Source organism: Vibrio sp. 03-59-1 (genome assembly GCF_013114135.1).
In the GTDB taxonomy this organism is placed as follows: domain Bacteria; phylum Pseudomonadota; class Gammaproteobacteria; order Enterobacterales; family Vibrionaceae; genus Vibrio; species Vibrio cortegadensis.
On sequence record NZ_VTYA01000017.1, the window covers coordinates 1 to 57,671 of the forward strand.

Below are 57,671 nucleotides of genomic sequence, written 5' to 3' on the forward strand. Positions count from 1 at the left end.
TTGCCTCTCTTACGAGAGTAATAATGGTGCGCGCGGGAGGATTCGAACCTCCGACCGCCTGGTTCGTAGCCAGGTACTCTATCCAGCTGAGCTACGCGCGCACTGTAATTCCTGCTAAAGAATTATTGTGAAGCTTATCACATTCCATTTCTTACGAAACAAAAAAAGCCCTAAGGGCATACAATGAATGGCGGTGAAGGAGGGATTCGAACCCTCGATACGGCTACAAACCGTATACTCCCTTAGCAGGGGAGCGCCTTCAGCCTCTCGGCCACCTCACCGTTGTATATTCACTGTTTTATCTCTTGCAAAGGAGATAATGGTGCGCGCGGGAGGATTCGAACCTCCGACCGCCTGGTTCGTAGCCAGGTACTCTATCCAGCTGAGCTACGCGCGCACTAATTGTTTCTTTACCTAAGTAAGTCAACGTCTCAAGAATGGCGGTGAAGGAGGGATTCGAACCCTCGATACGGCTACAAACCGTATACTCCCTTAGCAGGGGAGCGCCTTCAGCCTCTCGGCCACCTCACCGTCTTGAGGAGGCACATATTACGATTTACCAAAAATATGTCAAACATTTTCTTGGCAAAAACTGCAAAAAAAACCTCAACCGTTGCCTATTTAATCAAAGCGTTGAAAAATCGCACGTTAAAGTCGAGATTGACGCCTCGAATAGCAGTGTAACTGAAAAAACATCGACAAATTGCGAGGTAGGTTTCATTTGAAAGTTTCTCGTTCTTATCTACTTAATTACGCGCACAAAAAAGGCCAGCAAATTTGCCAGCCTTTTCTCAAACACTACCCAATTAGTAGTTGCCTGTTGTAACGTTGCCGTTACCTTTCTCTGCTTGAATGCGCATGTAGATTTCTTCACGGTGAACAGATACTTCTTTCGGTGCATTAACACCGATACGTACTTGGTTACCTTTTACACCTAGCACAGTAACTGTCACTTCATCACCAATCATCAGTGTTTCGCCAACACGGCGAGTCAAAATTAGCATTCTTTGCTCCTTGAGTAATCTCTGAATTATCTTGCTACGAAACCATTATCAACAAAAGTTATATTTTCGTAAACTGTCTATTTGTTTATTTAACCAAAATGCATCTGATTTTGCTGAAATAGTTCGGTTTCGTGCTCCGTTATATATGCATCATGAAGTATGTTAGCCGCTTTCTCAACTACAGTTGGACACAAAACCAGCATTAATGATCGCTGCTCTGTAAAATGATGATGAACATCGATTCCATGATCTAATAGTAACTCGATCGACGCCGACAGCACTCTTTGCGCTTGAGTACCAACAACTGTGAGCAAGCTTACCGCTTCACTATTACGGATTTTCTCATCAAAAACTAGCCCTAACTTGGCGTAAGCATCTTGTTTAATGACCACTCCTGTCCAATCTGTTTCCTGGATCACACTCCATATTTCAATACCCAGCATCTGACACTGCTTTTGTAATGCTTCACTCGTCGAATGCTCAACGTGGATCATGACCAAACTGTGTTCTAATGCCAGCCCTGAAATTAAGCGTTCAGAAGAGTCTCCACTAACTAAACTACCGTCGTTAACCTCAAACGTAGAAAGAACCCTAAGTGGCACGTTATACTGATGAGCGTATAAGACAGATGGAAGATGAAGAACTTTCGCACCTTTTCGAGCCATCTCTTTCATTGCAGGAAAGTCGATACAGTCAATTTTACGAGCATTTTTTACCACTCGCGGATCACATGTATAAATGCCATCGACATCTGTAAATATTTGACACTCTTGTGCCTCAAGCGCACCAGCCAGAGTAACTGCACTCGTATCAGACCCACCTCTTCCGAGTGTAGTGATATCCCCTTTGGAATTAATACCTTGGAAGCCTGCAACTATCACGATCTGTTCATCGTTCAAAAGCTCAGTAATAGGTCCGGTATCAATATGTTTAATTGCCGCGTTATTATGATGATTATCAGTCAATATTTTAGCTTGAGATCCTGTCAATGATGTCGTGCTATACCCTAATTTACTCAGGATCATAGCAAGTAAAGCCATCGACATTTGCTCACCAGCTGAAAGTAATACATCTAGCTCTCTTGCATTAGGCACGTCATCAACTTCTAGAGCTAAATTTATTAAACGATTTGTCTCACCTGACATAGCAGAAACGACAACCACGACATGGTTACCATCATTTTTTGCTTTAATGATATGTTCTGCCACCACATGCATTCTCTCTATAGAGCCTACAGATGTTCCACCAAATTTTTGCACAATTATGGGCTTTTTCACCAGCCTTCACCTTCCTAGGACCGCAGTCGCATGAATTAACACATCTAAATCGATAGTAGATTTAGTTCAAAAAAATTAACCAAGTAGTCTAACTTCGACAATTAGACCACTTGGTTAATCTCAATAAATTATGCCCAATCAAATTATCTTTGATTGGGCATTAACTTTAGAGGTTAAATGTAATTATAAACGCTCTTCTAACCAAGCTTGAACAGATTGCAATGCTTCTGGTAAGGCTTCTACGTCTGTACCGCCCGCTTGCGCCATATCAGGTCGACCACCACCTTTACCGCCAACTTGCTCTGCAACCATTTTAACTAAATCACCCGCTTTTACTTTGCTAGTCAGGTCTTTCGTCACACCAGCAATTAGACCCACTTTATTATCAGCAACGTTAGCAATAAGAATAATACCGCTACCAATCTGATTTTTAGTATTGTCTAACATTGTACGAAGGTTCTTGTTATCCGCGCCTTCAAGAGCAGCAACTAACACTTTCACACCGCAAATATCGGTCACTTTGCCCATAATATTGGCACTTTCTGCTGCTGCCATTTTATCTTTCAGCAACTGCATTTCTTTTTCCAAAGATTTCGCTTTTTGTGCTGACTCTGCAATTTTCGCTTCATAAGCTTTGTTTTGAGAATCAATAAAGTCTAAAGCAGAATCGCCAGTAACCGCTTCAATACGACGAATACCAGCCGCGATGCCGCCTTCAGAGGTAATCTTAAATAGGCCGATATCACCAGTATTATTCGCGTGAATACCACCACAAAGCTCAGTAGAGAAATCTCCCATAGAGAGTACGCGAACTTCTGCATCGTATTTTTCACCGAATAGCGCCATCGCACCTTTTGCTTTCGCGGATTCAATATCCATAATATTGGTTTCAATAGTATGGTTACGACGAATCTGAGCATTCACTAAGCGTTCTACTTCTTTAAGCTCTGCTGGCGTTACTGCTTCAAGGTTTGAGAAGTCAAAACGAAGGTTATCCGCTTTAACTAGTGAACCTTTTTGTGCAACGTGATCACCCAATATTTGGCGTAACGCTTCATGTAATAAGTGAGTTGCTGAGTGATTAAGAGAGATCGCAACACGACGCTCTGCATTCACGTTAGCTGACACGTTATCTTCTTTTGCTAGAACGCCTTCAACCAACTCACCATGATGAGCAATAGCATTTCCTAGCTTCTGTGTATCAACAACTTTAAATACGCCAGATTGAGTGTTAAGTGTACCCGCATCACCACATTGACCGCCTGATTCTGCATAAAATGGGGTTTGGTCCAGAATGACAATCGCCTTATCACCTGCACTTAATGTTTCAACTTCATCAGCATCTACGAACATAGCAACAATCTTGCTGTCACCTTGAGTCGCTGTGTAACCACAGAACTCAGTATTGCTATCCACTTTTATTGAAGCATTGTAATCCGTATTAAACTGACCTGCTTCACGTGCACGTTGACGTTGAGCTTCCATCGCTTTTTCAAAGCCAGCTTCATCAATCGTAAATTCACGTTCACGTGCAACATCGTTAGTCAGATCAGCAGGGAAACCATAAGTATCATAAAGTTTAAATACGGTCTCACCGTCTAGAACTTTGCCATCAAGGGAGTCTAAAGCTTCGTTAAGAATCACCATGCCACGCTCAAGAGTGCGGCTAAAGTTCTCTTCTTCAATGCGTAACACTTTCTCAACTAGCTCTTGCTGTTTCTTCAACTCTTCGCCTGCTGTGCCCATTACTTCAGCCAATGGACCAACAAGTTTGTGGAAGAATGAACCTTGTGCACCAAGCTTATTACCATGACGAACGGCACGACGAATGATACGACGTAGAACATAGCCACGGCCTTCATTTGAAGGCATTACGCCATCAACAATCAAGAACGCACATGAACGAATATGGTCAGCGACTACTCGTAGCGATTGATTTGACAGGTCTTCATGCCCTGTAATTTCAGCTGCTGCTTTAATTAAGGTTTGGAATACATCAATTTCATAGTTTGAGTGTACGCCCTGCATAATTGCAGAAATACGCTCAATGCCCATACCTGTATCGACTGATGGTTTTGGCAATGCTTCCATTGTTCCATCAGCTTGACGGTTGAACTGCATGAAAACGTTGTTCCAAATTTCAATGAATCGGTCACCATCTTCTTCTGGAGTACCTGGGCGGCCACCCCAAATATGTTCACCGTGATCATAGAAGATCTCAGAACATGGACCACAAGGCCCAGTGTCACCCATTTGCCAGAAGTTATCTGACTCAAACGGTTTTCCACCTTTTTTATCTCCGATACGAACAATGCGATCAGCAGGGATGCCCATCTCTTTATTCCAGATATCGAATGCTTCATCATCGGTTTCGTATACAGTGACAAGTAGACGCTCAGCAGGAAGCTGAAGAACTTCGGTTAGAAATTCCCATGCGAATTTAATCGCGTCACGCTTAAAGTAATCACCAAAACTAAAATTGCCCAGCATTTCAAAAAAGGTGTGGTGACGAGCGGTAAAACCAACATTTTCGAGATCGTTATGCTTACCACCAGCACGAACACAACGCTGAGAGGTTGTCGCACGAGTGTAGCTACGTTTTTCAAGTCCTAAGAAACAATCTTTGAACTGGTTCATACCAGCATTGGTAAATAGTAACGTTGGGTCATTAGCTGGAACTAATGATGAACTATCTACAATTTGGTGTCCTTTGCTTTCAAAGAACTTAAGGAACGCGCGGCGTACCTCATCGGTGCTCATGTACATGCAGCTCTTCCTGAAATATTCGAGTTAGTATTTTTCCATATTGTAAATTGAAATGACTAGGCGAGCAAAAGATTATGCGTTGTGGTGAGAAATAGGCAGGGTGCTTTAAGAGATTCAATAAAAAAGCACTAAGCGATGAATATGAAAAGCTGCAATCACACTATAAAGTCGATGTTTAAAGTCTGCTTTTATTCTTTTCAAATACAACAAAGCCCTGCATTGCAGGGCTTTGATATCATTAACAATTAAAGAGCGAACACTCTATAACTCTTCGTTTTCAGGTGACTCAGTCCCTGTCTCTTCTTCCACGACAACTGGTGTTAACAGTAGATCTCGTAGTTTAGTATCGATTTCAAGTGCAACTTCTGGGTTCTCACGTAAGTACTTACCCGAATTCGCTTTACCTTGGCCAATTTTATCGCCTTGGTAGCTGTACCATGCACCCGCTTTCTCAACTAATTTATTTTTAACACCTAAATCAATCAGCTCACCTTCACGGTTAAAACCTTTTCCGTAAAGAATTTGAGTTTCCGCTTGTTTGAACGGTGCTGCAATCTTGTTTTTAACAACTTTAATGCGAGTTTCATTACCCACAACTTCATCGCCTTCTTTAATTGCGCCTGTACGACGAATATCAAGACGAACTGATGCGTAGAATTTAAGCGCGTTACCACCCGTTGTGGTTTCTGGGTTACCAAACATAACACCAATCTTCATACGAATTTGGTTAATGAAGATACACATACAGTTAGACTGTTTTAAGTTACCCGTTAGTTTACGCATTGCTTGAGAAAGCATACGAGCTTGAAGACCCATGTGGCTATCGCCCATTTCGCCTTCAATTTCAGCTTTAGGTGTTAGTGCAGCAACAGAATCGACAACCAATACATCAATTGCACCAGAACGCGCAAGTGCATCACAGATCTCTAATGCTTGCTCACCAGTATCTGGTTGTGAAACAAGCAATGCATCGATATCAACACCTAGCTTTTTCGCATAGATAGGATCAAGAGCGTGTTCAGCATCGATAAATGCACACGTTTTTCCAACACGTTGCGCAGCAGCGATAAGCTCTAATGTTAGAGTAGTCTTACCTGAACTCTCAGGACCGTATACTTCTACGATACGTCCCATAGGTAAACCACCAGCACCCAAAGCGATATCTAACGCTAATGAACCTGTAGAGATTGTCTCTACGTCCATTGTGCGATTGTCGCCTAAACGCATGATTGAGCCTTTACCGAATTGTTTCTCAATTTGGCCCAATGCTGCTGATAGTGCCTTTTTCTTATTATCGTCCATCACTTTCTCCACGCGATCCACATTCAGTGGCAGTGTTTTAATCTGGTAAGACACTCAGGGTTATCTAGGTGTCAGTAATTGATTTTTATTATACTGTTGATTCATACAGTGTCTATACCTGTATGAAAATAATTTTGTTTTAGTTCAAACTAACCGATCAAGCTCTCAAAGAGATGATGAACTCTAAGACGACTTTTCTCGTAAATGATTTTGCATAACGATCAGCGCATGCTCAATAGCCAGCTTGCGAACTTGATCTCGGTCTCCAATAAAATGACACGTTTCTACGTTTTGCCATTGCTCTTTATCTGCCCATGCAAAGCAGACGGTACCAACAGGCTTATCCTCAGTTCCACCACCAGGGCCTGCAATACCGCTAATTGAAACACCAATCGTTGCATTAGAATTTAGAAGAGCGCCTGTTACCATTTCAATGACAACAGGCTCACTCACCGCACCATAGGCATCAAGAGTGTCAGGAAGTACGCCAAGCATTTCCATTTTGGCTTCGTTACTGTAAGTCACGAACGCTCGATCAAACCACGACGAACTGCCCGCAATATCTGTAATTGCAGTCGCAACGCCCCCACCAGTACATGATTCCGCCGTAGTCATCACTTGATGATGTGCTAACAGCAATTTGCCGACTCTTTGGCTTAATAATCTAATAGATTCCATGGTGTAAAACCTTATTTCATCTTTTCGCTCGGATTCGATTCACGTATCCTAAGCCTCAACAGAACTAAACTAAAGAAGTGGCCCGTGAAAGTCGATCAAAAACACACTCCGATGATGCAACAGTATCTAAAATTGAAAGCAGAAAACCCTGAGATCTTATTATTCTATCGCATGGGTGATTTCTACGAACTTTTTTATGATGATGCCAAACGTGCTTCGCAGCTGTTAGAGATCTCACTGACGAAACGTGGAGCTTCAGCTGGTGAGCCAATTCCAATGGCTGGTGTGCCATTTCATTCGATTGAAGGTTACTTAGCTAAATTAGTTCAGCAAGGTGAATCCGTTGCGATATGCGAACAAGTTGGAGACCCTGCGACCAGTAAAGGCCCTGTTGAGCGAAAAGTCGTTCGAATTGTCACCCCCGGAACCGTCACAGATGAAGCGTTACTTTCTGAGCGTATCGATAATTTAATTGCTGCCATTTACCAACAAAATGGAAAGTTCGGCTATGCGACTTTAGATATTACTTCAGGTCGTTTTCAGCTAACTGAGCCTGAAACTGCGGAGGCTATGGCTGCTGAACTGCAACGAACTTCGCCTCGTGAACTTCTATTCCCTGAAGATTTTGAAGCCGTTGATTTAATGGCTAACCGCAACGGTAATCGTCGTCGCCCCGTGTGGGAATTTGAATTAGATACTGCTAAACAGCAATTGAACCAGCAATTTGGCACTCGTGATTTAGTCGGCTTCGGAGTAGAAAATGCTCACTTGGGATTATGCGCGGCTGGTTGCTTGATCCAATACGTCAAAGACACTCAAAAAACCGCTCTGCCACACATTCGTGCGCTTACTTTCGATCGCCAAGATCACTCGGTGATCTTAGATGCGGCTACACGTCGTAATCTTGAGATCACTCAAAACCTTTCTGGCGGTTTCGATAATACGCTCGCGGAAGTTCTCGATCATACCGCAACACCAATGGGTAGCCGAATGCTTAAACGCTGGCTACATCAACCAATGCGAAATCTGGGCACTCTCGATCAACGCTTAGATTCTATTGGTGAAATCAAAGAACAAGGCTTATATGCAGACTTGCAACCGATCTTAAAACAGATTGGTGATATTGAGCGTATTTTGGCTCGTTTGGCACTACGCTCTGCTCGCCCAAGAGATATGGCGAGGTTAAGACATGCAATGCAACAACTACCAGAACTAGAAGCTAACTTGCAGTCGTTACAAAATCCTCACCTTACTAAACTGTCACAAGAAGCAGCGCCTTTCGAGTCGGTTTGTGAATTACTAGAGCGCGCAATCAAAGAGAACCCGCCCGTGGTGATCCGAGATGGTGGCGTCATTGCAACAGGCTATGATGAAGATCTTGATGAATGGCGAAAACTGGCAGATGGCGCGACAGAGTATCTTGAAAAATTGGAAGCTGATGAACGTGAGCGCCACGGCATCGATACTTTAAAAGTCGGCTACAACAATGTACACGGTTTCTTTATTCAGATAAGCCGTGGTCAAAGCCATTTAGCACCCGCTCATTACGTTCGTAGGCAAACCTTAAAAAATGCAGAACGCTACATCATTCCTGAGCTCAAAGAACATGAAGACAAAGTGCTCAGCTCAAAATCTAAAGCACTTTCTATTGAGAAAAAGCTTTGGGATGAGCTATTCGATCTTCTGCTGCCAAGCCTAGAACAGCTACAAAATTTATCCGCTGCGATTTCTCAACTCGATGTACTGCAGAACTTAGCAGAGCGAGCGGAAAGTCTGGATTACTGCCGTCCAACCTTAAAAGAGAAGCCTGGGATCCACATTCAAGCGGGTCGTCATCCCGTTGTTGAACAAGTCATGACTGAACCCTTCATCGCAAACCCAATCGAATTACACTCAGAGCGAAAGATGTTGATTGTAACTGGGCCAAATATGGGCGGTAAATCGACCTATATGCGTCAAACCGCACTGATTGCGTTAATGGCTCACATTGGGGCTTATGTTCCCGCAGAAGCCGCTGAAATTGGCTCAATCGACCGTATATTCACTCGAATTGGTGCATCTGATGATCTTGCTTCTGGCCGCTCTACCTTTATGGTTGAGATGACTGAGACTGCAAATATTCTGCACAACTCAACCCCAAATAGCTTAGTGCTTATGGATGAAATTGGTCGAGGCACCAGCACTTACGATGGCTTATCTTTAGCATGGGCGAGTGCAGAGTGGCTCGCGAGTCAAATCGGTGCCATGACATTATTCGCTACTCACTATTTTGAGTTGACCGAACTTCCAAAACTCTTGCCTCATTTAGCGAACGTTCACCTAGATGCTGTAGAGCACGGAGATAGCATCGCGTTCATGCATGCGGTTCAAGAAGGTGCCGCAAGCAAATCTTATGGTTTGGCAGTCGCGGGATTAGCGGGCGTTCCTAAAACCGTGATCAAAAATGCGAGAGCGAAATTAACGCAGTTAGAAATGTTGGGCAATCAGCCTGAAAACACTAAATCAAGCAAAGTCGATATTGCGAACCAACTGAGTTTAATTCCGGAACCAAGCGAACTAGAAGAGGCATTAGCCAACATCGATCCCGATGAACTGACACCTCGACAAGCTTTAGAAGAGCTTTATCGTCTTAAGAAACTAATTTAGCTGCTAAAGGATCTCTAACGGCAATAGGATCATCGTGTTCTAAATGGGTTCAATAATGTAAAAAGGCTAGAAGATATGATCTTCTAGCCTTTTCTTTATCTGAACAAGATTGATTTAGAAGAATGTTAATCTGTTTCGATATTGAATAGGTTTTCCATGCTCAGACCTTGTTTAATCAGGATCTCACGTAAACGACGTAGGCCTTCAACTTGGATCTGACGCACTCGTTCACGAGTTAAACAAATCTCACGTCCCACCTCTTCTAAAGTGGACGGTTCATAGCCTAGCAGCCCAAAACGGCGAGCTAACACTTCTTTCTGTTTTGGATTCAGTTCATCTAACCAGTCAATCAATGACGATTTAATATCATCATCTTGAGTGGAAACTTCCGGATCAGAATTATGTATGTCAGGGATAATATCCAGAAGCGCTTTTTCACCATCACCACCAATTGGAGTATCAACAGAACTAACACGCTCATTAAGACGCAGCATCTTGCTTACATCATCGACAGGTTTATCGAGCTGGTTTGCGATCTCTTCAGCGGTAGGTTCATGATCAAGCTTTTGTGACAATTCACGAGCGGTTCGCAAGTAGATATTAAGCTCTTTAACGACATGAATAGGAAGACGAATAGTACGAGTTTGGTTCATCAACGCACGTTCGATCGTTTGTCTGATCCACCATGTTGCATAGGTAGAGAAACGGAAGCCGCGTTCCGGATCAAATTTTTCAACGGCGCGGATCAAGCCTAAGTTACCCTCTTCAATAAGGTCAAGTAGTGCTAAACCACGGTTGCTATAGCGACGAGATATTTTCACAACAAGACGAAGGTTACTTTCGATCATACGTTTACGAGCGGCTTCATCACCGCGTAGTGCACGTCGGGCGTATAAAACTTCTTCTTCTGCTGCTAGGAGTGGAGAAAAACCAATTTCTCCGAGATAGAGTTGCGTGGCATCTAGGCTTTTCGAGGAAACTTCAAATTCCTCTTTCGCCTCTGCCTTCTTGGCTGAGGTTGGTTTAATTTTTTGCGCATCCATCGCTTTATTATTTAGACCAAATTCTTCAACTTTTTTTGCTGCATTGCTTATACCCATAACGCCTCCCCTGGCGAGTTAGCAAGACATGACCACTAAATATGCCGCTAAATTGCTACTTCTTCATTTTTGCTACGGTAAAACCATACCGAACAATAAATTACGGTAAGTATCGTTTCGGATTAACCGACTTACCTTGATAGCGAATTTCAAAGTGTAATCTCACACTACTTGCTCCAGAACTGCCCATTGTTGCTATCTTCTGGCCCGCTTTTACACTCTGTCCTTCCTTGACGTGTAATTGGTCGTTGTGCGCGTATGCACTTAAATATTTATCGTTATGTTTCACAATCACCAGATTGCCATAACCTCTTAGCGCATTACCCGAATAGACCACTGTACCTTTCGCTGTTGCAACGATGGATTGACCACGTTTACCTGCAATATCAATCCCTTTATTTCCTTGATCTCCAGCTGAAAAGTTTTTAATTACTCTCCCTTTCGTTGGCCATAACCATTTGGAAACTTTGCTGTTTTTAGCTACCACTGGCGTGTTAACTTTTTTAACAGTTTGTTTACCTTTAGAACCAACATACTCCTTTGGTTTAGATTGTTCAACCTTCTTTGGTGGGTATTTTTTAACCGTCTTTTGTGCTTTAACGGGTTTTGATGATGCTGTTGGTGTTGAGGCCTTAACAGGAGTACTGACTGCGCTTTTGGTCGCTACAGCACCAGCAGTCACAGCAGCTACGGCGACAGCTTTGCCGTAACTTGGAGCAACATAAGCTGGTCGCCAGAGTTTTAACTTTTGTCCAGGGTGTATGGTATAAGGTGAAGATAAGTTGTTATTGTGGATAAGATCTTTCACATCTTTATTAGTGATATAAGCAATAAAATAGAGCGTATCGCCTTTTTTTACTTCATAGAAACTGCCTTTGTAACTACCGCGCCCAATCGAACTGTAATCTTTACTTAACCCAGAAACAGGCGCAGGAGTTTGTGCGGCGCACCCTAACAGAACACCGCATATAATAAAGTAAATGACACTTCGAATAAGGCTCTTCATTCTTAGGCTAAATCACCAGCAATAAGTGGTACAAAACGCACCATTTCTATCGTTGAAGAGTGGTACTCATCACCCGATCTCACAATTTTCAGTAGCTGCTGTTCATCGCCACCAACTGGGATTAGCATTCGTCCACCATCTTTTAGTTGAGATAATAGTGCCTGAGGAATACTCTCTGGTGCTGCGGTTACAATGATTGCATCAAAAGGGCCTTTCGCAGCCCATCCTTGCCACCCATCCGCATGTTTAGTTGATACGTTATAAATATCCAATTGCTTAAGACGCCTTTTGGCATCCCATTGAAGTGACTTTATTCGCTCAACGGAATAGACATGATTGACCAACTGTGCCAGCACTGCTGTCTGATAACCCGACCCTGTCCCTACTTCGAGTACTTGGCTATCTCGCTTTAGTTCTAGCAACTCAGTCATCTTCGCGACTATGTATGGCTGAGAGATCGTCTGACCGTGTCCAATGGGTAATGCGTTGTTATCATAGGCTTGATGTATCATTGCTTGAGAAACAAAGCTCTCTCTTGGCAAAACACCAATAGCGTTTAATACTGCTTGGTCCTGAATACCATGTGCAATCAAAAATTCAACCAATCGATTTGCTTGAGGATGGTTCATTTCACCTCCCCCTTTAACCACGTATCCATACTACGCAATGACTCATGAGCAGTGAGATCAACTTGTAATGGTGTAATCGATATATAGTGATTTTCTATCGCATGAAAATCGGTACCTTCACCCGCATCCTGCTCTTTTCCTGGAGGTCCAAGCCAATAAATATCATGTCCACGCGGATCTTTTTGTCGAATCATCGCCTCTGCATGATGACGAGCACCAAGACGAGTGACCTGAGTTCCAAGCAGTTGTTCAAAGCTAACATCTGGAATATTCACATTCAGCAAGCGATTGGTGGGAATCGGAGCGGCGATATGCTGCTCAACCAATTGCCTAGCCACTTTTGCTGCAGTAGCGAAATGCTCCTTTCCAGCCAAAGAGAATGCGATGGATTGAACCCCAAGAAAGTGCCCCTCCATTGCAGCCGCAACCGTCCCTGAATAAAGAACATCATCACCTAAATTAGCGCCATGATTAATGCCTGATAACACTAAATCTGGCAGGTCATCTTTCAGTAATTCATTCAGAGCAAAGTGAACACAGTCTGTCGGAGTCCCTTGAACTGAATAGGTATTGGTCACAATCTCTTGCACTCTCAGCGGTTGCTCCAGTGTTAATGAATTCGAGGCTCCAGATCGATTACGATCCGGAGCAACAATGATAATTTCCGCGAGATCAGACAATACCTCTGCTAATGCATGAATTCCCTTAGCATGTACGCCATCATCATTGCTAAGTAGTATTTTCATTGACCTTCCCTTTTCTGCACTGTGTTCATTTTTCGTTTTGTATTTACTATTTTATCGTAAAAGCATCAAAGTGTTAGTATTGACGCTCAACTGGGATCTCTTCTATCAACTCACGAACGATTGCTGTAGCAAAGCATCCCGCATCGAGTGAGAAACGAAGAGTCACGTTATCTTCTTCTATTTCCCACGAGAGGTTTTGCGGCTTAAGTGCAATTTCACGACGATCGTGACGCATGCGGTTACCGCGGATAAGTGCCATCAAATCAGGTTCTGCATCGAGGTGAACTTGCTCTAATGCGAGTACCTCTTCCTGAGTAGGCAAGGCATTGTCACCTGCAAGAGCGGCACTGATAAAGACTTCTCCTGCATTGAACTTATCTTTACATTGATCAGCATTCTCTGCCGTAACCAATAGTGGTCTTTCATTTGATACCAGAAGATCACCATTCAACACTTGGTTGAAGACTGATTGTTCAATACGTTCAGACACGATCAGATTAAAAATCCATGAACGCGCCGCAGACAAATACAAACTGCGTTTATTCTGGTTACGCGTACGGACATTCTCTTTGCCCCAACGACGCGCTTCAACTAAGTTATTACCTTGGTTACCAAAACGCTGTGCGCCAAAATAATTAGGTACGCCACACTTTTGAACCTGTAGCATGCGTTTAACTACATCTTCCACATCTGATACTTCAGACAGAGTAATTTCAAAATCGTTTCCGACAAGATCGCCTGGACGTAACTTTTTGTTATGACGGTCAGTCGCGAGGATCTCAATGCTTGGATGCTCAGCCAAAAATGCCGAAAAATCGGGCGTGTCACCTTTAGGCAGATGAACACTCAACCATTGCTCTGTCACCGCATGACGATCTTTCAAACCCGCCCAGCTGACATTTTTAGATTGCACACCGCACGCTTTCGCTAATTCATTAACAACAAAACTGGTGTTTTCACCTGTCTTACGAATTCGCACCATTAAGTGCTCGCCAGATCCTGTAAATTCAAAACCCAGGTTTTCGCGTACTACAAAATGTTCGTCTTTTGCTTTGAGTTTTGCTTTTGCTGTTGGTTTACCATTAAGGTAAGCCATTGAAGATAAAATGTCTGACATATCAATTCTTTAAATTAAGTGGATAATTAAACTAAGCTTTCGTAATCACAACAACCGCTTCACAAGCGATGCCTTCTTTGCGTCCGGTAAAACCAAGGCGCTCCGTTGTTGTCGCTTTCACATTGATGTTCTGTAGTTCTGTTTGTAAATCTTCTGCAATGGCTTGGCACATTGACTCTATATAAGGAGCCATCTTAGGCGCTTGAGCAATAATGGTAATATCGGCATTACCGAGCACATAACCGCACTCTTTCACGCGACGATAAACATCTTTCAATAATTCGCGGCTATTGGCACCTTTCCATTTATCATCAGTATCAGGAAAATGACGACCGATATCGCCCGCAGCAATAGCACCAAGTAGCGCATCAGATAATGCGTGTAAGGCAACATCACCGTCTGAATGTGCGATCAACCCTTGCTCATAAGGGATAGATACGCCACCAATAATAACAGGGCCTTCACCACCAAATTTATGGACATCAAAACCATGGCCTATACGAATCATTGTTGTTCCTTATTTTTGCTTAAGTAGAAGTCAGCAAGCGCGAGATCTTCGGGTTGAGTGATTTTAAAGTTATCGGCACGACCAACCACTAATTTAGGCGTTAAACCTAAAAGCTCTAAAGCGGATGCTTCATCGGTAATATTCGCGCCTTGCTCTAAAGCAGTCGATAACGCGGTGGTAAGTTGCTCAGTTTTGAACATCTGCGGCGTTAACGCATGCCACAAATTTTGTCTTTCTACTGTGTGCTCAATATTACTCTGAGAATTCCCGCGTTTCATGGTATCTCGAACTGGCGCAGCCAAAATACCGCCAACAGGATGTTCAACCGATTGTTGAATTAGGTTATCAATATCCGAAATTTGGAGGCAGGGACGAGCGGCATCATGCACCATCACCCAGTCGCTAGGGCGATTTTCTGATAGGTAGTTTAGTCCAGATAACACAGAATCAGCCCGCTCTTGGCCTCCTGAAACCCGAATGACGTTAGGGTTATCAGCTAAAGATAACTCAGGAAAATAAGGGTCATCATCGCTAATTGCCACCACGACTCGCGGTATCAGATCATGCTGAAGTAGCGTTTCAACGGTATGCTCCAAAATGGTTTTGCCATGCAGTATCAAATATTGCTTAGGTCGATCCGCTTTCATACGGCTACCAACACCAGCAGCAGGCACAATCGCAACAACAGGTTGGGTATAACTCATCATCTATTGAAGATCCTCATCGATCAGACGATAGAAGGTTTCTCCCTCTTTGATCATACCTAGCTCATTACGCGCACGCTCTTCAACCGCATCAAGTCCTTGTCTGAGGTCATCGATTTCGGCAAACATCTCATTATTACGAGCTTGTAATTTTGTATTTACTTGTTGCTGAACGTCAATTTCATTATGGACGCTGTAGTAATCAGAAATACCATTTTTTCCCAGCCACAACGTATATTGCAACCAGCCTAAAAGTATCACCAATAACAAGGAAAATAGTCGCATAGTTCCAATCGTATTAATCAAGTCGGGGGAATAAATTTCTAATCCACATATATACCATAATAGGGGTCTATGGGCGAGGTATTGAAGCGATGAGGTGGGATATGTGAATGTTTCAGATATAAAAAAACGCCTCCATGAATGGAGACGTTTTTAAAGTATTAAGTTAATAATTAACTAAGATAAACTTAGATATTATTGACCTTTAACTTCTTTAAGACCGTTGAAAGGTGCTTTAGAACCTAGAGCTTCTTCGATACGGATTAGTTGGTTGTACTTAGCAACACGGTCAGAACGGCTCATAGAACCAGTTTTGATTTGACCTGCAGCTGTACCTACCGCTAGATCAGCGATAGTTGCATCTTCAGTTTCGCCAGAACGGTGAGAGATTACTGCAGTGTAGCCAGCGTCTTTAGCCATCTTGATTGCAGCTAGAGTCTCTGTTAGAGAACCGATTTGGTTGAACTTGATAAGGATAGAGTTAGCTACGCCTTTCTCGATACCTTCAGCAAGAATCTTAGTGTTTGTAACGAATAGATCGTCACCAACGATTTGAAGTTTGTCACCTAGAAGTTCAGTTTGGTGCTTGAAGCCAGCCCAATCTGATTCGTCAAGACCGTCTTCGATAGATACGATTGGGTATTGGTTAGCAAGGTCTTGTAGGTAGAAGTTGAACTCTTCTGAAGTGAAGATTTTGCCTTCGCCTTTCATGTTGTAGTTGCCAGCTTCTTTGTCGAAGAACTCAGATGCAGCACAGTCCATCGCTAGAGTAACGTCTTTACCTAGAACGTAACCAGCAGCTTCTACAGCTTCTTTGATTGCAGCTAGTGCAGCAGCGTTAGACTCAAGGTTAGGAGCGAAACCACCTTCATCACCAACAGCTGTGCTTAGGCCTTTAGCTTTAAGTACTTTAGCTAGGTTGTGGAATACTTCAGCACCGATACGTAGAGCTTCTTTAAGAGTTTTTGCGCCAACTGGTTGGATCATGAACTCTTGGATGTCAACGTTGTTATCAGCGTGCTCGCCACCGTTGATGATGTTCATCATTGGTAGAGGCATAGAGAACTGACCAGCAGTACCGTTTAGTTCAGCGATGTGCTCGTATAAAGGCATGCCTTTAGCAGCAGCAGCAGCTTTAGCGTTCGCTAGAGAAACAGCTAGGATAGCGTTAGCGCCAAACTTAGACTTGTTTTCAGTACCGTCTAGGTCAAGCATGATTTGGTCAACGTCAGCTTGAGCTTTCGCGTCTTTACCGATTAGAGCTTCAGCGATTGGGCCGTTTACAGCTTCAATTGCTTTAAGAACACCTTTACCTAGGAAACGTGATTTGTCGCCGTCACGTAGTTCAAGAGCTTCGCGAGAACCAGTTGATGCGCCTGATGGTGCAGCAGCCATACCTACGAAACCACCTTCTAGGTGAACTTCAGCTTCTACTGTTGGGTTACCACGTGAATCGATGATTTCACGACCTAGAACTTTAACGATCTTAGACATTGAATGTTTCCTTCTCGTTGAATATAAATGTCAAATTTAAAAGGTAGCCGCACAACTTACGCCACTACCTGTATTCTTGTTCTTACTTTTCTAACTCACCACGCTGGAATTCACCAGCTGCTTTCACAAAACCTGCAAATAATGGGTGACCATCACGAGGTGTTGATGTGAATTCTGGGTGGAATTGAGCTGCAACAAACCATGGGTGGTTAGGGTTCTCAATTACTTCTACCAACTTCTTGTCTGCAGATAAGCCAGATACTTTTAGACCAGCTTTTTCAATTTGCGGACGAAGATTGTTGTTCACTTCGTAACGGTGACGGTGACGTTCATGGATAGTCGCGCTGCCGTATAGTTCGTAAGCTTTTGTGCCTTTTGCAAGGTGACATAGCTGAGAACCAAGGCGCATCGTGCCACCAAGATCTGAAGTTTCAGTACGCTCTTCTACTTTACCTTCGCCATCAGTCCATTCTGTAATCAGACCAACAACAGGGAATTTAGTTTCTTTGCTAAATTCAGAAGAGTGTGCACCTTCCATATTCGCTACGTTACGTGCGTATTCGATAAGAGCAACTTGCATACCTAGACAAATACCTAAGTATGGAACTTTGTTTTCACGTGCGTACTGAGCGGCAAGGATCTTACCTTCGATACCACGATCACCAAAGCCACCAGGAACTAGAATTGCATCTAGACCTTCAAGTACTTCTGTACCTTTAGATTCTACATCTTGTGAATCTACATATTTAATTGTGACGCTTAAGCGATTTTTCAAGCCCGCATGTTTTAATGCTTCGTTTACTGACTTGTATGCGTCTGGTAATTCAATGTATTTACCAACCATACCGATAGTTACTTCACCAGTAGGGTTCGCTTCTTCATAAATTACTTGTTCCCACTCAGAAAGATCAGCTTCTGGAGCATCAATACCAAAGCGCTTACAAACAAGGTCATCAGTACCTTGCGCTTTAATAAGTTGTGGGATCTTGTAGATTGAATCTACATCTTTCATTGAGATAACTGCTTTCTCTTGTACATTACAGAAAAGAGCAATTTTCTTACGTTCGTTTGCTGGGATAACACGGTCTGAACGACAAACTAGGATATCTGGCTGGATACCGATAGACAGTAGTTCTTTCACTGAGTGTTGAGTCGGCTTAGTTTTAAGCTCGCCCGCAGCACCTAGGTAAGGTACAAGTGTTAGATGCATGAACATTGCACGTTCACGACCTAGCTCTACTGCTAGTTGACGAATCGCTTCCATAAACGGTAGTGATTCGATATCACCAACAGTGCCACCCACTTCTACAAGGGCAATATCATGACCTTCAGCACCTGAGATTACACGCTCTTTGATCGAGTTAGTAATGTGAGGAATTACCTGAATAGTTGCACCAAGGTAATCGCCACGGCGCTCTTTACGTAGAACGTCGGCGTAAACACGACCTGCTGTGAAGTTGTTACGCTTGGTCATTTTGGTACGAATGAAACGCTCGTAGTGACCAAGGTCAAGGTCAGTTTCAGCGCCATCTTCCGTGACAAACACTTCACCATGCTGAGTTGGGCTCATTGTGCCCGGATCAACGTTGATGTAAGGGTCAAGCTTCATCATAGTCACTTTAAGACCACGAGCTTCTAAAATAGCTGCAAGCGATGCCGCTGCAATACCTTTACCTAGAGAGGATACAACCCCGCCAGTAACAAAAATGTAATTTGTTGTCATGTTTAACCTGAAATTGGTTGAATGAGGGAAATGGACTACTTCTGGACGGGATGAAAATATACCAGAAGCCCTTTATCGCCACAACGTGAAACTTATCACAGTCGAAATTTTATTTTTTTGCTTCAAATCAATTCCGTTAGAAAGTTTCTATTTTGTTTTTTCTTCGATCTTCACTTCATCCCACATCCTGTCTAGCTCCGGCAGTGAAAAGTCGCCTAATTCCTTACCTTGATTTTGTACTTTTTTTTCAATTCCATGAAAGCGACGTTCAAATTTTAAATTTGCTTTGCTTAACGCCGATTCTGGATTTTTTCCTAAATGGCGGACCAAGTTCACAGTTGCAAATAGCAGATCGCCTAATTCTTCTTCGACTAAATCTTCATTTGGGGTGACTTGAAGCGCTTCTTCCAGCACTTCATCCACCTCTTCTAGAACTTTATCAGCGACAGGGCCAATCGTGTCCCAATCGAACCCATATTGAGCACATTTTTTTTGAATTTTATTAGCTCGTGATAATGCAGGTAACGATTTTGGTATTGAGTCTAGAATACTTTTTTCTGTTTTGCCTAATTGTGATTTTTCTTTGATTTTTTCAGCTTCCCAATTTGCATTCAGTTCTTCATCACTTGAGAATGTTTTATCCGAAAAGACATGCGGGTGGCGACGAGTTAGTTTCTCATTAACACCTTCTACAACATCATTAAAATCAAACAGTTGTTGTTCTTTAGCGATCTGACTATAAAAAATAACTTGAAACAATAAATCGCCCAGTTCTTCTTTCAGATTTGACCAGTCTTTATTATGAATCGCATCCACAACTTCATACGTTTCTTCAATTGTATGCGGCACAATGGTTTCAAACGTTTGTTTGCGATCCCATGGACACCCACTTTCCGGGTCTCGCAACTGAGACATTATTTCTAATAACTGTTCAATGGATTGAGCCATGCTAGCACCTTAGTTTTTAGTTAGAAAAACACCGCCATATAGGCGGTGCTGATTATATTTAAAGCCTTCAATGATGCCGTTAACCTAGACGAGTCACCGACATCACATCTTTCAACTGCTCTAAACGCACGATGACTCGGCTTAGTACATCAACATTGGTGAGTTCTAAGTCAAAATCCATCACTGACATTTGGCGTTTGTAGTCTGTGCGGCTTTTCATTGTCGTAATTTTTATTTTTTCATTCGCTAACAGCGAGGTAATGTCTTTCAGTAAACCACTACGCTCAAGCGCCTCCACTCTTAACGTCAGAATGTAAGAGCCAACGAACCCACTTCCCCAAACAGTATCGATGATCCGTTCAGGCGCATGTAAACTCAGCTCTCCAAGTTGCTCACAGTCTGCTCGGTGCACTGATATACCGCGTCCTTGGGTGATATAACCTTTAATGACATCACCCGGAATAGGCTGACAACAGCGTGCTAAGTGAGTCATTAGGTTATCAACCCCTTCAACGACAACCGCATCTTTTTTCGGTCGACTCTGTTGAGCGGGTTTGTTTTCTGACTCTTGCAGTTTTTCTAACGCTTTTTGATCTTCTTCTTCAGCCGTAGGCTTATTTACTAACGCATTAATATGGTTAATAACCTGATTAATGCGTAGATCACCGCTGCCGATACCCGCATACAGTTCATCGTTAGTATTGACGTTAAATCGCTTCAGTGCATAACGTTGGGCATCTTTAAGAGTTGCCCCTACTTTCGCAAGTTCAACTTCAAGGATCTCACGTCCGGCCTCAAGGTTCTTCTCTCGACCTTGCTTACGGAACCAAGCATTGATCTTCGCTCTTGCTCGACCTGAATGAACAAAACCTAAAGACGGATTCAACCAGTCTCGTGATGGGTTCGGCTCTTTTTGAGTTACGATTTCAACTTGATCGCCCATACTCAACTTATGAGTAAACGGAACAATTCGTCCTGCGACTTTGGTACCGATGCAACGGTGTCCCACTTCAGAGTGAATGTGGTATGCAAAATCGAGAGGGGTTGCTCCCATAGGCAAGTCGACGACATCACCACGCGGAGTAAAGGCATAAACACGATCATCAAACACTTGGCTGCGCAATTCATCAAGCATTTCGCCAGAATCTGACATCTCTTCTTGCCAGTCAATTAGCTTACGAAGCCATGTGATTTTTTCATCATAGCCGCTACGACCTGCCGATGCGCCTTCTTTGTATTTCCAGTGCGCCGCCACCCCGAGTTCAGAATCGTCATGCATCTGCGTAGTACGGATCTGGATCTCGATGGTTTTCCCTTCCGGGCCAAGCACCACGGTATGAATCGATTGGTAACCATTTGGTTTAGGGTTCGCGACGTAATCATCAAATTCGCTTGGTAGGTGCTTATATTTAGTATGAACCACACCAAGTGCCGCATAACAATCTTGCAGTTTATCCGCGATGATACGCACTGCTCGAACATCGAAAAGCTCATCAAAAGCTAAGCTTTTCTTCTGCATCTTGCGCCAAATACTGTAGATGTGTTTTGGTCGACCGCTGACTTCAGCATTAATTTGATAACCTTTCATCTCAGAAGAAAGATCCGTCACGAAGTCTTCAATATACTGTTCGCGGACGATGCGACGCTCAGATAATTGTTTAGCGATCTGTTTATAGGTTTCAGGCTGTTGGTAGCGGAAAGCGTAATCTTCAATTTCCCACTTAAGCTGACCGATACCCAGACGATTCGCAAGAGGCGCATAAATATTGGCACACTCTTTTGCTGCCGCACGACGCACCGCATCAGGCTCGTCTTTTACTTCTCGAAGATTACAGATACGCTCTGCTAGCTTAATGATCACGCAGCGGAAATCATCCACCATCGCTAGTAACATTCGACGAACGTTATCGACTTGACCGGACCCTTCCGCATTTTCATACGTCACATTTAATTGACCGATGGCTGCCATTTCATCAACGCCATCAATCAGCTTTACGATTTCCTTACCGTACGCTTCTTCAAGCTGTTGCCTTTCAAATAACCCACTAGAGACAATCGGAAATAACTGCGCAGCCACTAACGTTGGCTTATCCATCGACAAGGTGATCAATATTTCGATCATCTCTCGCCCACGCCACAGCAACAAACTTCCGTTTTCGACATCACCAAGCAGGCTTTCACACTGCTTATACACATCGGTTAATTTTTTTGATGTTTTGCTATCTTGCTCAAGGCTAGAAATCCAATTGTCTAACTCAAACTTTTCACTCGGCTTTAAATGCGCGCTTCGTACGGCAACCATCTATTTATTCCTAGTATTTGGTTCTTATATATCTAAATATCAGACTAATTGTTCCTCAATTAGTTCTGGCTACTCAACTGACTGTTTATTTCTTATTCTTTGTAAATAATGCCATAGATTCTAAATGGCTCGTATGCGGAAACATGTCCAGCATACCTAATTTTTGTAATTGATAACCCTGTTCTAACAGGCTTTTGCTATCTCTTGCAAGGGTAGCAGGATTACAAGAGACGTACACAATACTCTTCGCTCCAAGCTTCGAAAGTTGATCCACGATCCCACTCGCTCCAGCGCGTGCAGGATCGAGCAATACTTTATCAAATTTCTCACTCGCCCAACCTTGATGGCTAAGATCATCTTCTAAGTTTGCTTGGTAAAAAGCGGTATTGGTTATCTGGTTAACAACCGCATTGCTTGCCGCTCGCTGCACCATCTCTTCAACCCCTTCTACCCCAACAACAAATTGAGCTCGCTTGGCGATAGGTAAGCTAAAGTTCCCTACTCCACAGAAAAGATCAAGAATACGCTCATCGCTTTGCGGATCTAGCCATTCAAGTGCTTGCTCAACCATTTTCTGGTTTACGTTTTTATTCACCTGAATAAAGTCATTCGGCGAGAAAGGCACCTTAACGCCTGTTTCGCTGTAAGACGGCTCTTCACCATGGACCAGATGTAACTGGTCTGTTTCTGGCATCAAGTAAAGCGTTGCCGAATTCTGTTTGGCAAACTCAAGCAATTGGCTATTCTCTTGCTCAGAGAGAGGCTTAAGGTGGCGCAATACAATAACAGGGCCTTTATCACTTAAAACCAATTCAACATGCCCCAGGGTGGCGGGTGATGAAAAACCTGACAGTATATGCTTAATTTTTGGCAGCAACTGATTCAAGCTTGGTTCTAACACCGCACAATCGGTCACATTGACGATAAGCTTGCTCTGTTTTTTACGGAACCCAAACTGTAGTTGGCGAGTTTTCTTATCAACAAATAAACTCATACGAGCGCGGCGGCGATACCCTCGCGCTTCTCCTATGATCGCAGGTGCTAAGTCCGTATTTTGATCGACAAACTTGTTCATTAACCGATGAAGCGATTGGCTTTTATGCTCGCTTTGAGCAACGTAATCTAGATGCTGGAAGTTACAGCCTCCACACTCATTAAAGTGCGGACAAAAAGGTTTCATGCGCTGTTCGCTTGGCGTTAACACTTTAATCAACTTGGCACGTGAGTACTTACTTTTACTTTCAGTTAACTGCACTAAGACTTCTTCACCAGGCAGTGCACCATCAATAAACAGTGGCTTATTTTTTTGGAACGCGATTCCCGCGCCTTGGTGATCCATTCGTTCCACCAAAATTGACTGATGTTTGGTCTCTAATTGAGTTTTCTTTTTTGGTTGAAAAAAACGCGCCATGCTCTATGCCTGCAATATTTATTAAGTAAATTATTTTCACTCAGAGTCACTATTCTACTCTGGAATGATTGTCGAACTGGGCCGACTTGATTAAGCTAATCGATAATTCGATGAGCCCACTATTCTTGAAGGGTTCATTTTCCCATATCCAGACAGTAATGTAATCAGAGAACATGACTAGATACGGCTTACGTGCCCGCGTTATTACACTAACTCTCGCTCCGACCTTAATTATTGGTCTGCTTTTAAGTGCTTTCTTCTCATTTAACCGCTATCACGACCTTGAAACTCAAGTGATCACCACAGGCACGAGTATCATTGAGCCACTCGCCATTGCAAGTGAGCAGGGGATGGCGGAACAAAATCGCGAATCGGTAAGGCGACTCATCAGTTATGCGCACCGAAAAAACTCTGAAATCGTCCGTAGTATTGCCGTTTTTGATGACCAACACGAACTCTTCGTGACCTCTAACTTCCACCCCAGCTTTGAAAGTTTGATGTTCTCGAAAGATGAACCCATTCCTGCGTTAGGCTCTTCTGAACTGTTTGATAATACCCTAATCTTACGCACTCCGATCATCTCTGAAACTCAACTGATCAATCATGGGCAACCAAATACGGATCAAGCTTTGGGTTATATTGCTATAGAGCTCGACCTATCTTCACTTCGCTTACAACAGTATCAAGAGATATTTTCAGCGGGTCTTGTGCTCATTATGGGCTTAGGGCTTTCTGGTTTTTTCGCTTTTCGTTTGATGCACGATGTCACTCGCCCCATAACTTACATGAAGAATATGGTAGACCGCATTCGTCGTGGTCATCTTGATGTCAGGATTGAAGGGAAAATGCATGGCGAACTGGACTCGCTCAAAAATGGTATCAACGCCATGGCGGTTTCACTATCTGAATATCATGTCGAGATGCAACACAGTATCGATCAAGCGACCTCAGATTTACGTGAAACATTGGAGCAGTTAGAGATTCAAAACGTGGAGTTGGATATTGCGAAGAAACGCGCTCAAGAAGCGGCTCGTGTAAAATCTGAGTTCCTTGCAAATATGTCACACGAACTAAGAACCCCACTCAATGGTGTGATTGGATTTACTCGCCAAATGCTCAAGACGCAACTCTCTAATGGGCAGACCGATTACCTTCAAACCATTGAACGTTCAGCGAATAATCTACTGAATATTATTAATGATATTTTGGATTTCTCGAAACTTGAAGCGGGCAAACTAGCATTAGAAAACATCCCATTTGAGTTCCAAGAGAGTTTGGAGCAGGTGGTGAACCTTCAAGCCACCAGCGCACATGAAAAAGGCTTAGAGCTCACTCTCAAAGTTGATCCTAAAATCCCAGCAGGCGTCATTGGCGATCCACTTCGAATCCAACAGATCTTAACCAACCTTGTCGGCAACTCGATTAAATTCACAGAGCGAGGCAACATCGATATTGGCGTTGAACTCCGTTCTCAGAATGAGGATGCGGTAGAGCTTCAATTTACGGTCAGAGATACCGGTATTGGCATTTCAGAAAGACAACAAGCGCAACTTTTCCAAGCATTCAGTCAGGCAGATGCCAGCATTTCACGTCGATATGGTGGTACAGGGCTTGGTCTGGTTATCACCCAAAAATTAGTGGGACAAATGGGCGGTGAGATCAGTCTAACCAGTAGATTGCATCAAGGCTCAACTTTCTGGTTCACGCTCCGTTTGAATATTACCGATATGCCAATGACGGACTTGCTGGATACCGATTGTCTTGCCCAAAAACGTTTGTTGCTTATCGAACCTAACATGCAAGCGGCGTCCATTACTCAGCAATCATTGACACAAGAAGGCTTGATCATTACTTACCGCTCGGTGATGCCTGATAACTCAGAACCGTATGATTATGTATTGTTGAATCTGTCTCCAAACCAAACTCATGAAAAAGAGCTACTTGATTCGTGGATCCGTCGAGCATTTGCTATGTCTCCGAATGTCATTGTAGGGACACCAAGTACAGAATTGGCGCTGGCTGAGCAGCTAATGAAAACCTACGACATTCACTGTATTACTAAACCGATATCTCGTAAGAAGTTGCTACAGACCTTAATTACTCACCAATCACCGACGCTTATTGCTGCTCCTGTAGAGACGCAATACGAAGAGAAAGTACCACTCAAAGTGATGGCGGTTGATGATAATCCCGCAAACTTAAAGCTGATTACCGCACTATTAAAAGAGCGAGTAGATAGCGTCATCTCATGTTCGAATGGCCTAAAAGCGGTTAAAGAAGCAGAGCGTCAGAAGTTCGATATCATCTTAATGGACATTCAAATGCCACAGATGGATGGTGTTACCGCATGCTCACAAATAAAGAAAACCGCTTTAAATGCCAACACTCCAGTGATCGCAGTCACCGCGCACGCGATGAGTGGAGAGAGAGATAGACTCCTTGAGGCAGGGATGGATGATTACCTCACCAAACCAATTGAAGAGCATGTATTACAGCAAGTTCTTGTGCATTGGAGCCCACTGACTCAGCACACCGAAGTAGACAAGCTCTCCTTACCTCAATCGGAGCCTAACCTACACTCGGATACCAAACCTGAGCATAAAGACATGATCATTGACTGGCAAATCGCACTCAAACAAGCGGCGAATAAGCCTGATCTTGCCAAGGATATGCTTAAGATGCTGGTCGATTTCATTCCCGAGGTTTACGTGGTTGTTGAGCAAGCCATTGAAGAAGAAAAATATGATATGGATGAACTAATTCATGTGGTTCATAAGCTGCATGGTAGCTGCTCTTACAGTGGCGTTCCACGGTTAAAGAGTATTTGTGCCACGATTGAGAAAGCCCTGCGTTCAGGCTCTAGCGTTGAGGATATAGAACCTGAGTTATTTGAATTACAAGATGAGATGGATAAAGTCAAAGCCACCGCGAACCTTTACATCACAGAGACGTAAGTAAAGAAATGGCGTTATGATTCAAATACAACCGTCGCCACCGCATAGTGGCGTTCATCTGAAATAGAGAGATGGCTTGATGTGACTTGCTGCACTTGGGCGATCTCTAATGCTTTGTTTTGCAAAGTGAGTATCGGCTTGCCATGCTCATTATTTGAGATGATAAAGTCATGAAATGTCACCCCATGAGCAATCCCTGTTCCTAGGGCTTTTGAAGCCGCTTCTTTCGCTGCGAAGCGTTTAGCTAGAAAGCGGCCTTGCTGTTTTAGTTGTTGAAAGGTTTGATACTCAGATTCAGCAAGAATACGTTGTGCAAATGCATCCCCACTTCGAGCTAAGGCTTTTTCGACTCGCTCTATTTCAGCAATATCGGTTCCTAATCCAACAATAGCCATGATCACATCACCCTAAAACAGTTTATTTTAATGACTCAATACTCTATGAGTTACGCGCAACTTGCATGGCAATTTTCATATCAGTAACGGCTTTTTGTAAACCATCAAACACGGCGCGCCCCATAATCGAGTGGCCAATATTCAATTCATAAATTTCTGGTAACGCCGCAATTGGGCCTACATTGTGGTAAGTCAAACCATGCCCTGCGTTCACGGTAATCCCAAGATCATCAGCGTAGCTTGCACCTGCAGCAATTTTTTTCAGCTCATCTTGCTGATCGTTTTCAGTTTCTGCATCGGCATAATGGCCAGTATGAAGCTCAATAAATGGCGCTCCACACGCTTTTGCCGCATCAATCTGCTCTCGGTCTGCATCAATAAATAGAGACACTTTAATGCCGGCCGCCGTCAATTTTTCAGTAGCGGCTTTAATTCTCTCAAGCTGACCAACAACGTTTAAGCCACCTTCAGTTGTCAACTCTTCACGTTTTTCTGGCACTAAACAGACGTACTCAGGTTTAGTTTGCAGCGCGATTTCGACCATTTCATCGGTCACAGCCATTTCAAGGTTCATACGCGTTTGCAGTGTTTCTCTCAAAATACGTACATCGCGATCTAGAATATGGCGGCGATCTTCTCGTAAATGAATAGTGATGCCGTCTGCGCCTGCTCGTTCAGCAATCTCAGCAGCATGAACAGGATCTGGGTATTTTGTACCACGAGCGTTACGTAATGTTGCGATGTGATCGATATTGACGCCTAAAAGGATTGAGCTCATTTTCCAATACTCCGTGCTCTGGGAATGGCTGTTCTGGAAATAAACAGTTCCCGACTTTTTAATGGTTTGCCGCCAAGATACGGCTTTAATGCTATGCGTGTAAAGCGCTTTGCTGCTTTTAACTGCTCTTTCGTGAGGAAGCGTCTTTCACTGATTGCAATCAACTCATTTCCCATGAAGGTGAGGTTATCTCTGCGAACACTCGCGATGAAACCTTTCTGCTCCCGATAGCGATAAGTCATATCTGGATCAACATCTTCTCCAGAGCCTGCGCAATGCAAAAAATCGACGCCATACCCCATTGCAGAAAGCAACGCGAGTTCAAATCGGCGTAAGGCAGGTTCTGGGTTATCGTTGTGAGCAAGCTCAGTCAGTGCAAATAGGTAATCATGAAACAGCGCAGGAAACGGCTCTTCTTGCCTCAGTACGCGCCCAATTAGCTCATTTACATACATGGCCGAAAACAGGTTAATACCAAATAAAGGTAAACCTAAACTGATGGGTTCAGCTTGGCGCAACGTTTTCATTGAACCATTGCCTGACCATTTTAAAAGTAATGGCGTGAACGCTTGCAAGGCTCCTTTCAAGTTGGAACGTTTGCTTCGGGCACCTTTTGACAACAGTGTGACTCGCCCATACTCTTCACTGAATACATCAAGAATTAAGCTGGTTTCACTGTAAGGTCGGCGGTTCAATACGAAGCAGCGCTGAAATCCATCACTCACTCACATTACCTTCTTTCAGATATGAAAAGAGAGAGTATACACTCTCTCTCTTGTTAACGGCTAAGCATCCTAATCAGGATTACAAATCGTCGATATAACCTAAGCTACGCAATGCTCGTTCATCATCAGCCCAGCCAGATTTAACTTTAACCCAAGTTTCTAGGTAAACTTTACGCCCGAATAGTTCTTCCATATCCAGACGAGCTTCGCGACCAATGGTTTTGATCTTTTCGCCAGCTTTACCAATCACCATTTTTTTCTGACCAGTACGTTCAACTAAGATCAATGCATTGATATGGAATCCGTCGTTATCAGGATTGTAATCAAAGCGTTCGATCTCTACCGTCACCGAATATGGTAGCTCATCACCCGTGAAGCGCATTAGCTTTTCACGGATAATTTCTGACGCCATAAAACGTTGAGAACGGTCTGTCACATACTCTTCTGGGAAGTGATGCGTTGCTTTTGGTAGATGCTCATGTACATGCTTACGCAATACATCAATGTTCTTACCATTCTTTGCTGAAATTGGCACAACATCAAGGAAGTCCATCTTTTCAGAAACCGCCTGCATGTGATGCATAACATCGTTACGGTCTTGAACGTTATCGACTTTATTGATGCATAACACAACTGGGAAATCAGTCTTCTTCAGTTTGTTAAGTACCATCTCGTCGTCATCAGTCCAATGAGTACCGTCGACTAGGAAGAAAACCAGGTTCACATCACTCAGAGAGCTGTTCGCCGCACGGTTCATCAATCGGTTAATCGCTCGCTTCTCTTCGATATGAAGACCTGGAGTATCGACGTAAATCGCTTGGTAATCCCCTTCAGTCTCAACACCCATGATACGGTGACGAGTGGTTTGAGGTTTACGCGAGGTAATCGAGATCTTTTGTCCTAAAATATGGTTCAAAAGTGTCGATTTACCTACGTTTGGGCGTCCAACGATAGCGATAAAACCACAATGTTGGTTTTCCGGTAAGCTTGGTTCTACTTTCTCTGATGCGAAATAAGCATCAATATCGAATTCATTGTTATCAGACATTGGTCAGTTGCTCTAGTGCTGTTTCAGCGGCCGCTTGCTCTGCCTTGCGGCGGCTGGTGCCTTTACCGATAACAGGTTTATCCACACCTGCCACATCACACGAAACCGTAAATTCTTGGTTGTGTGCTTCACCTTTAATATTAGTCACTGTATAGACAGGTAGCGACTTTCTTCTACCTTGCAAAAACTCTTGTAAGCGAGTTTTTGGATCTTTTTGTGACACACCAGGCTCAATTGAATCTAGGCGAGTTTTATACCAGCTTAATACTACGCCACGAATCACTTCGACATCACTATCTAAATAGATAGCGCCGATGATCGCTTCCACAGCATCCGCAAGGATAGAATCACGACGGAAACCGCCACTTTTCAACTCACCTGGACCTAATTTTAAATAATCTCCTAGATCAAATTCTCGACCTAGTTCTGCCAATGTATGGCCACGTACAAGTGTTGCACGCATACGGCTCATGTCCCCTTCATTCACCTTAGGAAAACGGTGATAAAGTTCATCAGCAACGACAAAACTTAAAATTGAATCGCCCAGAAACTCAAGACGTTCATTGTGTTTACCATTGGCGCTACGGTGAGTCAGCGCCAGGTTCATAAGCTCAGCATCATTAAACTGATAGCCGAGCCTTCTCTCTAGTTTAGCAATTGGAGAATTCATACTTTCTCGATTGGTTAAATGTAACGATTAATGAAGACCACCGATGCGGTTAAAACGCACACCAGTTGGAATCCATGCAGGCAACACGCTGTCTGCACTACGTTCAAATTCAAAGCTGATCCAAATTGCGACCGCTTTGCCGACTAAGTTCGCTTCAGGGACAAAACCCCAGTAACGGCTATCAGCACTGTTATCACGGTTATCACCCATAACAAAGTACTGACCTTGTGGAACGATCCACTCATTGACACCACCACGAGGCTGATACGCTTCAACGCGATCACGACGCAATGGGTTAATTAAAATTTGATGCCCTTGTTCGCTTAACTGCTCATCGAGTTGAACCAGTGGAATTCCATTTTGGATAAACTCACTTTCAACCACGTTGCTCAATTTTACAGGCGTACAACTGCGCTCACCTTGCGGTTGAATGCACACTTCTTTATCACTGCTGTAACGTACCGTATCACCCGGCATACCAACAACACGCTTAATGTAATCGATATTTGGCTGTGGTGGATATTTAAATACCACGGTATCACCACGTTCAGGCTTGCCTGTTTCAACTAACTGAGTACGCCAAACAGGGTCTTTAATTCCGTAAGCGTATTTTTCCACTAAGATGAAATCTCCAACCAATAACGTTGGCATCATTGATCCTGATGGAATTTGAAACGGTTCAAAGATAAAAGAGCGCAATACTAATACGAAAGCGATCACCGGGAAGATAGAAACACTATTTTCAATCCACCACGGTTGTTGAGCGACTTTCGCGGCTACAGCTTCATCAATACCATTAGTTTGAGCCTCAACATCAGCCACTTTTTGCTGACGTTTCTTGCCCCATACTAATTTCTCTAGCGTCCAAACAAGACCAGTAACAAGCGTTACTATTACAAGAATCAGTGAAAATGTATTAGCCATTGACTTCCCTTATCTAAAAAATACAAAAGTGAAAGAGCCGAAACTCTTTCACTTAAATTGCACTACAGCTTAACTTGCATAACAAGTGACTAAAGCGCTAATAATTAGTCTTTACCAACGTGAAGAATCGCAAGGAATGCTTCTTGAGGCAGTTCGACGTTGCCGATCTGCTTCATACGCTTCTTACCTTCTTTCTGTTTCTTCAACAGTTTTTTCTTACGGCTGATATCGCCACCGTAACATTTCGCGATTACGTTTTTACGTAACTGCTTCACGGTTGAACGAGCGATGATATGTGCACCAATGGCAGCTTGAATCGCAATATCGAACATTTGGCGAGGGATGAATTCTTTCATCTTCTCAACCAATAGACGACCGCGACTCTGCGCATTGTCGTGGTGAGTAATGATCGCAAGCGCATCAACTCGATCACCGTTAATCAGTACATCAACACGAACCATGTTAGAAACTTCATAACGTTGGAAGTTATAATCTAGTGATGCGTAACCTCGAGAGGTCGACTTCAAACGGTCAAAGAAATCTAAAACAACTTCAGACATTGGAATATCGTACGTAAGTGCGACTTGGTTACCGTGGTAAACCATATCAACCTGTACGCCACGCTTCTCAACACATAGGCTGATTACGTTTCCTAGGTAGTCAGACGGCACTAAGATATTACAGCGTGCAATAGGTTCACGGATCTCTTCAAGATCATTGGTCGCCGGAAGTTTTGACGGACTATCTACATACAGTAGATCACCGTTATTTAGCACGACTTCGTACACTACAGTTGGAGCCGTTGTGATCAGGTCTAAGTCATACTCACGTTCTAAACGCTCTTGAATGATTTCCATGTGCAGCATTCCTAAGAAGCCACAACGGAAACCGAAACCAAGTGCTGCTGAACTTTCTGGTTCATAGAACAGTGATGCATCGTTCAGGCTTAATTTGCCTAGAGCATCGCGGAAGTTTTCGTAGTCATCAGAAGAGACAGGGAATAGGCCCGCATATACTTGTGGTTTTACTTTTTGGAAGCCTGGTAGACGTTCTTCACTCCCGCCTTTAGCGTGCGTTAGCGTATCACCTACAGGTGCGCCAAGAATGTCTTTAATACCACAAACTACCCAACCTACTTCACCAGTATTCAATACTTCAGTATCGATCTGTTTTGGTGTGAAGATACCGATACGGTCAACACCCCAAACTTGGCCTGTACTCATTACTTTGATTTTGTCATTTTTCTTCAGTGAACCATTTTTGATTCGAACCAAAGAGACAACACCTAAGTAATTATCAAACCATGAGTCAATGATCAGCGCTTGAGTCGCACCATCTGGGTCGCCTTCTGGCGCAGGAATTTGTTTTACGATGGTTTCAAGAACCTCGTCAACACCTAGACCTGTCTTTGCAGAACAACGCGTTGCTTCCATCGCGTCGATACCAACAATTTCTTCAATCTCTTCCGCTACACGTTCAGGATCTGCGGCTGGTAAATCAATCTTATTAAGGATTGGCACAACTTCTAGATCCATTTCAATTGCGGTATAACAGTTTGCAAGAGTTTGAGCTTCAACCCCTTGGCCTGCGTCCACAACCAATAGTGCACCTTCACAGGCCGCTAATGAACGAGAAACTTCATACGAAAAGTCGACGTGTCCTGGAGTATCGATAAAGTTAAGCTGGTAAGTTTCACCATCTTGAGCTTTATAGTCCAGCGTCACACTTTGCGCTTTAATTGTGATACCACGTTCACGTTCTAGATCCATTGAATCGAGAACTTGCGCGTCCATTTCGCGTTCACTTAATCCGCCACAAACTTGGATTAAGCGGTCAGAAAGGGTCGATTTACCGTGGTCGATATGGGCAATAATGGAAAAATTACGAATGTGCTTCATAGGCTTGGTGTGACTTAGCTCTTTATAAATGGAAGAATAAGAAAGCCGTACGCTGACGGCATTTCAATCAAGTTGGCAGATTCTACCCAATTTCGGCACACTACGCACCATATATTAGGTAATTGGCTCGCCAAGCACTCGGATAAGAATCACTTCTTGTTGAGATTGCTCGGCTATCGGTTTTGAGAGACGTTTAGATAACCACAAACCAGCGTATGCAAAAAGCGCTGAAGTCAGGATCACCCCCCCTTCTCCAAGTTGCAATGTGGGTGCGATAAGCAACTGGCCTACAGCAGCCCCAACCATCAACATGAATAGTGGAACTAGATACACGATAGCAGCAGATTGGAGTAAACTTTTTTCCGGAAAGCCAATTTCAACCACTTGCCCTTCATGCACTAGGTTCTTGGTGGTCAATTCCCAACTTAATGCTTTATTACCCACCGCCTTTGACACAATGCCCGTGCCACAACTTTTTTGAGATGAGCAACTGCTGCAACTTGTCGTTTGCTCACAACTTAACGCCACCTGATAACCATTAGGTGTAGAGTGAACATCCGTTATCGTTGCTAATGCTGTCATCATTGGCTTTTTTTCTCTGATGCAATGCTTGTCATTGCCGGGAGTGTCACTGACTCAGCGATCCGCTTTGCCGTTGCAGGCGGAATATCACCAACCACGGTAATTTCGTGAGAACCGTTGAGGAAGCTATGTAATGTCCGACGACCTTGGCGAACTAACTGGCCTTTTAGCGAGTTATCATCTTTGTCTGCGACATAGATTGAAAAATTAAATAGACCATCGCTGTACATTTGGCTCTCAACCATACGACCCGTTGTTGCCATTCGATAGCGATTCATATCTTTAGCCTGAAAGCCATCAGGCACCCAACTTACTTTCCAATCACTCTGCTTTACATTCCCTTTAGGAAGAGAAAGCACTTCTGGTAATTGCGCTTGCTGCAAGCCGCTCATGACATCGGCTATTTTACTGTTCACTGCATACGAAATCGTTCGGTATTGTTCCAACACCTCGCCATCACGATCAATCAGATCTGCACGTAATGGTAGCTTGCTTTTTTCATCAACCCATAACACGTAGGAGTATCTCAAGCCATCTTTTGGAACAATTCGTAGCACTTGAGCCGCAGCACCAGCCTCACGTGCTCGTCCCACTTTTACGTAGTCGTAATACTGATTTAGCTCATCAATATTGCTCATTAACATCGGCATAACTGGCGCGACCATTTTCCCAGATTCAATGGTAAAAGGGTCAATGCCTGGCTCGACATAACTCACTTCATTGCCACGGCGAATCACTTCTCGAACGGGACCACTTAAATAAACTAAGTGCGCCAATTGCTGGTCACTGTTCGCATGACGATAGAGCAACGGCTCAATGCTATTTTTCTTAATTAAGATATAAGAAAGCTCATAATTAAGATGCAAACTCGCTTCGCTCATCTGATGTAATAAAGCCTCCGCAGGTTTCTCTTCTGCAAAGGCTTGAGGGATCATCAAACTAGCCAGCGTCAATGCACTGATTAGAATTTTTTTCATTCAATTACCGATTCTTGGTGTTCATCAACGACGGATGTATCACTGTTTAATCTCAATTGTAACTCATAATCTTGCAACAAAGCGTTAATGCGACGACGTTGTTCTTGTACATTCGCTTCGCTTGGGCCTTTATGTACAGACTCACGAGTCAGACTCACAGGTTCAACACTTCCTGAAAAAGGAACCGTTTGTAGCACTGGGATCTGAGCAACGTTAGCTTGGTTTGATTCACTACCACTATATTGCTGGACGCCTAAAATCACGACCATGGATACACATGCCGCCATTGCGACCTGACCAAATTGAGCCAACCACGCTGGCAATTGTCTTTTCGCCTGCACAGGTGTTGGTTGTGATTCAATTTTGGCTGTATGCAAATCCGTTACATTATCTAGTTTAGTATGCGCTGGCTCATTATCCAAAGCAGCCATCACGCCGTCTGCTATGTTCCACTCCAAATTATTGGGGGTATCACCACGCATCACATCACCGATTAAGTGATAGTTCTGCCAAGTTTGCTGGCTTTCTTGATCAATCTCAGTCTCTGCAATTAGAGCAGTATCGATTGATTCTCCATCCATGAGTGCCGAAAGCTTTTCTTTGTCAGCCATTATTTTCACCATATTAATTACTACTATTAGCGCTGTAAAAGAGGGTTAATTTTCTTTTCCACCGCTTCACGAGCACGGAAAATACGCGAACGTACTGTTCCTACGGGACAATCCATCACTTCTGCAATTTCTTCGTAACTCAAGCCTTCTAGCTCTCGTAACGTCATTGCAGTCTTTAAATCTTCAGGTAACGCTTCGATTGCACTGAAAACTACCTGCTTCAATTCTTTGGACAGCGTTAAGTTCTCAGGGTTCGAAATTTCTTTTAATGCATTACCCGTTTCGTAGTATTCAGCGTCTTCAGCATCAACATCACTCGCCGGCGGTCTACGACTTTGGGCAACAATGTGATTTTTAGCGGTATTCACAGCAATACGATATAACCAAGTGTAGAACGCACTTTCTCCTCGGAAGTTTGGAATTGCACGATAAGCCTTAATGAATGCTTCTTGTGCGACATCTGGTACATCACCAGAATTATTCACATACCGAGAAATAAGATTGCACACTTTATTTTGGTACTTAATCACCAAAAGATTAAAGGCTTGCTTATCTCCGCTCTGAACTCGCTCTATCAATACCTGGTCGGTCAGCTGCTCGTTCATTCGAGCGTGTACTCCTATTGTTCTGCCCTATACCTTCTCAGATATGGGCTCTAATTATGCAGAATGTAGTATTGACTCCACCGCTTACACGAGCACTATTGTGACTAAAGTTATTTTAGAAAGTTCAAATGATTCTAAAATATTTGTCATTAATACTTCGTTATGTGATGTAATCTAAAAATAATAATTCTCAAGGAATTTGAGGGCCACATTAGCGAAAAGCAATGGCATTTACAAAGTATTGCATTGATAGCGACAGATTCTGAGCTAAAATACGTTACCAATGCAGTTGGATAAGAGTAGGAAACTCTACTATAGATCGGGATTTTAATAGTTTTATGAACGTAAACCGTGAACATCAATGTGATGTATTAGTGGTAGGAAGTGGCGCGGCAGGTTTGTCGTTAGCGTTACGTGTCGCTGAATATGGAAAAGTAATCGTATTAAGTAAAGGCCCTCGTAGTGAAGGCGCAACTTACTACGCTCAAGGTGGTATTGCCGCTGTATTTGATGAATCAGACAGTATTGAGTCTCACGTACAAGATACGCAAATTGCAGGCGCTGGATTATGCGAAGAAGATACCGTTAAATTTATCGCTGAAAATGCAAAGGAATGTGTGCAATGGTTGATTGATGGCGGTGTGCCATTTGATCGAGTTGAAAATGATACCGATGAAGCTCCTCGCTACCACCTCACAAGAGAAGGTGGGCATAGCCACCGTCGTATTCTTCATGCTGCTGATGCGACAGGCATGGCGATGCAAACCTCTCTTCAGGACAATGTTCATAACCACCCCAACATTACTGTTTTAGAGCGCCATAACGCGTTGGATCTTATCACTGAAGATAAAATCGGTGGTGATAAAGACAAAATAGTAGGTGCTTATATATGGAACCGAAATCAAGAGCATGTTGAAACGGTTCGAGCTAAATTTGTCGTTCTCGCGACTGGCGGTGCATCAAAAGTATACCAATATACCTCAAACCCTGACGTTTCCTCTGGCGATGGGATTGCCATGGCTTGGCGTGCGGGTTGTCGTGTTGCAAACCTTGAATTCAACCAATTCCACCCAACTTGTTTATTCCACCCAGAAGCTCGTAATTTCTTGCTAACAGAAGCTTTACGAGGCGAAGGCGCATACCTGAAACGCCCAGATGGCACTCGTTTCATGCCTGATTTTGATGAGCGTGGCGAACTTGCTCCACGTGATGTAGTGGCAAGAGCGATAGACTTTGAGATGAAGCGTTTAGGTGCAGATTGCATGTACGTCGACATCAGTCATAAGCCTGAAGAGTTCATTACGGCGCACTTCCCAATGATCCATACTCGCTTGATGGACTTGGGTATTGATATGACCAAAGAGCCCATCCCAATCGTTCCTGCCGCTCATTATACCTGTGGTGGCGTCATGGTAGGTAAACAAGGGCAAACGGATATTAGTCAGCTTTATGCCATTGGTGAAGTCAGTTACACAGGTCTTCACGGTGCAAATCGCATGGCATCGAACTCTCTGCTTGAATGTGTGGTATACGCCTGGGCAGCGGCGAAAGATATCATTGAAAATATCCAACAAGCTGAACTTCCTCCATCATTGCCACCATGGGATGAAAGCAAAGTCGGAGATTCAGATGAAGAGGTAATCATTCAACATAACTGGCATGAGCTACGCCTATTTATGTGGGATTACATGGGCATTGTACGGACTGACAAACGTCTTGAACGTGCACTTCGTCGTATTCAGTTGCTACAACAAGAGACTCATGAGTATTACAGTAACTTCCGTGTATCAAACAACTTACTGGAATTACGTAACCTACTGCAAGTCGCTGAACTGATGGTAAAATGCGCAATGCAACGTAAGGAGAGCCGTGGTCTTCACTATACTCTGGATTACCCAGAATTAGCTGAAGATAGTGGCCCAACAATCCTTGTTCCAAAACGTTAATTATCCATAATTTAAGGGAGCATGCATGCTCCCTTTCATTTATCTATTCCGTAACGTCTCTCTTTGTACATCTCGTTACGATCGATTTAACGGCTTCTGTGCGCGTTTTTAAGCACTACCAGTAAATGTCGATAATCTATGTTACTGCAACCATCTCGCCAAATTAAATACCCAGACCCTCGATTATCTTTTAAAGCAATAAACCACCAAGCGAACAGAAGGTTAACACCTCTGATCGAATAGTTTTCCTCCTGCCAATCAAAAGAAGTGCGACCGTGAATCGTCACGGATCCCAAAATAGCGGTAGGAAGAATTTGCTGATGAAACCAGTAGATAAATAACTTAGAGCCGATGAAAACACTCACGACTAAAGGTATGGGAGAAAAAATGATTGCCCATGTAATAGAAAGCACGATCGCAATCGTCAATACATGAGCAATTTTAGAGCGGAAAATTTGGAGCTTAGCGCACTTTACTGAGGTTATGCGCGACAATTTTATCAACCATACAAGCATGACCTAGGTTTTCGCTACGAGAGTGACCCATGATCCAAGTAAATAAATCAGGATCATCGCACTCCAATAATGAAACAAAATCACGCTGTTCTTGTTCTTGAAGAGTATCAAAACATTCTTCAAAAAAAGGCATGATTACGACGTCTAATTCAAGCATTCCTCGACGGCAGCCCCATTTGATGCGTGCTTTTTGTTCTGCGGTGTACATTGCTTATCCTCACCTTATGGTTATTTACTCGAAGTGTACCAAGCCCACATAAATTCAACCACTAAGTGAGTCACAGTCCCTATCAATGCTGACAAAAAATCCTAACAAGATTAACATAAAGGGAATTCAACCATATTTAGGTAATGATCATATGAACTCGCTCAACGATTTCGCACCTATATCTCAAAATAGAGATGCAGCACTGCCAAGCTTAATGATTTCAGTCTTAGATCAACTTGGTACTATCACCATGATTGGTGACGATAAAAAATCCTACCTTCAAGGGCAAGTGACCTGTGATGTTGTTTCTTTAACTGCGACACAATCAACTCTCGGCGCACATTGCGACGCAAAAGGAAAAGTGTGGAGCATCTTTCGCCTATTTCATCACAACGGCGGCTATGCGCTACTGCAACAAAAATCTGCGATTGATATCGAGCTGACTGAAATTAAAAAATACGCCATTTTCTCTAAGGTCGATATCGAACAGGGCGAAGATGTAGTTCTCGGTCTCATTGGTGAAAACGCTGAACAATATATGAAAAGCCTAAATGCAACCCAAGATGATGTTCGTGACATTGATGGCGGTAGCGCAGTCAAAATTGATAAGAACCGCTGGGTTCTGTTAGTGAACCAAGAGCGCGCAAAACAGATCATCGACACCATTGAAGCGGTGAATGTTGACGAATCAGTATGGACGCGTTTTGATATTGAGCACGCACAACCTCAAATCACTCAAACCAACCAGAATGAACACATTCCACAAGCTTTAAACTTACAAGCCCTGAATGGTATTAGCTTTTCAAAGGGGTGCTACACAGGACAAGAGACAGTCGCTAGAGCCAAATACCGTGGCATCAATAAGCGTGCGATGTTTATTGTCAGCGGCACGACAAGCCACCCACTTCCCGTTGATACACCTATTGAGCTAGAACGCGCGGTGGGCGATAACTGGCGAAGCGCGGGGACGCTAATGAAGCACTATCAATTCGATAATGGTGTCGCTATTGGTCTTATCGTATTGCCAAATAATTTAGATGATGACGTACAGCTACGCCTTAAAGATCAGCCAACAAGTCAGTGGGCAATTGAAGCACTACCCTACTCTTTAGATGATGAATAAGGCCTGCGAATTATCATGATCTCAACTAACTTAATGCAATTCTTGGAGATGCAACAGATACCGTTTCGTTTGTTGCCTCACCAAACACCAGCCATCAATATCGAAGATGCCGCACAACAACGCGGTATTCAACCCGAACAAATGGTGAAGTCTATTCTACTGCGAGATATGAATCATCAGCTTGCTTTAGCATGTGCACCAGGAGATCAAGCCATTGATCCCAAGAAAGTTCGAGCAATATTGCAATGCAAGCGTATGACTTGCGTGAGTCTAGCGGATGTAGAGAAGATCACTGGCTATCAAATTGGCACCGTTACCCCGCTATTACTGAAACGATCAATGCCTATTATATTTGATCATAAAATTCTTCAGCATTCAGAAGTGACCATCAGCAGTGGTAGCACGATGGCAGGGATTGCACTCGACAGACAAACGCTCGTTGATCTCTGTCAGCCTATTTTTGCTGATATTTGCAAAGAATCTTAATGTGACGCTGGCTATAAAAAATATGTAATAAACAACTTATCACATTGCTTGCTTTGGTTTAGATCATAAGTAACACATATTAACGATGAATTTTAAGTCAATTAATTAACATAAATAGTCACATTGTGAATTTTATTGTAACCTCCTTGTGTTGACTAAATCTGGTTGGACATAGCCAAGAGTTTAGCCATCAAAGTGAATCCACTGAGTCAATCAGTACATCCACTTTTGTGTAATGCATCTGTGACTATTCGCCCGCGCTCAATGCGGGCTTTTTTTTGCTTGAATTAACATAAAATTAACACTTTCAGTAAAATTCACGCTATTCTTTAAAACGTCATAATAGTGCGGCTTAATACTCCTACCTAAAAAGAGAGAGGCAGTTCATTTGGTTAATATTATTTTAGGGTAACATCACACTGAATTAGATATAAATCCAAAAAACTGCCTACAGCAGCACAAATATCCAATATAAGAACATAACACTGCACTTATCTTCGGTCTTGTCACAATAAATATCCGAAGACTATCTATAATTCGCAGGGCTAGGAAAATAAAAAGGAATAAAATATGAGACTGTTTAAGCGCTATACTCCAGGGATGATTGCTAAACATGTTAGTCGACTATTTAAAGGAAGGATCTATATATATGGAGTAGGTAAATTTGAGTTTAACAACGGAAAGCTTATCTTGCCTGAACAAGCAGAACAACGTCATTTCAAAACGGTTAATGAAATCAATCAAGAGATAATGAAGCTACGCTGCGCCTACGCTTAACGCTCTTTTCTCGAATAAATATTTAAAAGGGTTGATACAGATGTATCAACCCTTTGTCATTCATAAGCCCACGAGAATCCTGTTCGTGATTAGTGCTTAGGTACCACTAGCTTAGGGTGCTTTGCCAACTCTGGTAAATTCCCTTTCAACCCTAGCGCTCGTTTCATTATTTCATCTTTTGCGCCTGGCAATTGCCCCACCAACTTCATTCCAATACCTCGGAACAATTTCTTGGCTGGGTTACTTCCTTCAAACAGATCTTTAAACCCTTGCATAGAAGCGATCATTTTTGCCGCTTCTGCTTTACGCCAACGCTCGTAGCCTCGCAAGTTGCGTTTAGTGCCAACATCCTCACCTAACGCCCATAAATGCTTGATCTCTTGAGCCAAACTTGCCGCATCGAGCAGACCTAAGTTAACACCTTGTCCTGCAAGTGGATGAATGGTGTGAGCGGCATCTCCGACAAGGGCGACACGCTCAACCACAAAATCACGCGCATAGCGCATCTTAAGAGGAAAAGCAGCACGAATACCTACCACTTCACACAACCCAAGCTTTGCATCAAATTCTGCGGTTAATGCCTTATTGAACTCGTGTTCAGACATTGCAATTAATCGCTCAGCACGGCTAGGGTCGGTAGACCACACAATAGAACTCATATGACTAGACTCAAGTGGCAGAAATGCCAGTGGGCCTTGGGGAGTAAATATCTGTCTTGCTACCGTGTCATGGGCATCTTTTGTCTTAATATTGGCGACGACAGCGCTATGTCCATAATCCCAATGCGTTAAGGGAATATCTTGCTGCTGACGAACCCAAGAATTTGCACCATCGGCACCAACGACTAATTTCGCCGTCAATGCTTGGCCATTATCTAATGTTAACCAAGCTTCACTTTCACCTATCGCCATAGATTGACACGTCGCAGGCATAAACAGTGAAACGTTACTCTGCTGCTGGACTTGTTCTAACAGTGCCAGTTGAATCACTCGGTTTTCTACAATGTGGCCTAGATTCGGTTGAGATAACTGATTTGCACTGAACTCGATGCGCGCAAAGCTATCCTGCTCCCACACTTCCATCGCCTGATAAGGAGAAGAGCGACGCTGTATAATGCCTTGCCAAGCACCCAAGTTACGTAAAATCGTTTCACTAGAGCGACTAAGAGCAGAAACACGAACATCGGGTAAGTCTGCCAACTCTGAATTTGGCGCTTTACCTTCTATTACGGCTATTCGCAATTCACTATCTTTTAACGCTGCGGCAAGAGCCAGTCCTACCATTCCACCGCCTACAATGGCGATATCGACACTTTGCATCATTGTTTCTACTTACCCTATTATCTTTCTACTAGACCCAGTGTACGACGCAGTAATGGCGCTTTCAGTGGAGAGCAGTTCTCCATTGCCATCAACCCTAAATTACGTCCAATTCGAAGTGTTAATGCATCATTAGAAAACAGATGAACAAGTGACGATGTCAGTGCCACCGTTATCTTTCGATCACTCTCTCGTCGCTGGCTAAATTGCATCAATCCTTTAAATTGACCAGGATCGTCGATATGAGTCACCACCTCTTCTGCTAGGCTAGCGACATCTCGGATGCCAAGATTGAACCCCTGCCCAGCAATAGGATGTAAAGTTTGAGCGGCATTACCTACAATAGCAAAACGGTGTGACGTATTTTGCTCTCGATAACGCAGCAATAGTGGGTAACTTGCTCGTTGTCCCACCTTCGTTAGCTTGCCTAAACGCCAACCAAATGCTTGTTGAAGCGACTCAAGAAAGTGCTCATCGTCTAAATTCAATATGTGTTGAGCGTCTTCAGGAGGCAAGCACCAAACTAATGACATTCGGTTATCACTCATCGGTAACAGTGCCACCGGCCCATTAGCGGTAAAACGCTCAAACGCACGGCCTTGATGACGATCACTAACCGAAATATTGGCGATAACCGCGACTTGCTCGAAGTCATGCTCGGTTAACGCTAAGCCGATCTGCTCACAACATGTCGAAATAGCGCCATCAGCCGCAACCAACAATTTCGCTTGAATCAATGAGTCATCATCTAATTGGATCGTCACATTATCTTGATCGCGCTCGACCCGTTTCACCGAGTTCGGGCAGAGTAAGGTAATATTATCGGCTTGCTGCATTTTTTGTTGATATATCTGCCCGACATGAGCTAATTCAACCACATAGCCTAAAGCATCAACCTGTAACTCTTCACTGGTAATATTCGTCATGCCTGCATGAGAGCGATCAGAGACATGAATATGTTGAATCGCAGTGGCAACACTTGAGACTGACGCCCACAACCCTAGCTTTTCTAATATTTTTACCGTGCCATAAGACAAAGCAATCGAACGCGAATCAAAACCTGGATGCGCTTGGTGATCGACAACAAAAGGTTCGACAACGGCAATAGATAGCTTTTCATCGCTTAATTTATTTAATGCAAGCGCCAATGTTGCGCCCGCCATTGCACCACCAGCAATAACTACATCAAATTGCTTCATCGTAACATTCCAATTAATGGATCGTTGGGGCTGACTCTTGTGTTGGTTTCACACCAAACTCAGCATGGATAGTTAGAACACATGCCTTCACATGCTCAATCACCTGTTCGAGAAGTTGAGCCTGCTCTTCAAGATCATCATCTTCATCAATACCCAGTTTTGCCATCTCTTCAAGATCAGAAAGGGCCTCTTTCGCATGAACCGAGGCTTTATTTAATGGGGCTCCCGCTAAACCAAGACCCGAAATAAAGTGATTGATCCAATCCGAAACGCCATCAGCAAGATCAAACAGGCTCGCATCGGCACCGTCATCAGGCAGCAGTAGAGTCAGGTCTAAATCCGTTCCGGTGATCTCATCAATTGTTGCTTTCAATGTTGACTCAGCAATAACAAGAGCGCGATCCGGCCAACCCATACCATCATTGGTATAATCAAAAATCAGTGGTTGCCAACTTTTATCGGATAAATTCAACCCACCGCTTAACATTCCGGTTAGCAGGCCATGCATCTCTGCTGGGTTAACGGCTAAACTTGCGCCTTGAAGCTCAGTGGCCGCTTTTAAGTAATCTGGAAGTGTTATTTTGCTCATTTCAATATCTACTAAGTCTTAAAGTTTGTTTAATCCTACCATTTCACCCCACATCTCGAAATGATGATATCCGGAAATATGAACAGCATTTGCTCAATCTGCCGATTTACTGTGTCGTCGAGCTCTCATTTCGACATAGACTTTCTGAAAAGCTTGAATCTTAATTGCGCTTTACCTATAGTTTCATCCTCGGTGGTTGCTGAGAAGCCCATTTAAGATAGCGCAAAGAGTTCATCCATCATGAGTAGTCAAGCGGTAGAAGTTGAAATTTTAGGAAAACTGACTCGAGTTAATTGTCCACCAGGACAAGAAGAGGCATTGACCCAAGCAGCTAACGATCTTGATAATCGATTGAAAGAGATGGCAGAGCGAACTAAAGTTACCAATGAGGTTCAACTTCTCACAATTGCAGCATTGAATGTTTGTTATGAATTACAAACTAAGCAATTTGAAGCCAACGATGAAAAAAATGCAATAACAGAGCGCATGGAAAAGCTCACTACATCGCTTGAAGGTGTATTACGTAATGTTAAGCATGGACCGCAATAGCTTTTTATAAGCCCAAATTTACCCTGGAGTGTTTGTCAGAGGATTTAAGTCCCCGAGCCGATAAGCAATCCCTAAGGGTTAGTACTTGAGTGCTATTGAGCATGCTCGGCTTGTACCGAGAAGCCTACGGTAATCATTGCTGATCCGCCTTGAACTCGCTGGTTCAAGGGCCACAATTCTCAACGGCACTTTGGGGTAATCTCTTCATGAAAATACTAACTCGAAATGAATTTCGTCAGTTAATCCGCCAAAAACGCAATGCACTTTCCAGTGAACAACAGTATGAAGCAAGTTTAGATATTACTAATCAATGCTTATCTCTTCCTGATTTTCAGACCGCTCAACATATTGCGTTGTATATTTCTGCTGATGGCGAGATAGATACCAAACCACTCATTCAATCTCTCTGGGATTTAGGTAAGCACGTTTATTTGCCCGTGTTACACCCTTTTTCTCCTGGGCACCTACTGTTTCTTCATTACACCAACGACACACCAATGACTTATAACAAGTACGGCATCGTCGAGCCAAAACTCAATCAAATACTGATAAAGCCGGTATCTGAACTTGATCTTGTCTGTACCCCTTTAGTCGGTTTTGATACCACAGGACACCGATTAGGTATGGGTGGGGGCTATTATGACCGAACATTATCGAAATGGTTTAACACTGGGATCGGTGCTCGGCCTATTGGAATCGCGCATGATTGCCAACACGTCGATCGCCTTCCAACAGAGATTTGGGATATACCTTTGCCTAAGATCGTGACTCCAACGAAAACTTGGCAATGGGAAAAGTAAACATAACTCGCTATAATCGCGCCGCAAAGTTAACAACTTCTATTTAGATTAATAGGTTATCAATTCAGGAGATAGGCATGACTCAAGATGAAATGAAAAAAGCGGCAGGTTGGGCAGCACTTAAGTACGTTGAATCAGGAAGTATTGTAGGCGTAGGTACAGGTTCTACCGTGGATCACTTCATCGATGCTTTAGGCACAATGAAAGATGACATTAAAGGTGCCGTTTCAAGCTCTATTGCTTCTACCGAAAAATTACAAAAACTAGGCATTGAAGTATTTGAGTGTAATGACGTAGCAAAACTTGATGTTTATGTTGATGGCGCTGATGAAATCAACCCTACCCGTGACATGATCAAAGGTGGTGGTGCTGCTCTAACTCGTGAGAAAATTGTTGCGGCAATCTCTGACAAGTTCATCTGCATTGTTGACGGAACAAAAGCGGTTGATGTTCTAGGAAACTTTCCACTACCAGTTGAAGTTATTCCGATGGCTCGCTCTTACGTGGGTCGTGAGCTAGTAAAACTTGGTGGCGATCCCGCTTACCGAGAAGGCGTAATTACTGACAATGGTAATGTAATTTTAGATGTTCACGGACTAAAAATTACAGATGCGAAGAAGCTTGAAGAGACAATCAATGGCATCGCTGGCGTTGTAACTAATGGCCTATTTGCTCATCGTGGTGCAGACGTTGTTATCACAGGTACTCCTGAAGGTGCCAAAATAGAAGAATAATCGAATTTTCGTTATTTGATTACAAGCAGCGCCATTCGGTGCTGCTTTTTTATTTCCTATATATATAAAATTATGCCTTATTCCGTAATTTTCTTACCCAAAACAATTTTTTTTTGCTACTTTATTGGACAGAAGACGCACAGGGAAGATGTTTGTCTCTATATAAAACTGTTGATTTTTTCCCCTTTCAACCTTTTTGTAGCACGTGCGCCGTATTTGCCCACCTTTCCATTTTAAAGGACGAGAATAATGGCCAAAGTATCACTGGAAAAAGATAAGATTAAAATTTTACTGCTTGAAGGCCTCCATCCTTCTTCAGTTGAAGTACTTCAAGCCGCAGGCTACACCAACATTGAGTACCACAAAGGCTCACTTTCTGATGACCAATTACTTGAAGCAGTAAAAGATGCACACTTCATCGGCCTTCGCTCCCGCACAAACATAAGCCAAGAAGTCATTGATGCGGCAGAAAAGCTCGTTGCTATCGGTTGCTTCTGTATTGGTACTAACCAAGTAGATCTTAAAGCTGCCGCTAAACGTGGCGTTCCGGTATTCAATGCTCCATTCTCCAATACTCGAAGTGTTGCAGAACTTGTTCTTGGCCAAATCCTACTATTACTACGTGGCATTCCTGAAAAGAATGCACTTGCTCACCGTGGCATTTGGAAAAAAAGTGCTGAGAACTCAAATGAAGCTCGTGGTAAGCGTTTAGGGATCATCGGTTATGGCCATATTGGTACTCAGCTGGGCATTATTGCTGAAAACCTCGGTATGCGTGTCTATTTCTATGATATCGAAAACAAACTATCGCTAGGAAATGCGACTCAAGTGCACACCATGAGCGACTTGCTTAATAAGTGTGATGTCATCTCTCTGCACGTTCCAGAAACCGCTGAAACAAAAGATATGATGGGACCAGATGAGTTTGCTCGAATGAAACCTGGCTCTATCTTTATTAATGCGGCACGCGGAACTGTCGTTGAAATTCCAGCTTTATGCCATGCACTAGAGTCTGGCCATCTTGCTGGTGCCGCTATTGATGTTTTTCCAACAGAGCCTAAAACCAACAACGACCCATTTGAATCTCCATTGATGAAATTCGACAATGTGATCTTAACGCCTCACGTGGGTGGTTCAACTCAGGAAGCTCAAGAGAATATTGGTGTAGAAGTCGCAGGCAAGCTTGCTAAGTACTCAGATAATGGCTCAACGCTATCTAGCGTAAACTTCCCAGAAGTATCTCTCCCGTTGCATACTGGCGCATCTCGTCTATTACATATCCATGAGAACCGTCCAGGAGTGCTAACTCAGATCAATACAATTTTTGCAGAAGAAGGGATCAACATCGCGGGTCAATATCTACAGACTACGGCAGATATGGGCTACGTTGTGATCGATGTTGAAGCTGATCGTTCAGAAGAAGCATTACTGAAACTGAAAGAGATCGAAGGGACAATTCGAGCTCGTTTATTGCACTAATGATCGCATCGTTTGATCGACAAATACTCTTGATCAAACGTTGAAAAATAAGTCATAAATCGAATCCAAACAAAAGGCATCTCACTGAGATGCCTTTTCATTAATCGACTCAAACAAGATCTAATTCATCAGAGAGTAACAAGATCTCAGACCTTCTATGTAGATTACCTAAAAAAGTATTAATCAATTTTGTATATCACATCGACGCTGTCACGAATGATCAGCGTTGCATCTTGATAACTATTTGATTCTGCACCACCATCCACCGCCATTGAGCGCATGAGCATTGGCTGAGATTGCGGGCGATTATAGTTAATTTGCCATACGGAGCCTAAATCACGCTTAAACCCTTCAGCTAAAGATTTAGCCTTGTCAGAAGCATCATTAATTGCCGCCAAGCGAGCTTCTGCCTTATAGCGTGCTTCATCTTTCACTTTTAACTTAATGTTATCGACTTGATTGATACCTTCGCCCAAAGCGATATCCAAATACTGATTTAAATTAGCAAGTTGAGAGACTTGGACGGTCACATTTCTAGACGCTCGATAGCCGACAAGCTCTGGCTTACCTTCTTTTGGATAGTGGTATTGTGGTGCTAGATACAAATTAGAGCTATTAATATCCGTCGCTTTTACGCCCGCTTCTTTCAAGCGAGCAAGAAAAGATTCAACCACATTATCGACGGCTTGTTTTGCTTGTTCCGCTGTCATTGTTGACTCGACAACCTTGACAGAAAATGTTGCCATATCTGGAGTCGCGACAACTTCACCGTATCCTGTCGTTGAGACATGAGCAAAATCAGGCGTATTCGCAAAAGAATTCATGCTAATCAGACTAGATAGTGTGATCATTAAACTTGGTACTAATTTCATTCAATGTGCCTTTGTGGTTAAACTTTTTTACATCATAGGCGTAATTTACTGCACACCCTATCTTTTCAAAAGGTTTTTACAGAACTTTGACTGTGTTAAAAATCATCGAAATAGCGTTTAATCACAGTAATTGATGATAAAAAGATTACTGCGGAAGAAACTCCCGAGCATACGCAATCACAGCTTCAGATAACTCTTTAAGCACCCCACTTTCTAGCTGCCAATGGTGCCAATACATTTGATGCGACAACATGAAGCCAGGAGTGACATCAACAAGTACTCCTTTATCCAATTCTTCTTGAATTTGAACTTTAGGTATTAAGCAATAGGCAACACCTGCGCTCGCCAATTTCACAAAAGCTTCAGAACTACGGACGGTATGCTTCAACACACTGCCATAAGGTAAGTTAAAGTGCTGATAAATAAATCGTTCATGCATTTCATCGTGTTGATCAAATACAACAGCAGGAGCTGCAATCAATGACTCTCGGGTGACACCTTGGTTGAAATAGCGAGCGCGAAAGCTTGGGCTGGCAACACATAAATAGTCCATCCTCCCAAGGTAATCAGCATCACACCCTGCTATAGGCTGAGAATCTAAACTAATTGCAGCAACAACTTCACCGCTGCGTAATTTATCTATGGTTCGCCCTTCATCATCAACAATAAGATTAAGCTCGATTCGTTTTTGATCCACCAAATCGATTAAACTTGGCAATAACCAAGTCGCAAGCGTATCGGCATTCGTAGCCAATGAGACCGCCAATGCTTTTCCGCTATCTTCATTCGTAATACTAGGGATCAGATCTTGCTCTAATAAGCATACTCGTCGATATAGACCTAATAATTTCATTCCTGCTGGCGTGGGTCTGGGCGGTTGCCCTCTCACTAATACTGGCTGAGCTAACCACTTCTCTAGCTGTTTAATTCTTTGGGATACTGCGGATTGAGAAATATGCAAACTTTCTGCTGCACGTTCAAAGCTTCGCTGAGCGACCACTGCATCTAACGCTTCTACCCACTTATAGTCTAACCCTCTCATCACACCTTCCCTTTCTCGCATAACCCAAATCATTAGAGATACTTATGATAGATTAAAATCATTAATTATACTTATGATGATTTTCGATTTACCCTCTAACCCTTGATTTAACTGTCTTCACTTTCTTTGAGGTTTCACGTGAATATCTGGATTTTGCTACAAGGTTTTGGGTTAGGGGCGAGTATGATTATTCCTATCGGGGCTCAAAATGCTTATGTATTGAACCAAGGCATCAAACGCAACCACCATCTCACGACTGCCACGATATGCAGTTTACTAGATGTCGTGTTCATATCATTAGGGATATTTGGTGGCGGTGCTATTTTGTCTCAGAATGAAATACTTCTCACAACAGTCACGTTAGGAGGCATTGCGTTCTTAATCTTCTATGGTTTGTTATCACTAAAAAGCGCCTTTGCACTTTCTAAAAACTCCGATTCAAAGCTTAATACTCTAGAGAGAGGCAAGAGAGCCGTGGTACTGGGAGCTCTTGCGGTAACGGTACTAAACCCACATCTATATTTAGATACGGTTGTTATCTTAGGATCCATTGGTGGGCAATTTGAAGGAAGTGATAGAGTGTCATTTGCCATTGGTACTATTATGGCTTCATTTGTTTGGTTTTATACATTATCCATTGGAGCCGCTAAATTAGGCCCGACCCTATCTAAACCAAAGGTTAAGAAATTCATTGATATCGCTGTAGCATCCATGATGTTTGTTATTGCATTTTTATTGGCAAAAGGGCTGTGGGCTCAATATATCTAGGCAAATCAGTAATGAATACATTAGAAAAAATTTATCAAACTAACATTCAGTTACTTTCCAAAACTGAGGTGACATACACTCAATGGGAGCATGAGCCTATTCTTGATTTTGCGACTGATGAAATGGTTGCAAAAAAATTAGGATGGACAGGAACACACAGCAAAAGCTTGTTTCTAAAGGTTAAAGGGGGCGGTTTCGCACTTTACCTAACTGAAAAAGACAAACGCCTAGACAGTAAAGCAATAAAGAAGGTGCTGGGGAAGCGAGTCTCGATATGTGATGATATTGAAATGACAGAACAAACGGGCTGCGTACCTGGAGCCGTTTGCCCCTTTGCTTTACCACAGAGCATCCCAGTTCTCGTGGACTCGACTCTATTTACTCATGATGAAATTTTGTATACCCCAGGGCATCCTGAGCTTACATTAGGCTTTGCAGGAAAAGATTTACCGATTCTTTTGCAAGCCATAGAGAATACAGTTCACCACATATAGTACTTTGGATACAAACATTAAGGTTTAAACAAGCACCCGTTTGATGAGCCGATAGCAATAAAAAAGCGCAATATTTCTATTGCGCTTTTAAAAAGAGAATGTGGTGATTAATCCACTTTGTTCATATGAACATCCATTTGTGGGAATGGGATCTCAATCCCTTCTTTATCCAAGCCTTCTTTGATGGCTTGTAACGAATCAAAATACACATTCCAGTAATCAGACGTTTTAACCCATGGACGAACCACAAAGTTTACTGAAGAGTCAGCTAAAGCTAACACGCCAACTTGAATACCCGGCTCTTTTAGAATTCGCTCATCAGATTCAAGGATCTTGGTAATGACTTCTTTCGTTTTTTGCAGATCAGCACTGTAAGAAACACCAATCACATGGTCAATACGACGAGTGTCATGACGTGAGTAGTTGGTTATTGGGCTACCAATCACCGCTCCGTTAGGCACAACAACCATCTTATTATCAGGTGTTGTCAAAATAGTTTGGAAAATCTGAATAGACTCCACCGCACCTGCAACCCCACCAATTTCAACATAATCACCCGATTTAAACGGACGGAATGCAACGATAAGTACGCCTGCCGCAAAGTTAGACAGTGAACCTTGTAGTGCTAAACCAATCGCTAAACCAGCAGCACCAATCACCGCAACTACAGAAGCCGTTTGAACACCAATTCGACCTAGAGCAGCAATCAGTACGATTACAAATAGCGTATAACGGACCAACGCGTGAATAAATTCAACGACAGCTTTGTCCATGTTTTTCTTCTGTAAAACTTTTGCCACGCTTCCAGCAACAGCTTTCACAATCATATTACCAATGAATAGGATCGCTAGTGCTGAAAAGATATTCACACCATACTGAATTAATAGCTCTGAGTTATTTGATAACCACTGCTCTGCTTGAGAAAGTGTATCAACAATCGGTGTTTCGATAATAGATGACTCACTCGCCATAATAGTACCCTCTAAAGTATTGAACAAAAATGACTCTACAACGACTCACTTGCCGCTTCCGTGCATACAACTGAATAAAACAGCGTTATCGCATGATACATCAACTTTGGCAATTTATATAATCAGTGGGAATAAAAGTAATTTAATATCAATTACTCCCCCTCTTTTCTCACTATTGGGAATTCCAGCAAATACCGTTGTACGAAAAGCATTCAAACCAATGAGCAGGCATAAAAAAACCCGCTCTATGAGCGGGTTTTTAAAACTTAGAAGCGTACTAATTCAAATGAATTATAGTACGTCTACAGCGTTAAGGTCAGCAAATGCTTTCTCTAGACGAGTAACCATAGAAGACTGACCAGCACGTAGCCATACGCGTGGATCGTAGTACTTCTTGTTTGGCGCAGCTTCGCCAGTTGGGTTACCGATTTGACCTTGTAGGAATTCACGGTTTTCAGCTTCGTAAGTACGGATACCGTTCCATGATGCCCACTGAGTATCAGTATCGATGTTCATTTTGATAACACCGTAGCCAATAGACTCTTGGATTTCAGCTTCTGAAGAACCAGAACCACCGTGGAATACGAAGTTAAGAGCATTAGGTGCAATACCAAATTTCTCTGCACAGTATGCTTGAGAATCACGTAGGATAGTTGGAGTAAGAACAACGTTACCTGCTTGGTAAACACCGTGTACGTTACCGAAAGAAGCAGCGATAGTGAAACGTGGGCTAACAGCCATTAGTTTCTCGTATGCGTATGCTACGTCTTCTGGAGAAGTGTAAAGCTCAGATGCGTCCATATCAGAGTTATCAACGCCGTCTTCTTCACCACCAGTACAACCAAGTTCGATCTCGATTGTCATGTTCATTTTAGCCATGCGCTCTAGGTACTTAGCACATGTTTCGATGTTCTCTTCTAGAGACTCTTCAGAAAGGTCTAGCATGTGAGAAGAGAATAGTGGTTTACCAGTTTGAGCGAAGAACTCTTCACCAGCGTCTAGTAGACCGTCGATCCATGGAAGAAGTTTCTTAGCAGCGTGGTCAGTATGTAGAATAACTGGAACACCGTAAGATTCAGCAACTGCATGAACGTATTTTGCACCAGCAACTGCGCCAAGAATTTGTGCACCTTGACCTTCAAGTTTAACGCCTTTACCAGCGAAGAAACCAGCACCGCCGTTAGAGAACTGAACAACAACTGGTGCTTTAACTTTAGCAGCAGCTTCAAGAACAGCATTGATCGTATCAGTGTTAATTACGTTTACCGCTGGAAGAGCAAATTTGTTTGCTTTTGCTGCTTCAAATACTTTCTGTACGTCGTCGCCAGAAATAACACCAGGTTTTACAAAATCGAAGATCTTAGACATGGAAATAGTCCTATTATTCTATTCGTTTTAAGATAAAAAAACTTAAGTTAAAAATTTGCAATCGTTTGCTCACAACTTTCGCTATTCTAGCAAAAAACTGTGATGTGCCGCAAACGTTAAAAGGCGAGATTCTCATCTCGCCTTTCTAAATCAATTATGCTTTTGCACGCTCTTCAAGCATTGCAACTGCAGGAAGTACTTTTCCTTCAACAAACTCAAGGAAAGCACCACCGCCAGTAGAGATGTAAGAAACGTCAGCTTTGATACCGAACTTGTCGATAGCCGCTAGCGTGTCACCACCACCAGCTACAGAGAAACCTGCAGACTCAGCGATTGCTTTAGAGATACCAGCAGTACCCGCTTCGAAGTTTTTGAATTCGAATACGCCTACAGGGCCGTTCCAAAGGATAGTTTTTGCGTTGCCGATGATTTCAGCAAGAGCAGCAGTTGAATCTGGGCCAAGGTCGAAGATCATGTCGTCGTCTTGAACTTCAGAAACGTGCTTGATTTCAGCTTCAGCGTTTTCGTCGAATGCTTTCGCACATGCAACGTCAGTCGCTACTGGGATAGCACACTCTTTCATTAGCTTCTTAGCAGTGTCAACTAGGTCAGCTTCGTATAGAGACTTACCTACGTTGTGGCCTTCAGCAGCGATGAATGTGTTCGCGATACCACCACCAACAACAAGTTGGTCAGCAATTTTAGATAGAGACTCTAGAACCGTTAGTTTAGTCGATACTTTAGAACCACCAACGATAGCCACTAGTGGACGAGCTGGGTTGTCCATAGCTTTACCTAGTGCTTCAAGTTCAGCCGCTAGAAGAGGACCAGCACATGCTACAGGAGCGTTTGTACCAACACCGTGAGTTGATGCTTGTGCACGGTGAGCAGTACCGAATGCGTCCATTACGAAAATGTCACATAGTGCAGCGTATTTTTTAGAAAGCTCTTCTTCGTTCTTCTTTTCGCCTTTGTTAAAACGAACGTTTTCAAGAACAACTAACTCACCAGCATTTAGTTCAAGACCATCTAGGTAGTCTTTTGCTAGTTTAACGTCACAATCTAGTGCGTCGTTTAAGTAGTTTACAACAGGAGCTAGAGAGAACTCTTCGTTGTATTCGCCTTCAGTAGGACGACCAAGGTGAGAAGTAACCATTACTTTCGCGCCAGCTTCTAGGCACAATTTGATAGTTGGTAGTGATGCAAGGATACGTGCATCTGAAGTTACTTTACCGTCTTTTACTGGTACGTTTAGGTCAGCACGGATGAAAATGCGTTTACCTGCAAGTTCCAGGTCAGTCATCTTGATTACAGACATTGTTTGTCCTCTCAAATTTAAATTAATAAAGTTTTTTGGAAACTCGGCAACCCTGCCAAGCCTAATAATTCTTCAAACTGGTTATTTTATGGGGGTACCTCATATTTATTTCAAGTGTTGAAATAAATTTTCTCCCCTCATCACCATAATGTTATTAAAAATTAACGCTTTGGTGATTTCATTACTAAAACGGTATCCAGCATCCGATTAGCAAAGCCCCACTCGTTGTCGCACCAAACAAGCATTTTAACTAACTGCCCGTTACTCACCCTAGTTTGTGAACCATCGACAATGGCGCTGTGAGGATCATGATTAAAGTCGATTGAAACTAGAGGTGCTTCAGTATAGTCAACAATGTCATGTAATGTACACTGAGATGCGTTAACAATGGTTTGATTTACGTCATTAACTTTCACATTTGTATTAATTGTGACACTTAAATCCATTGCAGTAACGTTGACTGTGGGCACCCTGACAGAAATAGCTTCGAATTTGTTAGAAAATTTCGGAAAAATCCTTTCGATACCTAAATGCAATTTTGTATCAACAGGAATGATGGATTGGCTAGCCGCACGTGTTCGGCGCAAGTCAGAATGATAAGCATCAATCACTTGTTGATCATTCATTGAGGAGTGAATCGTGGTAATTGTTCCTGAATCAATACCAAATGCATCATCTAATACTTTAATGATCGGCACGATGCAATTTGTTGTACAGGAGCCACTTGAAACAACGCGATGTTCATCTTTCAGGGTGTCATGGTTCACACCATAAATAATAGTATTGTCTAAATCGTTGTCACCTGGGTGTGAAAATAGGACTTTTTTAGCCCCCGCGGCAATATGTTCTAAACCATCAGCTTTCGAACCATACACGCCAGTACAATCGAGTACGATATCGACATCTAAATCTCGCCAAGGAAGCAGATTGATTTCTGATAGGTGAAGGAGACGGATAGAATCAAATTCATCACTATTATGGTGAACATAAATATGTTCTTGATCGTGGGTGATCTTCTTACCAAAGCGACCATGGCTGGTATCGTATTGAAGCAAGTGAGCCATTGCATCCGGTTGAGCAAGTTCATTCACCGCAACCACTTTAATCTGTTGGCTCTTCCCGCTTTCGTAAACCGCGCGAAGCACATTGCGGCCAATTCGGCCAAATCCATTAATGGCGATTCGTATCATTGCTTTCTCATCCTTAATAACCGAGGCGTCAGTTTATAGCAGACAAGCTTTGACTGCATCTTATTTACATAACGACCCTAATGGTGAACCATTAAAAAATAGAGCACCTCGACTAAGAACCAATAAAAAAGCCCTCTCTAATAAAAGAGAGGGCTTTAGATTCTAATCACTCAAACCACACTGTTTGATTCGATACATGACACCAAACCAAACCGCTTAATTAAGCAAGCAGTTCTTTTGCTGTGTTTACTACGTTTTCAGTAGTGAAACCGAACATTTTGAACAGTTCACCAGCCGGAGCTGATTCGCCGAACGTTGTCATACCGATGATCTTGCCACCGAAACCAACGTATTTGTGCCAGAAATCAGCTATACCAGCTTCAACTGCAATACGTTTAGTTACCGATGATGGTAGAACTGCTTCACGGTACGCTGCATCTTGCTTATCAAATGTATCTGTTGATGGCATTGAAACAACACGTACAGATTTACCTTCAGCCGTCAGTTGAGCGGCAGCTTCTACTGCTAGTTCAACTTCTGAACCAGTAGCGATAAGAATAAGCTCAGGTTGACCAGCGCAATCTTTTAGGATGTAACCACCCTTAGCAATATTTGCTAGTTGCTCTGCGTCACGATCTTGTTGTGCAAGGTTTTGACGAGAGAAAATAAGCGCTGAAGGGCCATCTTTACGTTCAATTGCTAGCTTCCAAGAAACCGCTGATTCAACTTGGTCACATGGACGCCATGTGCTCATGTTTGGTGTTAAACGTAGAGACGCGATCTGCTCAACAGGTTGGTGAGTTGGGCCATCTTCGCCAAGACCGATAGAGTCATGGGTATAAACTTGGATATTTTGCACTTTCATCAGCGCAGCCATACGCATTGCGTTACGTGCGTATTCCATGAACATTAGGAATGTTGCGCCGTATGGTACGAAACCACCGTGCAGAGCAATACCGTTCATGATTGCTGTCATACCAAACTCACGCACACCGTAGTGAATGTAGTTACCAGCAAAATCATCAGCCGTTAAAGACTTAGAACCAGACCACATTGTTAGGTTAGAAGGCGCAAGGTCAGCAGAGCCACCCATGAATTCTGGAAGCATTTGACCAAACGCTTCTAGAGCATTTTGAGAGGCTTTACGTGAAGCGATATTTGCTGGGTTAGCTTGAAGGTCAGCAATAATTGCATTTGCTTTTTCTTCCCACTCAGCAGGTAAATCACCAGCAGTACGACGCTTAAATTCAGCCGCTAGTTCAGGGTATGCCGCTGCGTAAGCGTCAAATTTCGCATTCCAAGCCGCTTCTTTTGCTGCGCCTGCTTCTTGTGCGTTCCATTCCGCTGCAATATCTGCTGGAATTTCAAATGCACCGTGTTCCCAACCAAGAGCTTTCTTAGTTGCTGCAATTTCGTCAGCACCTAGTGGAGCACCGTGACAGTCGTGCGTGCCCGCTTTATTTGGAGAACCAAAACCGATCACAGTCTTAGTACAAATAAGAGTAGGACGAGGATCCGCTTTAGCCGCTTCAATTGCAGCATTGATTGCGTCAGCATCGTGACCATCTACTGCTGGAATTACGTGCCAGCCGTAAGCTTCAAAACGCTTAGGAGTATCGTCAGAGAACCAACCTTCAACTTCGCCATCGATAGAGATACCGTTGTCATCCCAGAAAGCAACCAGCTTACCAAGACCAAGCGTACCCGCTAAAGAACATGCTTCGTGAGAGATACCTTCCATCAGACAACCATCACCCATGAACGCATAAGTGAAGTGATCAACGATGTCGTAGCCTTCTTTGTTGAATTGTGCAGCCAGTGCTTTTTCAGCCATTGCCATGCCAACCGCATTGGTAATGCCTTGACCTAGAGGACCCGTTGTTGTTTCGATACCTGGAGCGTAACCATACTCTGGATGACCTGGCGTTTTAGAGTGTAGCTGACGGAAGTTTTTAAGATCTTCAATCGATAACTCGTAACCTGCAAGGTGAAGCAGAGAGTAAATAAGCATTGAACCGTGGCCGTTCGAAAGAATAAAACGGTCGCGATCTGCCCACTCAGGGTTTTGTGGGTTGTGGTTCAAGTGACCACGCCAAAGAACTTCAGCGATGTCA

At 43.1% G+C, this 57,671-nt stretch carries 53 protein-coding genes, 4 tRNA genes and 1 other RNA gene (1 of these 58 running past the window's edge); 13 read left to right on the forward strand and 45 right to left on the reverse strand.

Annotated elements, in window-relative coordinates; all coding sequences use genetic code 11:
* Positions 1 to 24: 24 nt before the first annotated feature.
* The 9 genes from F0249_RS15945 to F0249_RS15985 form a co-directional block, all read right to left on the reverse strand.
* Positions 25 to 101, reverse strand: a tRNA-Arg gene (locus F0249_RS15945).
* Between the two features lie 87 nt (positions 102 to 188).
* Positions 189 to 281, reverse strand: a tRNA-Ser gene (locus tag F0249_RS15950).
* A gap of 39 nt (positions 282 to 320) precedes the next feature.
* Positions 321 to 397, reverse strand: a tRNA-Arg gene (locus F0249_RS15955).
* 41 nt (positions 398 to 438) lie between these two features.
* Positions 439 to 531 (reverse strand) — tRNA-Ser (locus F0249_RS15960).
* A 275-nt stretch (positions 532 to 806) separates the two neighbouring features.
* A complete protein-coding gene (gene csrA, locus F0249_RS15965) occupies positions 807 to 1,004 on the reverse strand; it encodes a carbon storage regulator CsrA (RefSeq protein WP_017054190.1) in 198 nt (65 codons plus the stop codon).
* A gap of 89 nt (positions 1,005 to 1,093) precedes the next feature.
* On the reverse strand, positions 1,094 to 2,281 hold the full coding sequence (locus F0249_RS15970; RefSeq protein WP_017054191.1) for an aspartate kinase: 1,188 nt from the start codon (positions 2,279 to 2,281) through the stop codon (positions 1,094 to 1,096).
* 183 nt (positions 2,282 to 2,464) lie between these two features.
* The gene (gene alaS, locus F0249_RS15975; protein WP_171757164.1) at positions 2,465 to 5,047 is read right to left on the reverse strand and encodes an alanine--tRNA ligase; all 2,583 of its coding nucleotides are present in this window, start codon (positions 5,045 to 5,047) and stop codon (positions 2,465 to 2,467) included.
* Positions 5,048 to 5,308: 261 nt separating this feature from the next.
* Entirely contained in the window at positions 5,309 to 6,349 is a 1,041-nt protein-coding gene (gene recA / locus F0249_RS15980) for a recombinase RecA (protein ID WP_017054193.1), read from the reverse strand.
* Positions 6,350 to 6,532: 183 nt separating this feature from the next.
* Positions 6,533 to 7,027 carry a CinA family protein gene (locus F0249_RS15985; protein ID WP_017054194.1) on the reverse strand — a complete coding sequence of 165 codons (495 nt, stop codon included), beginning with the start codon at positions 7,025 to 7,027 and terminating at the stop codon, positions 6,533 to 6,535.
* Between the two features lie 84 nt (positions 7,028 to 7,111).
* Between F0249_RS15985 and mutS the strand changes: the two genes are divergently transcribed.
* A complete protein-coding gene (gene mutS, locus F0249_RS15990; RefSeq protein ID WP_171757165.1) occupies positions 7,112 to 9,673 on the forward strand; it encodes a DNA mismatch repair protein MutS in 2,562 nt (853 codons plus the stop codon).
* A gap of 125 nt (positions 9,674 to 9,798) precedes the next feature.
* On the opposite strand, the gene rpoS is transcribed toward mutS, so the two are convergent.
* From rpoS to rlmD, 13 genes are all read right to left on the reverse strand, one after another.
* Positions 9,799 to 10,773 (reverse strand): RNA polymerase sigma factor RpoS, encoded by a 975-nt coding sequence (gene rpoS, locus F0249_RS15995; RefSeq protein WP_017054196.1) that lies wholly within the window; start codon positions 10,771 to 10,773, stop codon positions 9,799 to 9,801.
* Positions 10,774 to 10,873: 100 nt separating this feature from the next.
* A complete protein-coding gene (gene nlpD / locus F0249_RS16000; protein ID WP_017054197.1) occupies positions 10,874 to 11,779 on the reverse strand; it encodes a murein hydrolase activator NlpD in 906 nt (301 codons plus the stop codon).
* A 2-nt stretch (positions 11,780 to 11,781) separates the two neighbouring features.
* On the reverse strand, positions 11,782 to 12,408 hold the full coding sequence (locus tag F0249_RS16005; RefSeq protein WP_017054198.1) for a protein-L-isoaspartate(D-aspartate) O-methyltransferase: 627 nt from the start codon (positions 12,406 to 12,408) through the stop codon (positions 11,782 to 11,784).
* The gene (gene surE, locus F0249_RS16010; protein WP_017054199.1) at positions 12,405 to 13,154 is read right to left on the reverse strand and encodes a 5'/3'-nucleotidase SurE; all 750 of its coding nucleotides are present in this window, start codon (positions 13,152 to 13,154) and stop codon (positions 12,405 to 12,407) included. Before surE ends, F0249_RS16005 begins: the two co-directional genes overlap by 4 nt.
* Before the next feature lie 73 nt (positions 13,155 to 13,227).
* Positions 13,228 to 14,271, reverse strand: a complete 1,044-nt coding sequence (truD, locus tag F0249_RS16015) for a tRNA pseudouridine(13) synthase TruD (RefSeq protein ID WP_171757166.1) — start codon at positions 14,269 to 14,271, stop codon at positions 13,228 to 13,230.
* A gap of 31 nt (positions 14,272 to 14,302) precedes the next feature.
* On the reverse strand, positions 14,303 to 14,779 hold the full coding sequence (ispF, locus tag F0249_RS16020; RefSeq protein WP_017054201.1) for a 2-C-methyl-D-erythritol 2,4-cyclodiphosphate synthase: 477 nt from the start codon (positions 14,777 to 14,779) through the stop codon (positions 14,303 to 14,305).
* Complete coding sequence (ispD, locus tag F0249_RS16025) at positions 14,776 to 15,486, reverse strand: 2-C-methyl-D-erythritol 4-phosphate cytidylyltransferase (RefSeq protein WP_017054202.1); 711 nt, start codon at positions 15,484 to 15,486, stop codon at positions 14,776 to 14,778. Before ispD ends, ispF begins: the two co-directional genes overlap by 4 nt.
* On the reverse strand, positions 15,487 to 15,768 hold the full coding sequence (gene ftsB / locus F0249_RS16030) for a cell division protein FtsB (protein ID WP_017054203.1): 282 nt from the start codon (positions 15,766 to 15,768) through the stop codon (positions 15,487 to 15,489).
* A gap of 192 nt (positions 15,769 to 15,960) precedes the next feature.
* The gene (eno, locus tag F0249_RS16035; protein ID WP_113795789.1) at positions 15,961 to 17,259 is read right to left on the reverse strand and encodes a phosphopyruvate hydratase; all 1,299 of its coding nucleotides are present in this window, start codon (positions 17,257 to 17,259) and stop codon (positions 15,961 to 15,963) included.
* Between the two features lie 82 nt (positions 17,260 to 17,341).
* The gene (locus F0249_RS16040) at positions 17,342 to 18,982 is read right to left on the reverse strand and encodes a CTP synthase (RefSeq protein ID WP_171757167.1); all 1,641 of its coding nucleotides are present in this window, start codon (positions 18,980 to 18,982) and stop codon (positions 17,342 to 17,344) included.
* A gap of 147 nt (positions 18,983 to 19,129) precedes the next feature.
* On the reverse strand, positions 19,130 to 19,930 hold the full coding sequence (gene mazG, locus F0249_RS16045; RefSeq protein WP_017054206.1) for a nucleoside triphosphate pyrophosphohydrolase: 801 nt from the start codon (positions 19,928 to 19,930) through the stop codon (positions 19,130 to 19,132).
* 79 nt (positions 19,931 to 20,009) lie between these two features.
* Positions 20,010 to 22,232, reverse strand: coding sequence for a GTP diphosphokinase (relA, locus tag F0249_RS16050; protein ID WP_171757168.1), 2,223 nt, complete (start codon positions 22,230 to 22,232; stop codon positions 20,010 to 20,012).
* Between the two features lie 85 nt (positions 22,233 to 22,317).
* Entirely contained in the window at positions 22,318 to 23,643 is a 1,326-nt protein-coding gene (gene rlmD / locus F0249_RS16055) for a 23S rRNA (uracil(1939)-C(5))-methyltransferase RlmD (protein ID WP_171757169.1), read from the reverse strand.
* Positions 23,644 to 23,816: 173 nt separating this feature from the next.
* Here rlmD and barA point away from each other — a divergent pair, with 173 nt between their 5' ends.
* Complete coding sequence (gene barA, locus F0249_RS16060; RefSeq protein WP_171757170.1) at positions 23,817 to 26,597, forward strand: two-component sensor histidine kinase BarA; 2,781 nt, start codon at positions 23,817 to 23,819, stop codon at positions 26,595 to 26,597.
* A gap of 14 nt (positions 26,598 to 26,611) precedes the next feature.
* On the opposite strand, the gene acpS is transcribed toward barA, so the two are convergent.
* The 11 genes from acpS to rpoE all read right to left on the reverse strand — a co-directional run bounded on the left by acpS (position 26,612) and on the right by rpoE (position 35,810).
* Positions 26,612 to 26,992: a holo-ACP synthase gene (acpS, locus tag F0249_RS16065; RefSeq protein WP_113795785.1), complete on the reverse strand. Its 381-nt coding sequence runs from the start codon at positions 26,990 to 26,992 to the stop codon at positions 26,612 to 26,614.
* 43 nt (positions 26,993 to 27,035) lie between these two features.
* A complete protein-coding gene (pdxJ, locus tag F0249_RS16070) occupies positions 27,036 to 27,770 on the reverse strand; it encodes a pyridoxine 5'-phosphate synthase (protein ID WP_171757171.1) in 735 nt (244 codons plus the stop codon).
* Positions 27,767 to 28,495, reverse strand: a complete 729-nt coding sequence (gene recO, locus F0249_RS16075; RefSeq protein WP_171757172.1) for a DNA repair protein RecO — start codon at positions 28,493 to 28,495, stop codon at positions 27,767 to 27,769. The genes pdxJ and recO overlap by 4 nt, the downstream gene beginning before the upstream one ends.
* Before the next feature lie 79 nt (positions 28,496 to 28,574).
* A complete protein-coding gene (gene era / locus F0249_RS16080) occupies positions 28,575 to 29,543 on the reverse strand; it encodes a GTPase Era (protein WP_017054639.1) in 969 nt (322 codons plus the stop codon).
* Positions 29,536 to 30,213, reverse strand: a complete 678-nt coding sequence (rnc, locus tag F0249_RS16085) for a ribonuclease III (RefSeq protein WP_017054640.1) — start codon at positions 30,211 to 30,213, stop codon at positions 29,536 to 29,538. Before rnc ends, era begins: the two co-directional genes overlap by 8 nt.
* Positions 30,214 to 30,240: 27 nt before the next feature.
* Positions 30,241 to 31,137 (reverse strand): signal peptidase I, encoded by an 897-nt coding sequence (lepB, locus tag F0249_RS16090; RefSeq protein WP_113795782.1) that lies wholly within the window; start codon positions 31,135 to 31,137, stop codon positions 30,241 to 30,243.
* 104 nt (positions 31,138 to 31,241) lie between these two features.
* Positions 31,242 to 33,035, reverse strand: coding sequence for a translation elongation factor 4 (lepA, locus tag F0249_RS16095; RefSeq protein ID WP_171757173.1), 1,794 nt, complete (start codon positions 33,033 to 33,035; stop codon positions 31,242 to 31,244).
* A gap of 114 nt (positions 33,036 to 33,149) precedes the next feature.
* The gene (locus tag F0249_RS16100; protein WP_113795780.1) at positions 33,150 to 33,620 is read right to left on the reverse strand and encodes a SoxR reducing system RseC family protein; all 471 of its coding nucleotides are present in this window, start codon (positions 33,618 to 33,620) and stop codon (positions 33,150 to 33,152) included.
* A complete protein-coding gene (gene rseB / locus F0249_RS16105) occupies positions 33,617 to 34,594 on the reverse strand; it encodes a sigma-E factor regulatory protein RseB (RefSeq protein WP_017054644.1) in 978 nt (325 codons plus the stop codon). The genes F0249_RS16100 and rseB overlap by 4 nt, the downstream gene beginning before the upstream one ends.
* Positions 34,591 to 35,205 carry a sigma-E factor negative regulatory protein gene (locus F0249_RS16110; protein WP_171757174.1) on the reverse strand — a complete coding sequence of 205 codons (615 nt, stop codon included), beginning with the start codon at positions 35,203 to 35,205 and terminating at the stop codon, positions 34,591 to 34,593. The genes rseB and F0249_RS16110 overlap by 4 nt, the downstream gene beginning before the upstream one ends.
* A 26-nt stretch (positions 35,206 to 35,231) precedes the next feature.
* Entirely contained in the window at positions 35,232 to 35,810 is a 579-nt protein-coding gene (gene rpoE, locus F0249_RS16115; RefSeq protein WP_017054646.1) for an RNA polymerase sigma factor RpoE, read from the reverse strand.
* Positions 35,811 to 36,148: 338 nt separating this feature from the next.
* Between rpoE and nadB the strand changes: the two genes are divergently transcribed.
* Entirely contained in the window at positions 36,149 to 37,756 is a 1,608-nt protein-coding gene (gene nadB / locus F0249_RS16120; RefSeq protein WP_171757175.1) for an L-aspartate oxidase, read from the forward strand.
* A gap of 86 nt (positions 37,757 to 37,842) precedes the next feature.
* Here the strand turns inward: nadB and F0249_RS16125 are convergent, their stop codons facing one another.
* A complete protein-coding gene (locus tag F0249_RS16125; protein WP_346762994.1) occupies positions 37,843 to 38,271 on the reverse strand; it encodes a protein YgfX in 429 nt (142 codons plus the stop codon).
* Positions 38,219 to 38,479, reverse strand: a complete 261-nt coding sequence (locus tag F0249_RS16130) for a succinate dehydrogenase assembly factor 2 (protein WP_017054648.1) — start codon at positions 38,477 to 38,479, stop codon at positions 38,219 to 38,221. Before F0249_RS16130 ends, F0249_RS16125 begins: the two co-directional genes overlap by 53 nt.
* 151 nt (positions 38,480 to 38,630) lie before the next feature.
* On the opposite strand from F0249_RS16130, the gene ygfZ reads away from it, so the two are divergent.
* From ygfZ to F0249_RS16145, 3 genes are all read left to right on the forward strand, one after another.
* Positions 38,631 to 39,602, forward strand: coding sequence for a tRNA-modifying protein YgfZ (gene ygfZ, locus F0249_RS16135; protein ID WP_171757176.1), 972 nt, complete (start codon positions 38,631 to 38,633; stop codon positions 39,600 to 39,602).
* A 15-nt stretch (positions 39,603 to 39,617) separates the two neighbouring features.
* Positions 39,618 to 40,088 (forward strand): aminoacyl-tRNA deacylase, encoded by a 471-nt coding sequence (locus F0249_RS16140; protein WP_017054650.1) that lies wholly within the window; start codon positions 39,618 to 39,620, stop codon positions 40,086 to 40,088.
* A gap of 570 nt (positions 40,089 to 40,658) precedes the next feature.
* Positions 40,659 to 40,865, forward strand: a complete 207-nt coding sequence (locus tag F0249_RS16145) for a DUF1107 domain-containing protein (protein WP_017054651.1) — start codon at positions 40,659 to 40,661, stop codon at positions 40,863 to 40,865.
* Between the two features lie 89 nt (positions 40,866 to 40,954).
* Here the strand turns inward: F0249_RS16145 and F0249_RS16150 are convergent, their stop codons facing one another.
* The 3 genes from F0249_RS16150 to F0249_RS16160 are packed head-to-tail and all read right to left on the reverse strand — an operon-like array spanning position 40,955 to position 43,972.
* A complete protein-coding gene (locus tag F0249_RS16150) occupies positions 40,955 to 42,187 on the reverse strand; it encodes an FAD-dependent 2-octaprenylphenol hydroxylase (protein ID WP_171757177.1) in 1,233 nt (410 codons plus the stop codon).
* Positions 42,188 to 42,204: 17 nt separating this feature from the next.
* Positions 42,205 to 43,383, reverse strand: coding sequence for a 2-octaprenyl-6-methoxyphenyl hydroxylase (gene ubiH, locus F0249_RS16155; protein WP_171757178.1), 1,179 nt, complete (start codon positions 43,381 to 43,383; stop codon positions 42,205 to 42,207).
* A gap of 13 nt (positions 43,384 to 43,396) precedes the next feature.
* Positions 43,397 to 43,972: a YecA family protein gene (locus F0249_RS16160; RefSeq protein WP_017054654.1), complete on the reverse strand. Its 576-nt coding sequence runs from the start codon at positions 43,970 to 43,972 to the stop codon at positions 43,397 to 43,399.
* Between the two features lie 240 nt (positions 43,973 to 44,212).
* Here F0249_RS16160 and zapA point away from each other — a divergent pair, with 240 nt between their 5' ends.
* The 5 genes from zapA to serA all read left to right on the forward strand — a co-directional run bounded on the left by zapA (position 44,213) and on the right by serA (position 47,534).
* On the forward strand, positions 44,213 to 44,521 hold the full coding sequence (gene zapA / locus F0249_RS16165; protein ID WP_017054655.1) for a cell division protein ZapA: 309 nt from the start codon (positions 44,213 to 44,215) through the stop codon (positions 44,519 to 44,521).
* A gap of 17 nt (positions 44,522 to 44,538) precedes the next feature.
* A non-coding RNA gene (gene ssrS / locus F0249_RS16170) (6S RNA) lies at positions 44,539 to 44,722 on the forward strand.
* A gap of 5 nt (positions 44,723 to 44,727) precedes the next feature.
* On the forward strand, positions 44,728 to 45,321 hold the full coding sequence (locus F0249_RS16175; protein WP_136995805.1) for a 5-formyltetrahydrofolate cyclo-ligase: 594 nt from the start codon (positions 44,728 to 44,730) through the stop codon (positions 45,319 to 45,321).
* A 77-nt stretch (positions 45,322 to 45,398) separates the two neighbouring features.
* The gene (gene rpiA / locus F0249_RS16180) at positions 45,399 to 46,055 is read left to right on the forward strand and encodes a ribose-5-phosphate isomerase RpiA (protein ID WP_017054657.1); all 657 of its coding nucleotides are present in this window, start codon (positions 45,399 to 45,401) and stop codon (positions 46,053 to 46,055) included.
* A 249-nt stretch (positions 46,056 to 46,304) separates the two neighbouring features.
* Positions 46,305 to 47,534: a phosphoglycerate dehydrogenase gene (gene serA / locus F0249_RS16185; RefSeq protein WP_171757179.1), complete on the forward strand. Its 1,230-nt coding sequence runs from the start codon at positions 46,305 to 46,307 to the stop codon at positions 47,532 to 47,534.
* A 179-nt stretch (positions 47,535 to 47,713) separates the two neighbouring features.
* Here the strand turns inward: serA and F0249_RS16190 are convergent, their stop codons facing one another.
* Both F0249_RS16190 and F0249_RS16195 read right to left on the reverse strand, forming a co-directional pair.
* Positions 47,714 to 48,406, reverse strand: coding sequence for an oxidative stress defense protein (locus tag F0249_RS16190; RefSeq protein WP_171757180.1), 693 nt, complete (start codon positions 48,404 to 48,406; stop codon positions 47,714 to 47,716).
* A 145-nt stretch (positions 48,407 to 48,551) separates the two neighbouring features.
* Positions 48,552 to 49,448, reverse strand: a complete 897-nt coding sequence (locus tag F0249_RS16195; protein ID WP_113795796.1) for a LysR family transcriptional regulator ArgP — start codon at positions 49,446 to 49,448, stop codon at positions 48,552 to 48,554.
* Between the two features lie 138 nt (positions 49,449 to 49,586).
* Between F0249_RS16195 and F0249_RS16200 the strand changes: the two genes are divergently transcribed.
* Together F0249_RS16200 and F0249_RS16205 are read left to right on the forward strand one after the other, a co-directional pair.
* Positions 49,587 to 50,216 (forward strand): LysE/ArgO family amino acid transporter, encoded by a 630-nt coding sequence (locus tag F0249_RS16200; RefSeq protein ID WP_113795771.1) that lies wholly within the window; start codon positions 49,587 to 49,589, stop codon positions 50,214 to 50,216.
* 11 nt (positions 50,217 to 50,227) lie between these two features.
* Positions 50,228 to 50,710 carry a YbaK/EbsC family protein gene (locus F0249_RS16205; protein WP_113795770.1) on the forward strand — a complete coding sequence of 161 codons (483 nt, stop codon included), beginning with the start codon at positions 50,228 to 50,230 and terminating at the stop codon, positions 50,708 to 50,710.
* A gap of 107 nt (positions 50,711 to 50,817) precedes the next feature.
* Here F0249_RS16205 and mscS read toward each other — a convergent pair whose 3' ends face one another.
* From mscS to tkt, 5 genes are all read right to left on the reverse strand, one after another.
* Complete coding sequence (mscS, locus tag F0249_RS16210; RefSeq protein WP_113795769.1) at positions 50,818 to 51,681, reverse strand: small-conductance mechanosensitive channel MscS; 864 nt, start codon at positions 51,679 to 51,681, stop codon at positions 50,818 to 50,820.
* 291 nt (positions 51,682 to 51,972) lie between these two features.
* The gene (gene fbaA, locus F0249_RS16215) at positions 51,973 to 53,049 is read right to left on the reverse strand and encodes a class II fructose-bisphosphate aldolase (protein ID WP_113795768.1); all 1,077 of its coding nucleotides are present in this window, start codon (positions 53,047 to 53,049) and stop codon (positions 51,973 to 51,975) included.
* 154 nt (positions 53,050 to 53,203) lie between these two features.
* Positions 53,204 to 54,367: a phosphoglycerate kinase gene (locus tag F0249_RS16220; RefSeq protein WP_113795767.1), complete on the reverse strand. Its 1,164-nt coding sequence runs from the start codon at positions 54,365 to 54,367 to the stop codon at positions 53,204 to 53,206.
* A 161-nt stretch (positions 54,368 to 54,528) separates the two neighbouring features.
* Positions 54,529 to 55,557 (reverse strand): erythrose-4-phosphate dehydrogenase, encoded by a 1,029-nt coding sequence (gene epd, locus F0249_RS16225; RefSeq protein WP_171757181.1) that lies wholly within the window; start codon positions 55,555 to 55,557, stop codon positions 54,529 to 54,531.
* Between the two features lie 220 nt (positions 55,558 to 55,777).
* Positions 55,778 to 57,671, reverse strand: the 3' portion of a protein-coding gene (gene tkt / locus F0249_RS16230) for a transketolase (protein WP_171757182.1). Its footprint extends 101 nt past the window's final position; only the last 1,894 of its 1,995 coding nucleotides appear in the window; its start codon lies beyond the right edge, outside the window; its stop codon occupies positions 55,778 to 55,780.

What these genes read in the sequence shown, in the direction of transcription:
- csrA (WP_017054190.1), bottom strand. Translation starts at nt 1,004, where the DNA reads ATGCTAATTTTGACTCGCCGTGTTGGCGAAACACTGATGATTGGTGAT.
- alaS (WP_171757164.1), bottom strand. Translation starts at nt 5,047, where the DNA reads ATGTACATGAGCACCGATGAGGTACGCCGCGCGTTCCTTAAGTTCTTT.
- recA (WP_017054193.1), bottom strand. Translation starts at nt 6,349, where the DNA reads ATGGACGATAATAAGAAAAAGGCACTATCAGCAGCATTGGGCCAAATT.
- F0249_RS15985 (WP_017054194.1), bottom strand. Translation starts at nt 7,027, where the DNA reads ATGGAATCTATTAGATTATTAAGCCAAAGAGTCGGCAAATTGCTGTTA.
- rpoS (WP_017054196.1), bottom strand. Translation starts at nt 10,773, where the DNA reads ATGGGTATAAGCAATGCAGCAAAAAAAGTTGAAGAATTTGGTCTAAAT.
- nlpD (WP_017054197.1), bottom strand. Translation starts at nt 11,779, where the DNA reads ATGAAGAGCCTTATTCGAAGTGTCATTTACTTTATTATATGCGGTGTT.
- F0249_RS16005 (WP_017054198.1), bottom strand. Translation starts at nt 12,408, where the DNA reads ATGAACCATCCTCAAGCAAATCGATTGGTTGAATTTTTGATTGCACAT.
- surE (WP_017054199.1), bottom strand. Translation starts at nt 13,154, where the DNA reads ATGAAAATACTACTTAGCAATGATGATGGCGTACATGCTAAGGGAATT.
- truD (WP_171757166.1), bottom strand. Translation starts at nt 14,271, where the DNA reads ATGTCAGACATTTTATCTTCAATGGCTTACCTTAATGGTAAACCAACA.
- ispF (WP_017054201.1), bottom strand. Translation starts at nt 14,779, where the DNA reads ATGATTCGTATAGGCCATGGTTTTGATGTCCATAAATTTGGTGGTGAA.
- ispD (WP_017054202.1), bottom strand. Translation starts at nt 15,486, where the DNA reads ATGATGAGTTATACCCAACCTGTTGTTGCGATTGTGCCTGCTGCTGGT.
- ftsB (WP_017054203.1), bottom strand. Translation starts at nt 15,768, where the DNA reads ATGCGACTATTTTCCTTGTTATTGGTGATACTTTTAGGCTGGTTGCAA.
- eno (WP_113795789.1), bottom strand. Translation starts at nt 17,259, where the DNA reads ATGTCTAAGATCGTTAAAGTTCTAGGTCGTGAAATCATCGATTCACGT.
- F0249_RS16040 (WP_171757167.1), bottom strand. Translation starts at nt 18,982, where the DNA reads ATGACAACAAATTACATTTTTGTTACTGGCGGGGTTGTATCCTCTCTA.
- mazG (WP_017054206.1), bottom strand. Translation starts at nt 19,930, where the DNA reads ATGGCTCAATCCATTGAACAGTTATTAGAAATAATGTCTCAGTTGCGA.
- relA (WP_171757168.1), bottom strand. Translation starts at nt 22,232, where the DNA reads ATGGTTGCCGTACGAAGCGCGCATTTAAAGCCGAGTGAAAAGTTTGAG.
- rlmD (WP_171757169.1), bottom strand. Translation starts at nt 23,643, where the DNA reads ATGGCGCGTTTTTTTCAACCAAAAAAGAAAACTCAATTAGAGACCAAA.
- barA (WP_171757170.1), top strand. Translation starts at nt 23,817, where the DNA reads ATGACTAGATACGGCTTACGTGCCCGCGTTATTACACTAACTCTCGCT.
- acpS (WP_113795785.1), bottom strand. Translation starts at nt 26,992, where the DNA reads ATGGCTATTGTTGGATTAGGAACCGATATTGCTGAAATAGAGCGAGTC.
- pdxJ (WP_171757171.1), bottom strand. Translation starts at nt 27,770, where the DNA reads ATGAGCTCAATCCTTTTAGGCGTCAATATCGATCACATCGCAACATTA.
- era (WP_017054639.1), bottom strand. Translation starts at nt 29,543, where the DNA reads ATGTCTGATAACAATGAATTCGATATTGATGCTTATTTCGCATCAGAG.
- rnc (WP_017054640.1), bottom strand. Translation starts at nt 30,213, where the DNA reads ATGAATTCTCCAATTGCTAAACTAGAGAGAAGGCTCGGCTATCAGTTT.
- lepB (WP_113795782.1), bottom strand. Translation starts at nt 31,137, where the DNA reads ATGGCTAATACATTTTCACTGATTCTTGTAATAGTAACGCTTGTTACT.
- lepA (WP_171757173.1), bottom strand. Translation starts at nt 33,035, where the DNA reads ATGAAGCACATTCGTAATTTTTCCATTATTGCCCATATCGACCACGGT.
- F0249_RS16100 (WP_113795780.1), bottom strand. Translation starts at nt 33,620, where the DNA reads ATGATGACAGCATTAGCAACGATAACGGATGTTCACTCTACACCTAAT.
- rseB (WP_017054644.1), bottom strand. Translation starts at nt 34,594, where the DNA reads ATGAAAAAAATTCTAATCAGTGCATTGACGCTGGCTAGTTTGATGATC.
- F0249_RS16110 (WP_171757174.1), bottom strand. Translation starts at nt 35,205, where the DNA reads ATGGCTGACAAAGAAAAGCTTTCGGCACTCATGGATGGAGAATCAATC.
- rpoE (WP_017054646.1), bottom strand. Translation starts at nt 35,810, where the DNA reads ATGAACGAGCAGCTGACCGACCAGGTATTGATAGAGCGAGTTCAGAGC.
- nadB (WP_171757175.1), top strand. Translation starts at nt 36,149, where the DNA reads ATGAACGTAAACCGTGAACATCAATGTGATGTATTAGTGGTAGGAAGT.
- F0249_RS16125 (WP_346762994.1), bottom strand. Translation starts at nt 38,271, where the DNA reads ATGCTTGTATGGTTGATAAAATTGTCGCGCATAACCTCAGTAAAGTGC.
- F0249_RS16130 (WP_017054648.1), bottom strand. Translation starts at nt 38,479, where the DNA reads ATGTACACCGCAGAACAAAAAGCACGCATCAAATGGGGCTGCCGTCGA.
- ygfZ (WP_171757176.1), top strand. Translation starts at nt 38,631, where the DNA reads ATGAACTCGCTCAACGATTTCGCACCTATATCTCAAAATAGAGATGCA.
- F0249_RS16140 (WP_017054650.1), top strand. Translation starts at nt 39,618, where the DNA reads ATGATCTCAACTAACTTAATGCAATTCTTGGAGATGCAACAGATACCG.
- F0249_RS16145 (WP_017054651.1), top strand. Translation starts at nt 40,659, where the DNA reads ATGAGACTGTTTAAGCGCTATACTCCAGGGATGATTGCTAAACATGTT.
- F0249_RS16150 (WP_171757177.1), bottom strand. Translation starts at nt 42,187, where the DNA reads ATGATGCAAAGTGTCGATATCGCCATTGTAGGCGGTGGAATGGTAGGA.
- ubiH (WP_171757178.1), bottom strand. Translation starts at nt 43,383, where the DNA reads ATGAAGCAATTTGATGTAGTTATTGCTGGTGGTGCAATGGCGGGCGCA.
- F0249_RS16160 (WP_017054654.1), bottom strand. Translation starts at nt 43,972, where the DNA reads ATGAGCAAAATAACACTTCCAGATTACTTAAAAGCGGCCACTGAGCTT.
- zapA (WP_017054655.1), top strand. Translation starts at nt 44,213, where the DNA reads ATGAGTAGTCAAGCGGTAGAAGTTGAAATTTTAGGAAAACTGACTCGA.
- F0249_RS16175 (WP_136995805.1), top strand. Translation starts at nt 44,728, where the DNA reads ATGAAAATACTAACTCGAAATGAATTTCGTCAGTTAATCCGCCAAAAA.
- rpiA (WP_017054657.1), top strand. Translation starts at nt 45,399, where the DNA reads ATGACTCAAGATGAAATGAAAAAAGCGGCAGGTTGGGCAGCACTTAAG.
- serA (WP_171757179.1), top strand. Translation starts at nt 46,305, where the DNA reads ATGGCCAAAGTATCACTGGAAAAAGATAAGATTAAAATTTTACTGCTT.
- F0249_RS16190 (WP_171757180.1), bottom strand. Translation starts at nt 48,406, where the DNA reads ATGAAATTAGTACCAAGTTTAATGATCACACTATCTAGTCTGATTAGC.
- F0249_RS16195 (WP_113795796.1), bottom strand. Translation starts at nt 49,448, where the DNA reads ATGAGAGGGTTAGACTATAAGTGGGTAGAAGCGTTAGATGCAGTGGTC.
- F0249_RS16205 (WP_113795770.1), top strand. Translation starts at nt 50,228, where the DNA reads ATGAATACATTAGAAAAAATTTATCAAACTAACATTCAGTTACTTTCC.
- mscS (WP_113795769.1), bottom strand. Translation starts at nt 51,681, where the DNA reads ATGGCGAGTGAGTCATCTATTATCGAAACACCGATTGTTGATACACTT.
- fbaA (WP_113795768.1), bottom strand. Translation starts at nt 53,049, where the DNA reads ATGTCTAAGATCTTCGATTTTGTAAAACCTGGTGTTATTTCTGGCGAC.
- F0249_RS16220 (WP_113795767.1), bottom strand. Translation starts at nt 54,367, where the DNA reads ATGTCTGTAATCAAGATGACTGACCTGGAACTTGCAGGTAAACGCATT.
- epd (WP_171757181.1), bottom strand. Translation starts at nt 55,557, where the DNA reads ATGATACGAATCGCCATTAATGGATTTGGCCGAATTGGCCGCAATGTG.